Raw genomic sequence first — 55,124 nt, forward strand, 5'->3', positions numbered from 1 at the left:
GGGGCACTCGCCAATGATTGAAAGATCGACCAACCCGACGGACCGACCAACTGGTAGGTCGGCCGTCGGGTGTCCGATATGCGGGAACCGCAGCAGTGCCCCGAATGTCGGGTTTCAAATTTTCCCGTGCGACTTTTCAGCCGGGCCAGACCACCGCCTGGAGCTCGCTGTAGGCGTGCAGCGCGTACGAGCCCACGTCCCGCCCCACGCCGCTCTTCTTGAAGCCGCCGAAGGGCGCCTCCATGTTCCGGCCGATGGTGTTGATCCCCACCCCGCCGGCCCGCAGCCGGGCCGCGATCCGGAAGGCGCGGGCGACGTCGCCGGACCACACGTAGTCGAGCAGGCCGTAGTCGCTGTCGTTGGCGAGCGCGATCCCCTCCTCCTCGTCGTCGAAGGGGACGACCACGACGACCGGGCCGAAGATCTCCTCGCGCACCACCCGCATCTCGTTGGTGCAGTCGGCGAGCAGCGTCGGCGCCACGTAGAAGCCGCGCGCGAGGTCCGGGCGCTCGCCGCCCGTCACGATCCGCGCCCCCTCCTTGCGGCCCAGTTCCACATAGGACTCCACCCGGTCCCGGTGGGCCGCCGAGATCACCGGCCCGACGACCGTGCCCCGCTCCGCCGGGTCCCCCACCTTCAGGTGCCCGGCGTAGGCGGCCAGCTTCCCGACCAGCCGCTCGTAGATCCCGCGCTGGGCGAGGACCCGGGTCGGGGCGGTGCAGATCTGGCCGCTGTAGAAGGAGAAGGTGGTGCCGATGCCCATGACCGCCGAGTCCAGGTCGGCGTCGTCGAGGACGAGCGCGGCGCCCTTCCCGCCCAGCTCCATCAGCTGCCGCTTCATGGCGCGGCCGCAGACCTCGCCGATGGCCTGGCCCACGGCGGTGGAGCCGGTGAAGGAGACCATGTCGACGTCCGGGGAGTCGACGGCCGCCTCGCCCACGGCGGGCGCCGAGCCGGTGACCAGGTTGACCACGCCGGGCGGGGCGCCGGCCTCCTCCAGGGCGCGGACCATGGCGAAGACGGACAGCGGGTCCTGCGGGGCGGGCTTCACGAGGACGGTGTTGCCCATGGCGAGCGCGGGCGCGATCTTGCCGGCCGGGTTGGCCCAGGGGTTGTTGTACGAGGTGACGCAGGTGACGACGCCGACCGGGCGGCGTACCGCGACCGCCCCGAAGACGCCGGCCCTCCCCATCGGGCCGGCCTCGTTGATCTGCGGCGGCAGGGCCTCCTCGACCGGCTCCAGGGCGCCGCGCGCGTACCGCCGGAAGCGGGAGGAGCCGACGGCGACCTGCATGCCGCGGGCGGTGGCGGTGGTGGCGCCGGTCTCGGCGCGGGCGAGGAGGGTGTGCGCGTCGGCGTCCCGGGCCATGATCGCGGCGGCCCGGTCGAGGATCGCGGCGCGCTCCTCGGGCCTCGTCCGGGACCAGGGCCCGAAGGCCTCGCGGGCGGCGGCGGCCGCCTCGTACACCTGGGCCCGGGAGGCCTCGGGGGCGAGGCCGACGACCTCCTCGGTGGCCGGGTTCACCACCTCGTAGTGGCCGCCGTCGGGTTCGGTCCACGCGCCGCCGACGTACAGCTTCTCGCGGATCGTCATCGGGTGCTCACCGTCCTCGTGTCGCGGCCCGAGCGCAGGACGCGCCCGGGTGTCGCCCCGGTCACCTCGTCGTCGCGGACCGTCTCCACGCCGTTGACGCGGACGGAGACGATGCCGACCGCGCGGGAGTCGAGGCGCGGGCTGTCGCCGGGCAGGTCGTGGACGAGGGTCGCCGGGCCCGCGTCGATCCGCTCGGGGTCGAAGAGGACCAGGTCGGCGTGGAAGCCCTCGGCGATCCGGCCCCGCTCGCGGAGCCCGAAGAGCCGGGCCGGGTCGTCGCTGAGCATCTTCACGGCCCGCTCCAGCGGCACCAGCCTCCGGCCGCGCAGGCAGTCGCCGAGGAAGCGGGTGGTGTACGGGGCTCCGCACATCCGGTCCAGGTGGGCGCCGGCGTCGGAGCCGCCGAGGAGGACGTCCTCGTGGTCCCAGGTCTCGCGGCGCAGTGCCCAGGAGGCCGGGTCGTTGTCGCTCGGCATCGGCCACAGGACGGTCTTCAGGTCGTCGTTGGCGCAGATCTCGACGAGGCACTGGAAGGCGTCCTGGCCGCGCCGGGCGGCGATGTCCTCCACGACCCGGCCGGTCAGGCCCTCGTTCTCGCGGCTGTAGGTGTCGCCGATGACGTACCGGCCGAAGTGGGCGAGGCGGCGGAAGACGCCGGCCTCCTTGGAGTCGGCGCGGCGGAGCATCTCTGCGCGCACGTCGGGGTCGCGGAGCTTCGCGATCCGTTCGGGGACGGGCAGGGCCAGGATCTCGCCCCAGCCGGGGATGAGGTTGAGGGCGCAGAAGGTGCCGAGGGACATGTTCATGGGGGTGAGGATCGGCATGGTGAGGGCGACGATCCGGCCGCCGGACTTGCGGGCCCGCTCGGAGGCGGTGAGCTGGCGGGGGACGCGTTCGGGGACGGCGGCGTCGATGGTGAGGACGTTCCAGTTCAGCGGGCGGCCGGCGGCGGCCGTCATCTCGACGAAGAGGTCGATCTCGGCGTCGGAGAACTGGTCGAGGCAGCCGGCGAGGATGGCCTCGATCTGGGTGCCCTCGTGTTCGCCGACCGCCTTGGAGAGGGCGATCAGCTCGGCGGGGGCGGCGTGCCGGGAGGCGACGGGGGCGCCGTCGCCGTCGGAGTGGGTGGACGACTGGGTGGTGGACAGGCCCCAGGCGCCGGCCTCCATGGCCTCCTTGAGGAGGGCGGTCATCCGGGCGAGCTGCTCGTCGGTGGGCTGCCCGCCGACGGCGTCCTCGCCCATCACGTACCGGCGCAGGGCGCAGTGGCCGACCATGAAGCCGGCGTTGACGGCGATCCGGCCCTCCAGGGCGTCCAGGTACTCGCCGAAGGAGGACCAGCTCCAGTCGACGCCCTCTTCGAGGGCCTTGAGCGCCATGCCCTCGACCTTGGACATCATGCGGCGGGTGTAGTCGGCGTCCTCGGGCCGGTCGGGGTGGAGCGGGGCGAGGGTGAAGCCGCAGTTGCCGCCGGCGACGGTGGTGACGCCGTGGTTCATGGAGGGGGTGGCGTACGGGTCCCAGAAGAGCTGGGCGTCGTAGTGGGTGTGCGGGTCGACGAAGCCGGGGGCGAGGACGAGGCCGGTGGCGTCCTCGGTGGTGCGGGCGGGTTCGGTGACGGTGCCGGGCTCGGCGATGACGGCGACGCGGCCGTCCCGCAGTCCGACGTCGGCGGTACGGGCGGGGGCGCCGGTGCCGTCCACGACGGTGGCGCCCGTGATGAGGTGGTCGAGCATGACGATCCCTTTCTGCACGGGGGTGTTCCGCGCGGGAACGCGGATGCGCCCCGGACCGGTGCCGCCGCGGGGGCTCCGGCCGGGGCTGCGCGGGCGGCGGTCCGGGAAGACGCCGCCCACGTGGGGGCACCCCCGGGTCGAAGACCTCGGGGGAGGGTCCGCTACTGGCCGGCCGCCCGGCGGAAGCGGGTGGTGCGGTGGACCGGGTCGGTGTCGATCTCGGGGATGACGTGCTCGCCGATGAGCCGGATCGAGTTCATCGTGTCCTCGTAGGAGATCCCGATCGGGAGGCCGAAGGAGAGCTGGTCGGCGCCGGCCCGCTCCCATCGCTTGCACTGGGCGAGGACCTCGGAGGGGTCGCCGCAGATCATCAGCTCCTCGGCGATGAGGAGTTCGATGATCTCGGCCGAGTACTCGGGGAGCAGCTCGGGCCACTCGGGGATGCCCTCGGGGCGGGGGAAGGTGTCGTGGTAGCGGAAGAGCAGCGACTGGAGGTAGTTGAGGCCGCCGCCGACGGCGATCTCGACGGCCTTGTCGTGGGTCTCGGCGCAGATCGCGGTGGAGGTGACCATGACGTTGTCGTTGACGAAGTCGCCGACGGCCTTGGCCTCCTTGATCGCGTTCTTGTAGGACTCGACGACCCACTCCATGTCGGAGACCTTCTGGACGCTGAAGCCGAGGACGCCGAGGCCCATCTTCCCGGCCATGGCGTAGGAGGACGGGGAGCCGGCCGCGTACCACATGGCGGGGTGGGAGGTGCCGTACGGCTTGGGGAGGATCTTGCGGGGCGGCAGGGACCAGTGCTTGCCCTGGAAGCCCGCGTACTCCTCCTGGAGCCACATCTTGGGGAACTCGGCGATGGTCTCTTCCCAGATCTCCTTGGTGTGGTTCATGTCCGTGATGCCCGGGAAGAAGCCGAGGATCTCGTGGGAGCCGGCGCCGCGGCCCGAGCCGAACTCGAAGCGGCCGCCGGAGAGGTGGTCGAGCATGGCGACCTTCTCGGCGACCTTCACCGGGTGGTTGACCTGGGCGAGCGGGTTGAAGATGCCGGAGCCGAGGTGGATGCGCTCGGTGGCGTGGGCGAGGTAGCCCAGGTAGACGTCGTTGGCCGAGAGGTGCGAGTACTCCTCCAGGAAGTGGTGTTCGGAGGCCCAGGCGTACTTGAAGTTGTGCTTGTCCGCCTGGATGACGTACTCGGTCTCCTCCATGAGCGCCTTGTGTTCGGCTTCGGGATCGGTCTCGGCGCGCTTGCCGACGTATCCCTGTACGAAGATCCCGAATTCCACGGAAGTCACCGTCCTCGTGAGTTTCTGACGTGTCGTCAGATTCTTGGATGCGCTGCGCGGTGTCAATACCTGACGAGACGTCAGATCGCTTGCCGGGCCGCGTCAGAAGAGGGACACGCCGGCCAGCCAGCCGCCGTCGATCACGAACGGCTGACCCGTCACGTACGAGGAGTCGTCCGAGGTCAGGAAGAGGGCGAGGGCCGCCACCTCCTCCGGGCGGCCGATCCGGCCGAGCGGCACGAGCTTGCGGTACAGCGCGCCCGTGGCGTCCGGGTCCACCCCCTCCGGGTTGCTCATGGCGGTGTCGATCGCGCCCGGGCAGACGGCGTTCACCCGGATCCCCTTCGGTGCCAGCTCCAGGGCCGCCACCCGGGTCAGCCCGAGCACCGCGTGCTTGGAGGCCGCGTAGGCGCCGACCCCCGCCATGCCGGTCACGCCCGTGTACGAGGCGGTGTTGACGATCGTGCCGCCGCCGGCCGCCGCGATCTCCGGCGCCACCGCCCGGATCCCCAGGAAGCAGCCCGTCTGGTTGACGGACACGATCGCCTGGAACTCCTCCAGCGGGGTCGCGAGCAGTTCGTTGAAGCGGAGGACGCCGGCGTTGTTCACCAGCCCGTCGATCCGCCCGAACCGCTCCTTCGCCGCCGCCACCGCGGCCGCCCACTCCTCCTCGCGGGTCACGTCCAGGTGGACGTACGCCGCCCGCTCCTCCCCCAGCTCCCCGGCGAGGGCCTCCCCCGGGCCGTCGAGCACGTCCGCGAGGACCACCCTCGCCCCCTCGGCGGCGAAGAGCCGCGCCTCCTGCTCGCCCTGTCCGCGCGCCGCGCCCGTGACGACCACGACCCGCCCGTCCAGCTTGCCCATGCGCGTGCTCCCTCCGGATGCCTACAGATGAGGGGCGACCTCTTCGGCGAAGGCCGCCATCTGATCGGTGAGTTCGGCACGGCTCCGGCTGCGGAACCGCACCTGGATCTGACCGGCGCCCAGCTCCCCGTACTCCCGGAGCGAGGCCGCCAGCTCCTCCGGCGGGCCGGCCAGGGTGCGCCGGCCGGTCTCCCAGCCGGGGGTGCCGACGTACAGCGGCTCGGCGATCGCGCCGAAGACGAAGGGCTGCGCCAGGCCGGCCTCCTCGCGCAGCCGCCGGATCCGCCCGATCCGGCGCGCCAGCACGTCCCTGGGGTCGCCCTGCGGCAGCCAGCCGTCGCCCTTGAGCGCGGCCCGCCGCACCGCCGCCGGGGAGGAGCCGCCCACCCAGACCGGGATCCGCTCCTGCGCGGGCCGGGGCCGCTGCCCCAGGTCCTTGAAGGCGAATCGCTCCCCCAGGTGCTCCGGGTACTCCTCCGGGCCGAGCGCCGCCCGCAGCGCGTCGACCGTCTCGTCCAGCACCCCGCCGCGCCCCGCGAAGTCCGCCCCGACCGCCTCGAACTCCTCCCGCACGTGCCCCGCGCCCACCCCGAGGACCAGCCGGCCGCCGGAGAGGTGGTCGAGGGTCGCGTACGCCTTCGCGGTGACCAGCGGGTGCCGCAGCCCCACGACGGCGACGTGCGAGAGCAGCCGGACCCGCTCGGTGGCGGCGGCCAGGAAGGAGAGCGTGGCGACCGGGTCGTACCAGACCGTGCTCATCCCGGCGGCGAGCCGGCGCGGGATGGCCACGTGGTCGCAGCAGGCGACGTAGTCGAAACCGTGCGCGTCGGCGGCCCTCGCGATCGCGACCAGGTCGGCGGGCCCGGCGGCGGCCTCCCAGGGCTCGGCGTAGATCGCGGACTGGGACTGGACGGGCAGCTGCATTCCGTAGACCACCATGGGGAACCCCCGCACCCTGTTTCTGACGGACCGTCAATTACGCGAGCGGGCCCATGCTCTTACCTGACGCAGCATCAGGCAAGGGGTGGGAGGGGTCCATCGGCGCGGGGGCCGGGGTCCGGGGTTCGGCGGAAGAGGTCTCGGTCCGGGAGGAGGGGGCCGGGGTTCGGGGTTCGGCGGGAGAGATCGCGGTCCGGGAGGAGGGGGGGTCCCGCAGGACGCGCCGTGCACGCGCCCCCGCCCGGGCGGCGTGGAGCCGTCCGGGCGGGGGCGGGGGGACTTCCGTCCGCCGGTGCGTCAGGCGCCGTCCGCCGCGGCCGCCGCCCTGGCGTGGCGCACCACCGCCGAACCCGCGAGGAAGACGACGGCCATGGCGCTCAGCAGCGCCAGCGCCCTCGCCCAGGCGAAGGTGGTGCCGAGGCTGGGCCCCAGCAGGTCGACGGCGCGGGCGCTCGCGACCCCGTGGAGCACGACCACGACGAGGGCGAGACCGGCGGAGGCGGCCCAGGCGATCAGGGTGTCCCGGGAGGCGAGCCACACGGCACACACCAGGGAGAGCACGCTGACGACCACGGAGAGCGTCTGCGCGTCACCGCCCGAGCGCAGGCCCGCGAGGTCCGTCGGCAGGTGGACGAGGCCGCAGACGAACAGCGCGACCGCCGCGGGCCAGCGCAGCGCCGACCGCAGCGCGGGCGAGGCACTGTGGCTGCCCGGGCCCGTGGCCAGCGCGCCGTCCAGGACCGACTTCCGCCGCTCGGCGGCGCCCCGGACGCGCTTGGAGCGGCCGACCGTCGGCACGGCGTCCCCGCCGGCCCGCGCCGGGTCCGGCAGACCGGGTCCGCCCCGCCGCGCCGGGGCGTCCCCGCCCGGTGCGGGCCGCCAGTCGCTGCTGTCGGCGCCGAGGATGCCGACGAGCTGGACCACGTCCTCGATCGGCCGGCCCACCGCCGCGGCACGCAGCGTGGTCTCGGCCTGCCGGAGGTCGTATCCCGACGCGTTGAGCAGCGCGAGCAGCTGGCGCACCTCCTCCAGGGGGCGGGTGACGGCGGCGGCGCGGAGCGCCACGTCCGCGGGGCTGGAGAGTTCACCGGTCTCCTGGAGGCGGGCCACCAGCGCGGCCACCTCCTCCACCGGGCGCTCGGTCGCCGCCGTCCGCAGGAGCGTGTGGACCGCCTCGTCGCCGGATCCGTCCTGATCCGGCGGACCCGCGTCGGTCCGCGCCTCCGGGGCGGCCGGGGGCTCCGGGGCGGCGGAGGGCGCCGGGGCGGCCGGAGACTCCGAAGCGGCCGGAGACTCCGAAGCGGCGGAAGGCTCCGAAACGGCCGGGGGCTCCGGAGCGGTCGAGGACTCCCGTCGCTCCCGAAGAGCGGGGCCGGGGTCGGGCGCCGGGTCGGGGACGGGACCGGGGCCGGACGCCGGGTCCGGGTCGGACGCCGGGTCGGGGACGGGCGCCGGGTCCGGGTCGAGCCCCAGGTCGGGGTCAGGGACGGGGTCGGGGTCAGGGACGGGGTCGGGGTCGGGGTCGGGCGTGAGGGTCGTCACGATCGGGACGGTCGGTACGACGGGGGGCAGCAGGGGCCGCTCGGGGAAGGGCGGCGTGCCGGGCACCGGGGACGGGGAGACAGCCGGCGGACGGGCCGGCCCTGCGGTGGGCCCTCGGTTCGGTTCTATGTCATCGTCCGCCGGTGGGACGTGCGGAAGGTCGGTGGTCATGTTCACAGGCTCCGTTCGTGGACACCCCGGAGGGTGCCCACCATGGCTGTCTCTTGGTGCGCGTCAGAAGCACACTCGACTACTACTAGTGCGCATTCGGTGACACTCGGCCATCAGGGAGCCGTCTCGTTGGGCCGACGGAGTGAACAGGACCCGGGGAACCCCCACGGGACGGCCTAGGGACGCCAGAGCCCCTCCGGGGTCAGCCCCAGCAGGTCGATGGCGTTGCCCCGGACGATCCGCTCGACGACGTCCGGCGGCAGGTGGCCCATCTGCGCCTCCCCCACCTCCTTGGACTTCGGCCAGGTGGAGTCCGAGTGCGGGTAGTCCGTCTCGTAGAGGACGTTGCCCGCGCCGATCGCGTCCAGGTTGCGCAGCCCGAAGGCGTCGTCGAAGAAGCAGCCGTAGACGTGCCCGGCGAAGAGCTCCGACGGCGGCCGGGTGACCTTGTCGGCGACCCCGCCCCAGGCGCGGTTCTCCTCCCAGACGACGTCCGCCCGCTCCAGGATGTACGGGATCCAGCCGACCTGGCCCTCCGCGTACATGATCCGCAGGTTCGGGAAGCGCTCGAACTTGCCGCTCATCAGCCAGTCGACCATCGAGAAGCAGCAGTTGGCGAAGGTGATGGTGGAGCCGACCGCCGGCGGGGCGTCCGCCGAGGTGGACGGCATCCGGCTGGACGAGCCGATGTGCATCGCGATGACCGTGCCGGTCTCGTCGCAGGCCCGGAAGAAGGGGTCCCAGTGGTCCGTGTGGACCGAGGGCAGTCCCAGGTGCGGCGGGATCTCGGAGAAGGCGACGGCCCGCACCCCGCGCGCGGCGTTCCGCCGCACCTCGGCGGCGGCCAGCTCCGGGTCCCAGAGCGGGATGAGGGTGAGCGGGATCAGGCGCCCGGCCGCCTCGGGACCGCACCACTCCTCGACCGTCCAGTCGTTGTAGGCGCGCACGCAGAGCAGGCCGAGTTCGCGGTCGGACGCCTCGGTGAAGGTCTGGCCGCAGAAGCGCGGGAAGGTCGGGAAGCAGAGCGCGGACTGGACGTGGTTGACGTCCATGTCGGCGAGTCGCTCGGGGACGGAGAAGGAACCCGGCCGCATCTGCTCGTAGGTGATGACTTCGAGGCGTATCTCGTCCCGGTCGTAGCCGACGGCGGTGTCGAGGCGCGTGAGGGGCCGGTGAAGGTCCTCGTAGACCCACCAGTCGCCGATCGGCCCGTCGTCGCCCTTCGCGCCCATGACGGGCGCGAACTTGCCGCCGAGGAAGGTCATCTCCTTCAGCGGGGCGCGGACGATCCGCGGACCGGTGTCGCGGTACCGGGACGGGAGCCGGTCCCGCCATACGTGCGGGGGCTCCACGGTGTGGTCGTCCACCGAGATGATCCTGGGGAAGGTCTCCTGGGTCTCCATGTCCTTCACGGTAGCGCCGATCTGACGAACCGTCAGCTTCTCTGGCGGCCGGGCCCGGTCACAGCTCCTCCACAACGTCGCCCCGATGCTGACGCGCTCCCTCCGGACAAGGCAGACTGTCCGGGGCGATACCACCGGTAGGGCAGGGGGAGCCATGGGGCAGGACAACGGGCCGCGCGTCCCGGCGCAGGGCCCCGGCAGGCACGGGGCCGGGGCCGGGGCGGACATCGGCGTACCCCGGCGGCGGGCGGGAGCGCCGGGGGGCGGGGCGGAGAGCCCGACGGGGCCGACGGAGCCGACGGGGGAGCCCGGTTCGGCCGGGGAGCCCGAGGTGAACGGCCCGGCCGGAGAGCCCGTGGCCGCCGGCACGCAGGCGGATCGGGGCTCCGTTTCCGTTTCCGTTTCCGGTTCCACTTCCGGCGCCGACTCGGGCTCAGGTTCCGGTCCCGCCGCCCGTTCCGGTTCCGCCGCCGGCCTGCGGTTCGGCGTGCTCGGGCCCGTGCGGGCCTGGCGGGACGGCGAGGCGCTGGCCACCGGGTCGCCGCAGCAGCGGGCCCTGCTCGCCGCGCTGCTCCTGCGGAGCGGCCGTACCGCCACCGCCGCCGAGCTCATCGACGCGCTCTGGGGCGAGGAACCCCCCTCCCAGGCGCTCGCCGCGCTCCGCACGTACGCCTCCCGGCTCCGCAAGGTCCTCGGCGCCGAGGTGCTGACCAGCGAGTCCGGCGGGTACGCCCTCCGGACCGCCGCGCTCGACCTCACCCGCGCCCGGGAGCTCGCCGCCGAGGCCGAGAAGCTGCGGGCCGGCGGCGACCGGTCCGGCGCCCGGGCCCGGCTCGCCGAGGCCCTGGACCTGTGGGACGGCGAGGTCCTGGCCTCCGTCCCGGGGCCGTACGCCGAGAACCAGCGGACCCGCCTGGAGGAGTGGCGGCTCACCCTCCTGGAGACCCGCCTCGACGTCGACCTGGAGACCGGCGCGCACGCCGAGGCCGTCTCCGAACTGACCGCGCTCACCGCCGCGCACCCGCTCCGCGAGCGCCTGCGCGAACTCCTCATGCTCGCGCTCTACCGCGGCGGACGGCAGGCCGAGGCCCTCGCCGTGTACGCCGACACCCGCCGGCTCCTCGCCGACGAGCTCGGCGTCGACCCCACCCCCGAACTCTCCCGGCTCCAGCAGCGCATCCTCCAGGGCGACGCCGAACTGGCCCGCCCCGTCGAGGAGCAGGCCCCGGCCGCCGCCCCGGTGGCCCGCCCGGCCCAGCTCCCGGCCACGGTCCCCGACTTCACCGGCCGCGCCGCCTTCGTACGGGAGCTCGGCGCCCGGCTCGCCACCGCCGAGGGCCACGTCATGGCCGTCTCGGCGCTCGCCGGCATCGGCGGCGTCGGCAAGACGACCCTCGCCGTGCACGTCGCCCACGAGGCGCGCCCGCACTTCCCCGACGGTCAGCTGTACGTCGACCTCCAGGGCGCCGGTGCCCGGGCCGCCGCCCCGGAGACCGTCCTCGGCTCCTTCCTCCGCGCCCTCGGCACCCCCGACTCGGCCATCCCCGACGCCCTGGAGGACCGGGCCGCCCTCTACCGCTCGACGCTCGACGGCCGCCGCGTGCTGATCCTCCTGGACAACGCCAGGGACGCGGCCCAGATCCGCCCCCTGCTGCCCGGCACGGCGGGCTGCGCGGCCCTCGTCACCAGCCGCATCCGCATGGTCGACCTGGCGGGCGCGCACCTGGTGGACCTCGACGTGATGTCCCCGGAGGAGGCCCTCCAGCTCTTCACCAGGATCGTCGGCGAGGAGCGGGTCCGGGCGGAGCGCGAGGCCGCCCTGGACGTCGTCGCCGCCTGCGGCTTCCTCCCCCTCGCGATCCGCATCGCCGCCTCGCGCCTCGCGGCCCGCCGCACCTGGACGGTCTCCGTCCTCGCCGCGAAGCTCGCCGACGAGCGCCGCCGCCTCGACGAGCTCCAGGCCGGCGACCTCGCCGTCAAGGCCACCTTCGAGCTCGGCTACGGCCAGCTGGAGCCCGCCCAGGCACGGGCCTTCCGCCTCCTGGGCCTCGCCGACGGCCCCGACATCTCCCTGGCGGCCGCGGCGGCCGTCCTCGACCTCCCCCTGTGGGACACCGAGGACCTCCTGGAGGCCCTGGTCGACACGTCCCTCCTGGAGTCGGCCGCCCCCGGCCGCTACCGCTACCACGACCTGGTCCGCCTCTACGCCCGCGCCTGCGCCGACCGCGACGAACACCCCCCGACGGAGAAGGAGGCCGCGCTCTCCCGCCTCCTCGACTTCTACCTCTCGACCGCCGCCGGGGTCTACGCCGTCGAACGCCCCGGCGACCGCCTGGTCGACCACCTGGAGCCCACCGACCACGAGGGCCTGGCCTTCACCGACCGCCACGAGGCCCAGGACTGGCTCTACTCCGAGTCCCACTGCCTGCTGGCCTGCGTCCGCCAGTCAGCCGCCGCCCCCACCACCCTCCGCCGCGCGGTGGACCTCCTCTGGGCCTCCCTCGACCTCGCCGAGTCCGGCGCCAACTCCAAGGAGTACGAGGCGGTGGCGACCCTCCTGCGGGAGGCGGCGTCGAAGACGGGCGACGTACGGGCGGAGGGCCGGGCGGCCAACGCCCTGGCGTACGTCCACCACTACCAGGGACGGTTCGACCAGGCGGACCGCGAGGCGGCGGAGGTGACCGGGCTGTCCGGGTCCGTGGGCGACCGCCTGCCCATGTGCTGGGCGCTGAACGTGAGGGGCGCCGTCGCCCTCTACCAGGGAAGGCACCAGGACGGGGACCACCACTTCTCCCGGGCCATCGCCGAGTTCCGCAGCATCGGCGACCGGGCCGGCGAGGCCTCGGCGCTGTGCAACCTGTCCCGGCTCCGGCTGGCGGCGGGACAGCGTGAGGACGCCGTACGCATGGCCCAGCAGGGGGCGGCCATGTACGACGAGATGGGGCACTCCCTGAAGGGCGCGAACGGCCGCTACGCCCTCGGGCTCGCCCTCACCGAGAACGGGCAGCTCGACGCCGCCGCCGGCCGCCTCCGCGAAGCCCTCGTCGTCTTCGTGGAGAGCCGGCAGCGGCTGTGGGAGGGCATGACCCTCTTCCGCCTGGCCGAGGTCGACATCGCCGCCCGGCGCTACGGCGCCGCCGCCGCCGGGGCCGAGAAGGCCCTGTCCGTGCTGCGGGGCATCGGGGGCGAATGGCGGCGCGGCAACGTGCTGACGGTGCTCGGCCGGGCCCTCGACGCCATCGGCCAGTCGGGCCGCGCCCAGGTCTGCTGGCAGGAAGCGCTCGACATCTACGAGGAGCTGGGGGCACCGGAAACGGCGGAGGTCAGAGGACTGCTGTCGCCGCGGGCCGCGGCCTGACGCCCCGGCCCCCAGGGGGCGTTCATCATTCGTTTATCGCCCCGGGCCAGAGTGGTCTTCAACGATCCGTCGCGTCGGGGGGCAGGCGGGTCGCCACAGCGGCTGTCACCCCTACGCATTAGGGTGAGCGGCCCACGGGAGCCCGTCCGACCGTCCTCGGGGGAAGAGGGTCGGACGAGCTCCCCACCGCACCGCACGCCATCCACCAGGAGGGGAACACCATGGCCGAGATCGACGCCACCGACCCGACCGTCAAGCCGGAGAACCTGCACGTCACCGGCGGCGAGGCGGACCAGATCGGCACCAAGAACCTGCACGTCACCTCGGAGCCGGCCGACGCCATCGCAGACAAGGTCCTCGGTGACGGCGGCGCCTCGACCGACAACCTCCACGTCACCACGGAGCCGGTCAAGTAAGCCACTCCCCACGGGGATGACGGCACCGGCGGCGACTTCGGGGGAGCCGCCGGGGCCATCCGAAGGGGGCCCGGTCGACGGGGGAGCACACGGTCCCGGGGGACTCCGGACGGAACCAGGGGGGATTCGTCCGGCAGGGACCGCGCGCAACGCGATCGGACCACCGACAGGAGGGGCCGGGCAGCTGCCCGGCCCCTCCCGCGTGTGCCGCACCACCTGACGAAGTAGGCCGTTCCGCTTCGCGGTCCTCCGAAGACCGCCGCGAGGATCGATCTGTCCGATTACCACCCCTTCATGAGGAGTCAGTCATGCGCAGCACCAAGCGCCTCGTCACCCTCGCCCTCATCGCCGTCGCCCTCGCCTTCGGCACGGCCGCGCCCGCCTCGGCGAACATGCACGTCACCACCGACAGCTCCTACGACGACCTCCGCGCCGACTGACCCGCCCGGCTCGCTAGCCGCGCGCGTACGACCCCAGCCCGACCAGGCAGTAGACGTACTCGCTGATGGTGGTGCCGTTCATGGTGTAGCGGTGCGAGAAGGCGTACTGGGTCTTGGGGTTGGCGTTGCACCTGTTCATGTCGGAGGTGAAGGGGAAGGTCTGGATGACCTTGTAGTGGGCGTCCGAGGCCGAGCAGGGGACCTCCTCGACGCCGCTGACGGACTGGGCGGTCTCCGAGTCCGGGAGGGTGCCGTTGAGGCAGGTGCCCTTCTCGTAGGGGTCGGGCTCCTCCTCGGTGGGGGTGGGGTCGGCCGTGGGGCCGGGGTCGAGGTCGAGGCTGGGGAAGGGCGAGACCGAGAAGGTGGGGACGATCGGGCGGGAGTCGCTCGGTTCCTTCTTCTCGTTGCCGCTGAAGAGGTACGCGCCGCCGACGACCGCGCCGATGACGAGCAGCGGGACGAGGCAGCCCGCCACGCCGGACCGGCCCTGCCCCGGGGAGCGGGCGGCGCCCGTGACGGTGATGCGGAGGAGGACGGTCCCGCCGGCGAACTGGACCGGGACCAGGTCGCCGTGGCGGCAGGGCGGGACGTGGAGCTGGGTGGGGCCGCCGCCGGGCAGGTGGGACGGCAGGTCGACCGGGATGACGACGCCGGTGGCGGCCTGCTGCGGGGTGAGCCTGAGGGGGATCTCCTGCGTGGTCACTGCTGCTCCTCGGAGGGGAAAGGGGGCGCGCGTCGCCCTTATGACGTGGGCGTGATGGCGGCCGGTTGCGCCTCCGGGGCCTCTCCGGCCCTCTTTCCATAAGTGGATTCCAATAATCCGGAAAAGGCGGCCGGGACGGTCAACTCCGCTTCCTGAGCTCGCCCTTGACCACCTTCCCGCTCGCGTTCCTCGGCAGCTCGGCGACGAACTCGACCTGACGGGGCACCTTGTAGTTCGCCATCTCCCGCCGCGACCAGGCGATCAGGTCGTCGGCCGTGACCCGCGCGCCGGGGCGCCGCACCACGAACGCCTTGCCGACCTCGCCGAGCCGGGGGTCGGGGACGCCGATGACGGCGACGTCGGCGATGTCCGGGTGCAGGCCGAGGAGCTGCTCGATCTCGGCGGGGTAGGCGTTGAAGCCGCCGACGATGAACATGTCCTTGAGGCGGTCGGTGATCCGGAGGTTGCCCGCCCCGTCGAGGACGCCGATGTCGCCGGTGCGCAGCCAGCCGTCCGGGTCGATCGCCTCGGTGGTGGCCGCCTCGTCCTCGAAGTAGCCGCGCATCACGTTGTACCCCCTGACCAGCACCTCGCCGGTGTCGGAGAGCCGGACCTCGGTGCCGGGGACGGCGCGGCCGGAGGTGGTGGCGACGGTCTCGTCCGGGTCGTCGCGGCGGCACATGGTGACCAGGCCGCTCGCCTCGGAGAGGCCGTAGGCGGTGAGGACGGTGGTGACGCCCAGTTCGGCGCGGAGGCGTTCGACGAGCCGCAGCGGGACGACGGCGGCGCCGGTGACGACCAGGCGGAGGGTGGACAGGTCGTGGCCGGCGCGGGCCGGGTGGTCGAGGAGCGACTGGTGGAGGGTGGGCGGGCCGGGCAGCACGCTGATCCGCTCGGCGGCGATGTTGGCGAGGACGGTGTCGGCGGTGAAGACGGACTGCGGCACGATCACCGCCCCGCGCATCAGGCAGGCGAGGACGCCCGCCTTGTAGCCGAAGGTGTGGAAGAAGGGGTTCACCACCAGGTAGCGGTCGCCCTCGGCGAGGCCGGCGAGCGCGGCCCACTCCTCGTAGCAGCGCAGGGTCTGGGCGTGGGTGATGACGGCGCCCTTGGGGCGGCCGGTGGTGCCGGAGGTGTAGACGACGTCCGAGGGGCTGTCGGGGTCGATGGCGTCGGCGCGGGCCCGGACGCGCGCGGCGGGGACCCGGTCGCCCTCGGCGAGGAAGGCCTTCCAGGTGGTCCACTCGGCCTCGTCGGGGGCGGTGTCGCCGAGGACGACGACCCGCTCCAGGTGCGGCAGGGGCACTCCGGCGCGGCGCAGCGAGGCGACGTACGAGGTGCCGAGGAAGGTGCCGGTGACGAAGAGGAGCCGGGCGCGGGAGCGGGCCAGGACGTCGGCGGCCTCGGTGCCCTTGAACCGGGTGTTGAGCGGGACGAGGACGGCGCCGGCGGTCACCGCGCCGAGGGCGGCGACGATCCAGTCGAGGCTGTTGGGCGCCCAGACCGCGACCCGGTCCCCGGCCCGTACGCCGGTGGCGAGGCAGGCGGCGGCGGACCGTTCGACGCGGGCGGCGAGTTCGGCGTACGAGACCCGGGCGCGGCCGTCGGCGACCGCCTCCCGCTCCCCCCACCGCTCCCCCGCCGCCCGGACGAGTCCCGGGATCGTGCCCCACTCCAGGTCACCACGCATGCCCATGTCCCCAGCCTCCCTGTAGCTGACTATCCGTCAGATTAGTTGTAGCCTGACGCGCTGTCAGCAGTGCTGCCCCAGAAGGAGGTCCGGTGCTCAAGGACGCCACAGCCATCGTCGGGATCGGTCAGACTCCCTTCGCGAAACAGCTCCCCGAGACCGAGCGGACCCTCGCCTGCCGGGCGATCCTCGCCGCCCTCGACGACGCCGGCATCGCCCCCTCCGAGGTCGACGCCTTCGCCTCGTACACGATGGAGGAGACCGACGAGGTCGAGGTCGCCAAGGCCATCGGCGCCGGCGACGTCACCTTCTTCTCCAAGGTCGGCTACGGCGGCGGCGGCTCCTGCGCCACCGTCGGCCACCTCGCCGCCGCCGTCGCCACCGGCCAGGCGAGCGTCGGCGTCGCCTGGCGGTCCCGCAAGCGCGGATCCGGCCCCCGGCCCTGGAAGAACACCGCCGTCCAGCTCCCCACCCCCGGCCAGTGGACCCGCCCCTTCGGACTGCTCCGCCCCGCCGACGAGATCGGCATGCTCGCCCGCCGCTACATGCACGAGTACGGCGCCACCCGCGACCACCTCTTCAACGTCGCCCTGGCCTGCCGCAACCGCGCCAACCAGAACCCCGACGCGATCATGTACGAGCGCCCGCTGACCCGCGAGATGTACATGACCTCCCGCTGGATCAGCGAACCCCTCTGCCTCTTCGACAACTGCCTGGAGACCGACGGCGCCCTCGCCTGCGTCGTCGTCTCCGCCGAACGGGCCCGCGACTGCCGCCAGAAGCCCGTCTACGTCCACTCCGCCGCCCAGGGCCTGCCCGCCCAGCACCACGGCATGGTCAACTACTGGAACGACGACCCGCTCTCCGGCCCCGCCTGGACCGCCGCCCGCCACCTGTGGAAGAACGCCGACTTCGGCCCGGACGACGTGGACGTCGCCCAGATCTACGACGCCTTCACCCCGCTCGTCCCGCTCTCCCTGGAGGGCTACGGCTTCTGCGGACGCGGCGAGGGCGCCGCCTTCACCGAGGGCGGCGCCCTCGAACTCGGCGGCCGGCTCCCCCTCAACACCGGCGGCGGCGGCCTCTCCGAGGCGTACGTCCACGGCTTCAACCTCATCAACGAGGGCGTGAAACAGCTCCGCGGCACCTCCACCGCCCAGGTGCCGAACGCCGCCACCTGCCTCGTCACCGCCGGCGAGGGCGTCCCCACCTCCACCGTCCTGCTGCGCGCCTGAACCCGAGGAGCTGATCCGTGTGCTGAACCCCGTCATCGACGAAGACGGCGCCCCCTTCTGGGAGTTCACCGCCCGCGGCGAACTGAGGATCCAGGCCTGCGCCGAGGAGGACTGCGGCGAACTCCGCTTCCCGCCCCGCCCCTGCTGCCCGCACTGCCAGTCCTTCGCCACCGAGTGGCGGCTCATGTCCGGCCGCGGCCGCATCTGGTCGTACGTGCTCCCGCACCCGCCGCTGCTGCCCGACTACGCCGAGCAGGCCCCCTACAACGCCGTCCTCGTCGAACTCGCCGACGCCCCCCGCATCCGCCTCGCCGGCAACGTCGTCGCCGCCCCCGGCGCGCGCCTCGACTCCGTCGACCCGGCCCGGCTCCGCATCGGCGCCGCCGTCCGGATCGCCTTCACCGAGATCGACGGCCTCGCCGTCCCCCGCTGGATCCTGGAGCGCGGATGAGCGCCCCCGGCGTCCGCGTCGCGCGCGACGAGGAGACCGGCGTCGCCGTCGTCACCCTCGACCGGCCCGAACGGCTCAACGCGATCACCCTCGCCATGGCCGACGAACTCGCCGCCGTCTGGCGGGGCTTCCGGTACGAGGACGGGGTACGGGCGATCGTCGTCACCGGCGCCGGCGGCCGGGCCTTCTGCACCGGCATCGACCGCGACGACGCCGGCCGGGTGCCGCAGCCCTCCTCCCCGTACACCATCGACGACCCGCTCGTCGCGATCGGCCCCAAGGCCAACGACCTGTGGAAACCGGTGATCGCCGCCGTCGAGGGCATGGCCTGCGGCGGCGCCTTCTACCTGCTCGGCGAGGCCGAGTTCCTGATCGCCGGCGAGACCGCGACCTTCTTCGACCCGCACACCGCCTACGGCATGGTCAGCGCCTTCGAGACCGTCCACATGGCGCAGCGGACGCCCTTCGGCGAGGTCGCCCGGATGGCCCTCATGGGCTCCGCCGAACGGATCTCCGCCCGGCGGGCGTACGAGACGGGCCTGGTCAGCGAGGTGACCGGGGCGGGCGGGGCGCTCGCCGCCGCGCGGGAGGCGGCCGCCGTCATCGCCTCGTACCCGACCGGGGCGGTGCAGGGCACCGTACGGGCCCTGTGGACGACCAGGGAGGCCGTCAGGTCCCAGGCCCTCGCCCAGGCCCCGCACCTGGTGACGCTCGGGAACCTGCCGGCGGAGCGGCAGGCGGAGCTGTTCGGGAGGCGGGGGGCGGGGTACCGGACGCGGTAGGGCTAGTAGGCGTTCATCTCCTCGACCCGCACCTCGCAGCGCTTCACCTTGTCCACGAGTCGGGGGTTCGCCATCTCCACCTCGAAGTCCTTCTCCTCCCCGTGCTCCACCCTCAGCGTCGTCGTCCGCGTGTCGACCACCGAGCCGGAGGCGCCCTTGAAGCTCAGGGTCACCTTGTAGAGCTCGGTGACGTCGTACCGGGCCTCGCTGGTGATCCGCACCGTCGCCGTGGTGTCCGCCTTGCGGGCCGGCCGGCCCTTGCGCTTCTTCTGCGCGGGCTTCACGCAGTCGACGACGGTCACGGCACCGGACGCGGTGGCCGAGGACGTGGGCTCGGCGGTGTACCCGTACTCGCCGTCGCTGCCACTGGAACCGGAGCCCGACCCCGAGCCCTCGTAGTCGTCGTTGTCCTTCTTGTCGCTGGAGCAGCCGCCCCCGCCGCTGCTCTTGCTCTTGCTCTTGCCGCTGCCGCCGCTGCCGCCCTTGCCGCCGCCAGAACTCGTCTGGAAGCCGGTCAGCGCCAGCACCACCACCGTCAGCGTGGCCGCCATCTTCAGCCGGGTCCGTACCACCGTCACCGTCTCCCCGTCGTCCGTCATGTGCGCGCCACACCCTAGCGGGGGCCCGCGTCCCCGCATGGCGGGGCCCGGCCACCGGGCGTAGCGTCGACAGCGAGAGAGCCGGACCGCGAAGCCCCCGAGGAGGCCGATCGATGATCCGCAACGTCGTCGGCTCGGTCCTGGCCCTCGTCGGAGCGACGGCCGCCGTCTGGAGCCCCTTCCGTGCCTGGTACGACGGCCGTCACGGCAGCGACTACGCGATCGGGGACCTCTTCACCGGCATCACCGGCTCCGAACCCGGGGTGCTCGGCTCGATCCTGCTGCCGTTCGCCTTCGCCGCCCTCGTCACCCTGGTCGGGGTGGTGCTGCGCTCCCGGCTGCTCGTCGCCCTCGCCGGAGTGGTCGTCCTCGGCTTCACGGTCCTGTGGATGGTGCGGGTCGGGCAGGCCGAGGGCAGCCTGGTCGTCTCCGGGGACGGACGCGGGCTCGGCGACGGGGTCGCCAACGCGTTCGGGGGCGGAGTGCTGCTCCTGCTCGGCGCGGCCGTCATGTCGGGCCGCCGCCGGACCCACCGCCTGGCGCCCGCCGCGCCGCCGCCCACGCACCCGACGCTCGACGGCCCGCCGCCCGCGGGAGCCCCGTACGAGACCGGAGGCCCGCGGGGGACGGGGGATCCGTACGACACCGAGACCCGCTCCATGCCGTACGCCGCCCCCGGCCGCTTCGACGTACCGGCCGAACCGCCCGGCGACGGGACCGGCCGGGACGGACGGCCCGGCCGGGACGACCGGCCGCCGGGCTAGCGGGCCGCCGCGCCGCGGCCCGTGGCCGTGCCCTTCGCCGCGTCGAGCGCGTACACGCAGCGGTCCTTGCTGCACGCGTACACGACCCCGCCCCTGACCACCGGCGAGCCGGTGATCTCGCCGCCGGTGGCGAGCTTCCAGCGGAGCTGTCCGCCGGTCGCGTCCAGGGTGTAGAGGACGTGGTCGGCGGAGCCGAAGTGGACCCGACCGTCAGCGACGACGGGGGTGCCCACCAGCTCGGCGCCGGCCGCGAACCGCCACCGGGGGGTGCCGGTGACCGCGTCCAGGGTGTAGAGCGCGCTGCCGCTGCCGACGTGCACGTTCCCGTCCGCGACCAGCACCGGCTCGGCGGACTGGCGCTGCTCGGTCGCGATCCGCCAGCGGTCCTGGCCGGTGGTGGCGTCGAGGGCGTAGACCGTGCCGAGGTGGTCGGCGAGGTAGACGCCGCCGCCGGTGACGGCCGGACCGGGCGCGAAGGCGGGCGGGGCGAGGAAGACGGCGGGCGCCTCGAAGTGCCAGCGGACGTGCCCGGCGGCGATGTCGATCGACAGGACGCGGGTGCCGGCGGAGACGTACACGCAGCCGTCCTCGGCCGGCGCGACCCGGACCGGCACGTGCCCGCAGGAGGCGGCGTCCCCGACCGGGTACGACCAGCGCTCGGTGCCCGTCCGGGCGTCCAGGGCCCGGAGCCGGGCGTCCTGCCAGACGTACACGGTGTCGCCGTGGATCGACGGACCGGCCTCCGGGGTCTCGAAGTCCGTCTGGCAGCCGGTGACCTCCCACAGCTTGGCGCCGTTGGACGCCTCCCAGCCCTGCACCCCGCCGCCCCGGGTGCCGGTGACGACGGTGCCCCGGTCCACCTGGAGGGAGTACACCCAGGCGTCGGTGCGGTGCCGCCAGCGCTCGCCGCCGTCCGTGGCGTCGAGGGCGTACAGCGTCGGCCCGTCGGAGGCGTGGATACGGCCCTGGGCCACGGCCATCGACCAGGCCACGTCCCGGGTCTTGAACTGGCGGCGGCCGGAGCCGGTGTCCAGCGCGTGCACCTCGAAGGAGGTCACGTAGAGCAGGTCGCCGTCGACCACCGGCGTCCCCCACACGTCGTTGGACATGCGGAAGCGCCACGGCCGCCACGCCCCCGGCTCGGGCCGGGGGGTCTGCGGCTGAGGCTGAGGCTGCGGCGGTACGGGCGCCGGCGCGGGCTCCCCGCCGGGCGGCCGGACCCACCCGGTGGCGTGCGGGTCGGCGGCCTGGCCCAGGGCGAGCGCCGCCCGGGTGTCCGCGACCCGGGGGCCGGGCCCGATCGGCACGGTGGCCCCGCCGAGCCGCACCGGCCCGCCGGACTCCTCCGCGGGACCCGCGTGCCGGCCGCCCGCCTGGGCGGGCTCGCGCGGGTCGCCGGACCAGCCGCCGCCCTCGGGCTGCCGGGGCGGGCGCGGCGGCATCGGCGGCGGGGTGACGGGCGGCGCCGGGGCGGGCCGGCCGCCGCGCCGGGTCTCGATCATGGTGACGGCGGACTCGGGCAGCCACGCGGAAGCGGTGCCGCTGTCGTCGCTGCCGGGACCGAAGAGGTGCGGGGCGAGCATGGCCTGGAGGTCGGCCGGGGTGGGCCGCTGGGCCACGTCCATCTGCATGCACGCCTCGATGAGCGGCCGCAGCTCCTCGGGCATGCCCTCCAGGTCGGGGCCCTCGCGGAGCAGCATGAAGACGGTCTCGACGGGGTTGGCGCCGTGGAAGGGAGCGTGCCCGGTCGCGGCGAACACCAGCATCGACCCCAGCGAGAAGACGTCGCTGGCGCCGGTGACGCTGCGCGAGTCGCGGGCCTGCTCGGGCGACATGTAGGCGGGGGTGCCCACGGCGACGTTGGTCATCGTCAGCCGTGTGTTGGAGACCCCGGACGCGATGCCGAAGTCGATCACCCGGGGCCCGTCCTCGACGACGAGCACGTTCGACGGCTTGAGGTCGCGGTGGACGAGCCCGGCGCCGTGGATGGACTGGAGGGCCTCGGCGACACCGGCGGCGAGCCAGCGGACGGCCTGGGCCGGGAGCGGCCCGCACTCGTTCACTATCTCTTCCAGCGAGGGCGCCGGGACGTACGCGGTCGCGAGCCACGGCACGGCGGCCCGCGGATCGGCGTCGACCACGGCGGCCGTGTAGAAGCCGGACACCGCCCGGGCGGCCTCCACCTCGCGGGTGAACCGCACCCGGAACAGCTGGTCCTCCGCGAGCTCCGTGCGCACGGTCTTGATCGCCACGCGCCGGCCGGACGCCGACCGCGCGAGGTAGACCAGCCCCATGCCGCCCGCGCCGAGCCGGCCCAGCACTTCGAAGGGCCCGATGCGTCTCGGGTCGTGCTGCGTCAGCTGTTCCACTTGCCTGCCACCTCCCCGTACGGGCCATGACGGTACGGCCCGGGGCCCTGATTCTTCCTGTCCGGAGCCCTGGTTGCGAACCCGGGGGCGGATCGGGGTGTCACAGGTCATGCGGAGCGGATCGCTCACGGCTCGGCGGGGGGCTCCGAGAGGGTGGACTCCGGGGGGGTCGGGCGGGTGAGGGGGACGGTGTCCGTGGACAGGGCGCCGGCCTCCGGGTCGGAGCCGAGGGGTGCGGCGGGCAGGTCCTCGGCGAGGCCGGGCTCGGCGGGGGCGGGCCGCCCGGCCGGTTCGGCGAGGACGGCGAAGCGGGCGCCCTGGTTGTCGTGGAGGACCGCGATGCGGCCGTAGGGGGTGTCGGCGGGGGGTTCGGCGACCCGGCCGCCGAGGCGGACGGTGGTGGCGCAGGCCTCGTCGCAGTCGCGGACCGCGAAGTAGACGAGGACGTGGCCGGGCATCTCGGCGGGGAAGGCGTCGGTGATGACGGCCCGGCCGCCGAAGGCGGTGTCGTCGCCGGCGCGGGAGCCGGGCGGGGACCAGACGCGGTAGTCGAAGCCGGGTTCCTTGCCCTCCTCGGCGGGGTCGGCCTGACGGCCGAGCCAGCCGAAGACGGAGGCGTAGAAGGTGTCCACGGGCCCGGGGCGGCGGGTGTAGACCTCCATCCAGCAGAAGGAGCCGGGTTCGTTCACGACCTCGAAGCCGTCGTCGTCGCCGGACTGGCGCAGGCCGAGGACGGCGCCGCCGGGGTCGGCGGCGAGGGCGAGGACGCCGAAGGGGCCGACCGGGTACGGCTCCATGACCATCTGCCCGCCGGCGGCCCTGACCCGGGCGGCGACGGTGCCGGCGTCCTTGGTGGCGAGGTAGACGGTCCAGGTGGTGGGCATGCGGCCGTCCCGCTTGGGGAGGAGCCCGGCGACCCGGCGGCCGTCGAGCAGGGCCTCGTCGCGGTCGTCGTCGAAGGTCCAGCCGAAGAGCTCGCCGTAGAAGCGCTTGCCCGCCACCAGGTCGGGGAGCTGCGCGTCCACCCAGCACGGGGTGCCCTCTGCGTATACGGCCATGCCTCCACGCTAGGACGGCGGGGGCGGGGGCGCGCTCCGGTGTGCGCCGTCCGGGGAGCGGGGCGGCGGACGGCGGGCGGCGGCGGGGAGGGGCGCGGGCGGTCCGGCGGTCCGCCGGGGAGCGGGCGGCGGCGGAGAGGGGTGCGGGCGGTCCGGCGGGATCCGGTCGGGCGACGCGCCGAGGACACCCCTGCCGACCTCGGCGAACGGGGAGCACCCCATTTGCAGTCGGCCGAATCGCGCGCTGATCCCCCCTCGGTAAGCTGACGGCATGACAGGACAAGTACGCACCGTCGACGGCCGCGTGGCCGGACGACGCGGCCAGGCGACGCGGCAGAAGCTGCTCGACTGCCTCGGTGAGATGCTCAGCTCCTCGCCGTACCGGGACGTCAAGGTCATCGACGTGGCCCGGAAGGCGGGTACTTCACCCGCGACGTTCTATCAGTACTTCCCGGACGTCGAGGGCGCCGTCCTGGAGATCGCGGAGGAAATGGCGAAGGAGGGCGCCGGGTTGACCGAGCTGGTCTCCGGGCGCTCCTGGGTCGGCAAGGCCGCCTGGCAGACCTCCGAGGAACTCGTCGACGGCTTCCTCGACTTCTGGCGGCGGCACGACGCCATCCTGCGGGTGGTGGACCTCGGCGCCGCGGAGGGCGACAAGCGGTTCTACAAGATCCGCATGAAGATCCTGAACTCGGTCACCAACTCCCTGACGGACGCGGTGAAGGATCTCCAGGCCAAGGGCAAGGTCGACAAGGAGGTCAGCGCGGCCGCGATGGCGGGCTCGCTGGTGGCGATGCTGGCCTCCGTCGCCGGCCATCAGAAGGGCTTCACCACCTGGGGCGTGAAGCAGGCCGAACTCAAGCCCAACCTGGCCCTGTTGGTGCATCTGGGCATCACCGGCAAGAAGCCGGTCAGATAACCCAGGGGCTCCTTCCTCCTTCACCCGTCCTGTCGTCGACGCCGACGCCGGTCACCGCCTCCCCCTGGGGCGGGACCGCCGTCGGCGTCGTCGTGTCCGGGTCCGCTCACCTGCGGGTGAGCCGGAAGAGTCGGATCTCGCGGTCCACCCGGGCCTGGTAGGAGGCGTACGGGGGCCAGAAGGCGAGGGCCGCCGTCCATGCCTCCGCCCGGTCCCGTCCCGTCAGCCGTTCGGCCCGCACGGGCACGGTCTCGCCCTTCCAGCTGATCTCGGCGTCCGGGTGGGCGAGCAGGTTGGCCGTCCAGGCGGGGTGGCCGGGGCGGCCGAAGTTGGAGCCGATGAGCAGCCAGGTGCCCCGGTCGGGCTCCGGCATGCAGGCGAGCGGCGTGGTCCGTGTCCGGCCGCTCCGCGCGCCGGTCGCGGTGAGCACGACGCCGGGCAGCATCCGGGTGCTGAGCAGCGTCCTTCCCCCGCTGAGCCGGTGCACGGCCTTGTCGAGGGCGGGGATCACGTGGGGCGCGATCCTCGCGAAGGTCCGGGTCGAGGAGATCTTCTGGACGAGTTTCGCTCCGATGGGCATCAGGCCGCCGCCTCTCCGGGGAGTCCGGTGCGTTCCGCCGCGCGGGCCCTGAGGCGTCCGGCGGGCCCGAAGAGCAGTTCGTCGGCGGCGGCGCGCCGGCCGTAGCGCTCGGCGTCGTGGGGCGGTACGGCTTCGCCGGCGGCGGCCCGGAGGGCTTCGAGGGCCTGGGCGAGGGCGAGCGGCCCGCTCTCGGGGCCCGGTCCCGGTTCGCGGGCGGCGCAGTAGGTCAGCGTGCGGGCGGTCTCGACCTGGACGCGCAGGCCGGCGAGGCGGTGCCGGGCGCCCCGGGCGGAGTCGGACCCGGCGCCGGTCCGGCCGGACCTCAGGTGTCCGAGGGCGCGTTCCAGGGCTCCGCGGGCGGCTCCGGTGGCCTCGGCGGCGAGGAGGACGGCCGCGGTGCGGCCGGCGGCGGCGAGGGCGCGGGTGATGTCGGCGGGGTCGGCGGGGTCTTCGCCGAGCAGTTCGGCGGGGACGTCGCGGAGCTGGACGGTGGCCGGGGAGCGGGTGGGGTCGACGCCGGTCCGGCGGGTGCGGACGAGTCCGGGGCCCGCGTCGGCCGTACGGACCAGGTAGAGGAGCGTGCGGCTGCGGGCGTAGCCGCCGGTGTGGGCGGCGACGAGGAGCAGTCCGGCGCTGTGTCCGTCGAGGACCTGCTCGGCCTCGCCGTAGAGCAGCCGGCCGCCCGGGGTCCCCTCGGGGGCGGGCCGTGCCTGGACGCCGCCGGCCCGGCCGTCGCCCGACCAGGCGCCGGTGGTGTTGTCGCCGGTGAGGCCGAGGGCGTGGGCGAGGGAGCCGCCGGGGGCGGCGAGCGCGCAGGTGAGGCCGCCCGCGGCGATGCGGGGCAGCAGGTCGGCGCGCTGGGCGGGGGTGCCGAGGGCGGCGATCAGGGGGGCGGTGAGGACGCTGGTGGCGAGGAGCGGGGAGGCGGCGAGGGCGCGGCCGGCCTCCTCGCAGGCGAGGGCGAGCTCGGGGGTGCCGCGGCCGGCGCCTCCGTACTCCTCGGGGAGGGTGAGGCGGGCGAGGCCGAGTTCGCCGGACATGCGGGCCCAGAGGGCGGGGTCGTACCCCTCGGGGCCGGTGGGGGTGGTGCGGGCGGCCGGGGGGCCGGTGTGCCGGTCGAGCAGGTCCCGCAGGGTGCGGCGGATCTCCCGCTGTTCCTCGGTGAGCGCGGTGGGCTCCGCGCCGTCGGCGGTCTCCATGAGGCTCCCTCCGTATCTGACGGTGCGTCATGCTAGGGCGGAGGAGGGACGGTTGCCCAGAGCGACGCGGGTCACGATCGCAGAGATCTGATGTACCGTCAGATTCATGACCGCCACCACGCGCACCGCTCCCGCCGGCCGGCGCCGGGTCGCCGTCGCCGGCGTCGCCCTCTCCGACTGCGGCCGGGTCGACGAGGCCACGCCGTACGCGCTCCACGCCCAGGCCGCCCGCCGCGCCCTCGCCGACAGCGGCCTCGACCGCTCCCTCGTCGACGGGCTCGCCTCCGCCGGACTCGGCACGCTCGCCCCGGTGGAGGTCGCCGAATACCTGGGCCTGCGCCCCACCTGGACGGACTCCACCTCCGTCGGCGGCGCCACCTGGGAGGTCATGGCCGCCCACGCCGCCGACGCCATCGCCGCGGGCCGCGCCAACGCGGTCCTCCTCGTCTACGGCTCCACCGCCCGCGCCGACATCAGGGCCCGCCGCCGCACCTCGAACCTCTCCTTCGGCGCGCGCGGCCCCCTCCAGTTCGAAGTCCCTTACGGCCACACCCTCGTCGCCAAGTACGCGATGGCCGCCCGCCGCCACATGCACCGGTACGGCACCACCCTGGAACAGCTCGCCGAGGTCGCCGTCCGGGCCCGGGCCAACGCGGCGCTGAACCCCGAGGCGATGTTCCGCACCCCCGTCACGGCCGACGAGGTCCTGGCGGGCCCGATGATCGCCGACCCCTTCACCAAACTGCACTGCTGCATCCGCAGCGACGGCGGCTGCGCGGTGCTGCTCGTCGCCGAGGACTACGTCCAGGACCTGGCGAAACCGCCCGTCTGGATCCTCGGCACCGGCGAACACGCCTCCCACACGACGATGTCCGAGTGGGAGGACTTCACCGTCTCCCCCGCCGCCGTCAGCGGCCGGCTCGCCTTCGAACGCGCCGGCGTCACCCCCGCCGACATCGACGTCGCCGAGATCTACGACGCCTTCACCTACATGACCCTGGTGACCCTGGAGGACCTCGGCTTCTGCCCCAAGGGCGAGGGCGGGGCGTACTTCGCGGACGGGTCGGCGGTGCCGGTCAACACGGACGGGGGCGGGCTCTCCGCGTGCCACCCCGGCATGCGGGGCCTCTTCCTCGTCGTCGAGGCCGTCCGCCAGCTCCGGGGCGAGGCCCCCGGCCGCCAGGCCCGCCGCCCCGACGGCTCCCTGCCCGAACTCGCCCTGGCCTCCGGCACCGGCGGCTGGTTCTGCTCCTCGGCCACCCTCGTCCTCGCCCGGTCCTGACACCCCGCTCCGCGCGGGACGGCCCGCCCGGAAGCCCCTAGGGTCGGGGGATGGACGACTTTCACCGTGCTCTGCGCTCGCTGCGCGTCTGGGACACCGAGCTGCCCGGATTCGACGTGGCGGCGACGCCCGCCGGACCGCTCGAACTCTTCCGCGCCTGGTTCCTCGACGCCGTGGCCGCGGGCCAGACCGAGCCGCACACGCCGTCCCTCGCCACCGCGGACGCGGACGGACGCCCCGACGTCCGCACCGTGATGCTGCACGACGCCGACGCCCGCGGCTGGCACTTCGGTTCGCACGCCACCAGCGCCAAGGGCCGCCAGCTCGCCGCCCGCCCCGAGGCCGCGCTCGGCTTCTACTGGCCGGTCCTGGGCCGCCAGGTCCGGGTCCGCGGCCACGTCACGACCGCGAGCCGGGAGGAGGCGTACGCGGACCTCCACGCCCGCACCACCGGCGCCCTCGCCGCCGCCCTCACCGGCCGCCAGAGCGAGGTACTGGACTCCCCCGCCGCGCTCGCGGAGGCGAGCGGGGCCGCGTGGGCCCGCGCCGAGGCCGAGCCGGACGCCGACGTCCCCACCTGGACCCTCTACGTGGTGGAGCCCGCCGAGGTCGAGTTCTTCCAGGGCGACGCCCGCCGCCGCCACCTCCGCCTGCGCTACCGCCGGGACCCCGGCGCCCCCGCCGGCTGGGCCAAGGAGCTGCTCTGGCCCTGAGGGCGCACCATGGAGGGGGAGGTGTGAGAACCATGGCGACCTACATGGACGTGCACCGCGGCATGGTCGGGATCACGGCGGACCAGCTCCTCGAAGCCCACCGCGCCGACCTCGCCATCGAGAAGGAGGAAGGCGTCCACTTCGAGAAGGCGTGGGCGGACCCCGCGTCGGGCACCGTCTACTGCCTGTCGACGGGCCCCTCCGCCGACGCCGTGCAGCGGATCCACGAGCGGACCGGCCACGCGGCCGACGAGATCCACGAGGTGCCCCTCACGGTGTGAGGGGGTGACGGCGGCACGCCTCGCGGGGCGCCCCGCCCGGTGTGCCGCCCCTACTCGGCGTACCGCCCGTACATGTCCTCGATCTCCCGGGCGAAGTCCCGTAGCACCGCCTGCCGTTTGAGCTTCAGCGACGGCGTGAGGTGGCCGGAGGACTCGGAGAACTCGGTGGTCAGGACGCGGAAGGCGCGGATCGACTCCGCCCGGGAGACCAGCCGGTTGGCGTCGTCCACCGCCTTCTGGACCACCGCCAGCAGCTCCGGGTCCCGCGCCAGCTCCCACATCGCCAGGTGTTCCTTCTGCCGCATCCGCCGCCAGTGGGCGAGTCCCTCGTGGTCCAGGGTGATCAGCGCGGAGACGAACGGCCGGTCGTCCCCGACGACCACGCACTGGGCGACCAGCGGGTGGGCCCGCAGCCAGTCCTCCAGCGGCGCCGGGGCGACGTTCTTGCCGGCCGAGGTGATCAGCAGGTCCTTCTTGCGGCCGGTGATGGTGAGGTAGCCGTCCCCGTCGAGCGCGCCGATGTCCCCGGTGGGGAACCAGCCGCCGTCCGTGTACGGCACGGCGGTGCCGCGCTGCGCGTCCCAGTAGCCGGCGAAGACGTGCGGCCCGCGCAGCCACACCTCCCCGTCGTCCGCGATCCGCACCGCCGTGCCCGGCAGCGGCAGGCCGACCGTGCCGGTGCGCGGCGCGAGCGGCGGGGTGACCGTGGACGCGGCCGTGGTCTCCGTCAGGCCGTACCCCTCGAAGACCTCGACGCCCGCGCCCCGGAAGAACTCCGCGAGCCGCACCCCCAGCGGCGAGCCGCCGCAGATCACGTACCGTACGCGCCCGCCCAGCGCCGCCCGGATCCGGCGGTAGACCAGCGGGTCGTACAGGGCGCGCGCGGCCCGCACGGAGAGCGAGGGCGCGTCGGTCGCCCCGAAGCGGCGGGCGGCCCGCGCGGCGCGGTCGAAGGCGGCGCCCTTCCCGGCCCGTTCGGCGGTGGCCCGGGCCCGGTCGTAGACCTTCTCCATCACGTACGGGATGGCGAGCAGGAACGTCGGCCGGAAGCCGGCCAGGTCGTCGAGGAGGTCCTCGCCCTCCACCGACGGCGCGTGCCCGACCCGCACCCGCGCCCGGACGCAGCCCACCGACACCATCCGCCCGAAGACGTGCGAGAGCGGCAGGAAGAGCAGCGTGGACGGCGGCTCGCCGCCCTCGGGGGCGAAGACCGGGTGGAGGAGCCGGACCGCGTTGTCGACCTCGGCGAAGAAGTTGGCGTGGGTGAGGGCGCAGCCCTTGGGCCGGCCGGTGGTGCCGGAGGTGTAGACGAGGGTGGCGAGGGCCTCCGGGGTGAGCAGCCCCCGCCGCGCGGTCACCGTCTCGTCGGGCACCCGTGCCCCCGCCGCGCGCAGCTGCTCCACGGCTCCCGCGTCGAGGACCCAGAGGTGGGTGAGCCCGGGCAGCTGCCGGCGCTCGGCGGAGACCAGCCGCGCCTGGTCCGCGTCCTCGACGACGCAGGCCACGGCGCCGGAGTCCTGGAGGATCCAGCGGGTCTGGAAGGCGGAGGAGGTCGGGTAGACGGGGACGGTGACGAGCCCGGCGGCCCAGGCCGCGAAGTCCAGCAGCGTCCATTCGTAGGTGGTGCGGGCCATCAGCGCGAGCCGGTCGCCGGGCCGCAGCCCGTGCGCGATGAGCCCCTTGGCGACGGAGTGCACCTCGGCGGCGAACCGCGCGGCGCTGACGTCCTGCCAGCCGCCGTCCTCCGGGTCCTTCCGGGAGAAGACGGCCGCGTCCGGATCCTGGCGGGCGTTGTCGTACGGCAGGTCGGCGAGCGAGCCGCGGTCCACCCGGGGCACGAGGGCGGGGGCCGAGACCTCCCGGACCCGCCCGTCGACGCGGATGAGGGCGAGGTCGGTCGACACGGGCGGCTCCTCGGTCTGCGCGATGAACGAAAGGTCGTGCGTCGTGGAGCAGAAGTGCGTGGAGCGGGCGTGCGTGGAGCAGAAGTGCGGGTGGGGCGGGAGCGCGTGGGGCGGACCCGCGCGGGTGGGCGCGGGCGGATGGTCGTGCGCGAGCGGACGGCGTACAGAATTGACTAGCCGGTAACCTTACTGCGCGGTAAGGCTCAACGGGGAGACCAGCGCTCGTTTTTCATGAGATTCCCCAGCCCGGACCACGCGAAGTTCATCAGCGTGGCCGCCGCCTCTCGCGCGCTCACCCCCGGCGTCTCGTTGGCCCAGGTCGCCAGCGACTCGGCCGCCCCCACCAGGGCCTGCGCCAGCGCCGCCACGTCCCGCTCGCCGATCTCGACCGGCCCGCGCGCCGCCCGCGCGGCCTCCCCGATCAGCCCGGTCACGAAGTCGGCGATCTCCTCCCGCATCCGCGCCGCCTCGGTGGCGAACGGCTCGCCCTGGGTGCGCGCGTGCCGGCTGAGGACGGCCCACGCGTCCGGGTGGCCGGCGGCGTGCCCGAAGAAGGCCCGGAGCCCGGCCCACAGCCGCTCGTCCGGGGGCACGGACACATCGGCGACCGCCTCGGCCACGGCCGCGAGCAGCGCCTGCGCCTCCCGCCGGATGCAGGCGGTGAAGAGCTCCTCCTTGGAGTTCAGGTACAGATAGACGAGCGGCTTGGACACCCCGGCCAGCTCGGCGATCTCGTCCATCGAAGCCGCCTGATAGCCCTGCCGCGCGAAGCACGCCACGGCGGCGTCCATCATCTGCCGCTCCCGCACGGCCCGCGGCAGCCTCTTGGTCCCCGCCACGCCCATCTCCGCCCTGTGCCCGTCTCGTTTCCATGATCGTCCGGCCGCCCCGCAAAGCCTACGTGCCCCCCGCCCGGACGGGGGCGAGGGGCACGGAGGTGTACGGGGCGTACGGGAAGGGGTCAGGCCGCGGCCACGACCGCCTTCTCCTGCGCGGCCTCGCGGGCGTCCTCGGGGCCGTCGATCGGGGACGCCGAGGCGTTCTCGTAGGCGGTGTGGTCGAGGATCTTCTCGCGGGCGGAGACGATCACCGGGACGAGCGCCTGGCCGGCGACGTTGGTGGCGGTGCGGATCATGTCGAGGATCGGGTCGATCGCCATGAGCAGGCCGACGCCCTCCAGCGGGAGGCCCAGGGTGGAGAGGGTCAGGGTCAGCATGACCGTCGCACCGGTCAGACCGGCGGTGGCCGCCGAGCCGATGACCGAGACGAAGGCGATGAGCAGGTACTCCTTGACGCCCAGCTGGACGTCGAAGATCTGCGCGATGAAGATCGCGGCGAGCGCCGGGTAGATCGCGGCGCAGCCGTCCATCTTGGTGGTGGCGCCGAACGGGACGGCGAAGGAGGCGTACTCCTTCGGGACGCCGAGGCGCTCGGTGACCTTCTGGGTGACCGGCATGGTGCCGACCGAGGAGCGGGAGACGAAGGCCAGCTGGATGGCGGGCCAGGCGCCCTTGAAGAACTGGAGCGGGTTCACCTTGGCGACGGTCGCGAGCAGCAGCGGGTAGACGCCGAAGAGGACCAGGGCGCAGCCGATGTAGACGTCGGCGGTGAAGGTCGCGTACTTGCCGAGCAGGTCCCAGCCGTAGTTGACGATCGCCTTGCCGATGAGGCCGGCGGTGCCGATCGGGGCGAGGCGGATGACCCACCACAGGGCCTTCTGGAGCAGCTCCAGGATCGACTCGGAGAGGGAGAGGATCGGCTGGGCCTTGTCGCCGAGCTGGAGGGCGGCGATGCCGGCGACGGCGGCCATGAAGACGATCTGGAGGACGTTCAGCTCGGTGAAGGGCGTGATGACGTCCGTCGGGACGATGCCGGTGAGGAAGTCGATCCAGCTGCCCTGGCCCTCGGGGGCCTTGCCGTCGGCCGGGGTGAGGCCGGTGCCGGCGCCGGGGTCGGTGAGCAGGCCGATCGTGATGCCGATGGCGACCGCGACGAGCGAGGTGATCATGAACCAGAGGAGGGTCTGCGCGGCGAGGCGGGCCGCGTTGTTGACCTTCCGGAGGTTGGTGATCGAGACGAGGATCGCGAAGAAGACGAGCGGGGCGACGGCCAGCTTCAGGAGCTGGACGAAGATGCCGCCGACCTGGATCAGGGTCTCCTTCAGCCAGGCGACGTCCTGGCTGCGGGCGATCCAGCCGAGGACGACGCCGAGGACGAGACCGGCGACGATCTGGGCCCAGAAGGGGACCTTGGGTATCCGGGACGAGGGCTTGGCCTCGGTGGCGGACGCGGACGCGGACACGGACACACTCCACAGGTGCGTATCGGGGAAATACGGGACGGGGGGTGCGGCACTCGCCCGTGCTCTCGCACGGGGCGCCGCTGCATGCTGCCGGGGAGGCCGGGGGCCTCAGGACTCGCGGCGACAACAGGCCGCGGACATACAGCGGCAGAGATCGACGTGCAGGCGCGCCACGAGCGGGATGCCCGGGGCGTGAAGGAGGCGCACTGCTGTCGTCATGGCCGATACGTTAACACTTGAACTTTGAGAACCTCAAAGCTGTTCTTTGAGACCGGAAACCGGCCACCCCTGTCCAGAACGCAGAACACCCCTGGTGGGAGCCACAAGGCTCACACCAGGGGTGCGCCATCTGTGAGGAACCTTACGCGTCCCTTACACCCTTCCCCCACACGCGCCTAGGGCACGGGGAGGCGGTAGGTGAGGTGCCGCCCGGCCGGCATCGTCATCAGGGACGCCTCCACGGGCGCCCCCTCGGCGGTACGCGTCAGGCGGAGCAGCCGGAGGACGGCCCCGCCCTCGGGCAGCTCCAGCAGCCGCCGCTCCTCGGCGGTGGCCAGGTCCGCGCTCACGTCCTCGACGACCTCGGCGCCGGTGTACCCCAGCGCCTTGAGCAGGGTGACGGCGCCGCCGGGCACCTTGCGCGCCTCCGCGAGGGGCGTGCCGGCGGCGACGGCGAGGGGGTAGTAGGAGTCGGCCAGTTCCACCGGCCGGTCGTCCAGGAGGATCAGCCGGCGCCTGACGACCGCCCGTTCGCCGGCGGGCAGGCCGAGGGCGGCGCGGACGGGCTCGGGGGCCTCCGCCTCGCCCGCGTGGAGGAGGCGCTGGCCGCCCCGGCGCCCCCTGCGGGCGGCCTGGTCGGTCCACGCGTCGGCCCGGCCCGGCTCGCGCGGGGTCAGGTACGGGGCGGTCTCACCGATCCACGCGTCGTCCGGCACGCGCTCACCCCTTCCCGGTTCCCGGCGGCGTCCGCGCGCCGTCCTAGACCGCGTCCTCGCGGGTGCGGTTGTCCTGGAGGCGGTTCTTGGCGCGGTCGACCTTCTCGACGATCTCGACGCTCATGTTGTCGCGCTGCTTGCGGAGCAGGACGAAGCTCAGGGGGGCGGAGATGAGGATGGAGAGGAGCAGGACCCACAGGAGGTTGGAGTCACCGAGGCCGCGCGGCAGGGCGCCGACGTAGACGAGGCCCCACAGGGCGAGGAAGCACCCGGCGAAGATGCCGAGCCGCATCAGCGAGTAGCGGAGCATGACCCACTCTTTCGTTCCGAGGTTCCGAACCTTCCCATTACGGGACGAGCGTCCCCAGTGAAGCACGCGGAGGGACGGCGGCCGACGGCGGGGCTCCTCGACGCGGGGCCGCCGCGGCGGGTGTCCGAGGAGCGGAAACCTCTTGAGCGACCCCGGAAGTAATGGTTAAGTTTGCCACATGACCCTTACCTTCGAGGTCGATCCGACGGTCGACCAGTCCCTGACCGACGGCGTCCTCGCCCTCTGGGCCGACGTCTCCAACGCGGGCGGGGCCGTCGGCTTCGTCCCGCCCGTCACGCCCGAGGAGATCCGCCCCTCCCTCCTCAAGCACCTCACCGGCATGGCCCAGGGCACCCACCGGCTCCTGGTCGGCCGCGACGAGGACGGCGAGGTGGCCGCCACCGCCTTCTACAGCTTCAACTCCCACCGCCTGATGACCCACTGGGTGTGGCTCTACACGGTGATGGTCCACCCGAGGCACCAGGGCAAGGGGTACGGCCGCGACCTGATGGCCGCCGTCGAGCACGCCGCCCGCACCGCCCCCGGCTTCGAGGCGGTCGAGGCGATCCGGCTCGGCGTCCGCGGCGGCACCGGCGTCGACTCCTTCTACGCGAAGTGCGGGTACAAGGAGGTCGGGCGCGTCCCCGGCGCCATCCGCGTGGCCCCGGGCGACGACCGCGACGACATCACCATGCTGCTGCCCCTGACCTGACCGGGCAGGGATTGTCGGGTCCCGGCCCGCGCCCCGTTCCTACGGTGGGCGAGCAAGCCAGAAAGCCAGAAAGAAGGACAGGCCGTGCTGGAGGGACTCAACCGGGCGCTCGACCACATCGAGGAGCGCCTCGACGGCGAGATCGACCCGGCCGAACTGGCCCGGATCGCGACCACCTCGGAGTACCACTTCCGGCGGCTCTTCTCCGCGCTCGCGGGGATGCCGCTGTCGGAGTACGTGCGGCGCAGGCGGCTCACGCTCGCCGGTGCCGAGGTGCTGGCCGGGGAGCGGACGCTCCTGGAGATCGCCGTCCGGTACGGCTACGGCTCCGGGGAGGCGTTCGCCCGTGCCTTCCGCGCCGTCCACGGCGTGGGGCCCGGCGAGGCCCGCCGCACCGGCGCCGCGCTCACCTCCCAGCCGCGCATGTCCTTCCGGCTCGTCGTCGAAGGGAACAGCAGCATGAAGTACCGCACCGTGGCCAGGGACGCCTTCCGGATCGTCGGGGACCGGGCCAGGGTCCCGCTCGTCCACGAGGGGGAGAACCCGGCGATCGCCGCCCAGATCCGGGGGATCGGCCAGGAGGCGCTGGGCCGGCTCGCCGCCCTGTCGGCCGGGGAGCCCGCCGGGCTCGTCTCGGCGGTCGTGCACCTCGCCGAGAGCCGCGAGGAGGGCGTGGAGCTCGACCACTGGTACGGCGTGATCACCGGGGCCGCGGCGCCGGAGCCGTACGAGGCCCTCGACGTCCCGGCCGGCACCTGGGCGGTGTTCGAGAGCGAGGGCCCCTACCCGCAGGCGCTCCAGTACCTGTGGCGGGACGTCTTCACCGAGTGGTTCCCGTCCAACCCGTACGCGAGCCGCCCCGGGCCCGAGATCCTGTCGGTCCGCCCGTCGGAGGACTGGACGACGGCGCGGGCGGAGCTGTGGATCCCGGTGGAGCACACGGGGGCCTGACGCCCCGGACGCGCGGAAGGGCCGGCGGGGATCACCCGCCGGCCCTTCCGTCACGAGGGGGTCAGAGCCGCATCGCCTGCGGCGTCTCCCGCCGGTCCGCGTCCGGGCCCGGGTACTCGCGGATGATCTCGTACCGGGTGTTGCGCTCGACCGGCCGGAAGCCGGCGTCGCGGATCAGCTCCAGCAGGTCCTCGCGGCCCAGCTTGTTCGGCGTGCCGTAGTTGTCGGCGTCGTGCGTGATCTTGTACTCGACCACCGAGCCGTCCATGTCGTCGGCGCCGTGCTGGAGCGCGAGCTGGGCGGTCTGGACGCCGTGCATGACCCAGAAGACCTTGACGTGCGGCACGTTGTCGAAGAGGAGCCGGGAGACCGCGAAGGTCTTGAGGGCCTCGGCGCCGGTCGCCATGGTCGTCCGCGCCTGGAGCTTGTTGCGGACCTTGCCGTCCTGCATGTCCACGAAGTCGTGCTGGTAGCGCAGCGGGATGAAGACCTGGAAGCCGCCGGTCTCGTCCTGGAGCTCCCGCAGCCGCAGCACGTGGTCGACGCGGTGGCGCGGCTCCTCGATGTGCCCGTACAGCATCGTCGAGGGGGTCTTGAGCCCCTTGGAGTGGGCGAGGCGGTGGATCCGGGACCAGTCCTCCCAGTGGGTGCGGTGGTCCACGATGTGCTGCCGGACCTCCCAGTCGAAGATCTCGGCGCCGCCGCCGGTCAGCGACTCCAGACCGGCCTCGATGAGCTCGTCGAGGATGTCGGAGGCCGACATCCCCGAGATGGTCTCGAAGTGGTGGATCTCGGTGGCGGTGAAGGCCTTGAGGGAGACGTTCGGCAGGGCCTTCTTGAGCTCGGAGAGCGAGCGCGGGTAGTACCGCCAGGGCAGGTTGGGGTGGAGCCCGTTGACGATGTGCAGCTCGGTGAGGTTCTCGTTCTCCATCGCCTTGGCGAGGCGGACGGCCTCCTCGATGCGCATCGTGTACGCGTCCTTCTCGCCCGGCTTGCGCTGGAAGGAGCAGTAGGCGCAGGAGGCGGTGCAGACGTTGGTCATGTTCAGATGCCGGTTGACATTGAAGTGGACCACGTCGCCGTTCTTGCGGGTCCTGACCTCGTGGGCCAGCCCGCCGAGCCAGGCCAGGTCGTCGGAGTCGTAGAGGGCGATGCCGTCCTCACGGCTCAGCCGCTCCCCGGCGAGCACCTTCTGCTCCAGCTCCCGCTTGAGCCCAGCGTCCATCTCCGGCCGCCTCCCATATCTCCGAAATCAGGCTTCACCCACCGTACTCTCAGCCCTCTTCGGGCAGGTCCCCGACCCGGTTCTCCCACTTGGTGGAGAGCACGATCGTGGTGCGCGTGCGGGAGACGCCCTTGGTGCCGGAGAGGCGGCGGATCGTCTTCTCCAGGCCGTCGACGTCGTTGGCGCGGACCTTGAGCATGAAGGAGTCGTCGCCGGCGATGAACCAGCAGTCCTCGATCTCGGCGAGGTCCTTGAGGCGGCGGGCCACGTCCTCGTGGTCGGCGGCGTCGGAGAGCGAGATGCCGATGAGGGCGGTCACGCCGAGGCCGAGCGAGGCCGCGTCCACGGTGGCGCGGTAGCCGGTGATGACCCCGGCCGCCTCCAGGCGGTTGATGCGGTCGGTGACGGAGGGGCCGGAGAGCCCGACGAGCCGGCCCAGCTCGGCATAGGAGGCGCGGCCGTTCTCGCGCAGGGCCTGGATGAGCTGCCTGTCCACGGCGTCCATAGGTATACGACCTTCCATTGTCCAGCGATACCGCAAGTTTAGGTGTAGAATCTAAGGCATGCAGGGTTGCAGCCCTGCGAATCTTTCAGTGGATCAAAGACGATCTTTCAGGAGTGAGGACACCGTGTACACGATCGAGATGGCCTACGCCCGTATGCGCGAGCTGCAGGACCTGGCCAACCGCTCGCGTGCCCACCAGACCGCCGCCGCCCCGAAGCGCGCCTCCAAGAAGGCCGCGAAGAAGCGCTAACCGGCACGGGGAACCCCCGGAGCTCCTCCTCCGAGTTCCCCCCGCCACCGGCGGTACAGCTCGTGCGGCACTCCCGCCGCGTCGAGCACCCGCCCCGCGACGAAGTCCACCAGGTCCTGGATGTGCGTCGCCCCCGCGTAGAACGCCGGAGAGGCGGGCAGCACCACGGCGCCCGCCTCGTCCAGCGCCACCATCTGCTTCAGCGTCTGCCCGCTCAGCGGGGTCTCCCGCACCGCGACGACCAGCGGACGCCGCTCCTTGAGCGTCACGCTCGCCACCCGCTGCAGCAGGTCCTTCGACAGACCGAGCGCCACCCCCGCCACCGAGGCGGTCGAGGCGGGCACGATCAGCATCCCCTTCGCCGGGTACGACCCCGAGGACGGCCCCGCCGCCAGGTCCCCGGCCGCCCAGTACCGCACGTCGCGGACGTCCACGTCGCCGTACGCGTCCGGCTTCCCGTCCGCCCCCCGCGCCAGCCAGGCCGCCAGGTCCTCGCGCCAGTGCGCGTCGCGGAAGCCGATCCCCGTCTCGTCGAGCAGGGTGAGCCGCGAGGCCCGCGACACGATCAGGTCGACGCTCTCCCCCGCGTCGAGCAGCCCCCGCAGCACGGCGGCGGCGTACGGCGTGCCCGACGCCCCGGAGACCCCCACCACCCAGGGCCGACGACTCTTCATCTCCTGCGACTCCACGACAGTGAGCCTATCCGGCCGGGGAAAGCCAGGCCCGCGCACGGGTTGACGCGGGATCCCCGCCACGTTCCCGGCCCTCGGCCCGCGGGACCGGCGGCACGGCACGGCCCCCGCCCGGCCCGGCGGCCCGGCGGGCCTGGCCGCCGGCCTCGACGCGCTCCTGGACCGCTTCGCGACCGGCGCCCGAGGCCCGCCTGACGGCCCGGGTTCAGAGCGACAGGCCGCGCACCAGCAGGTCGAGCAGGGCGCAGAGGAAGAGCGAGATCCCGATGAAGCCGTTCGTCGTGAAGAAGGCGCGGTTGAGCCGAGACAGGTCGTGCGGCTTGACGATCGAGTGCTCGTAGCAGAAGGCCGCCGCGACGATCACCAGACCGATCCAGAAGAAGATCCCCGCGTCCGTCGCCAGCGCGTACCAGACCAGCAGGCCGGTGGTGACGACGGCGGAGGCGCGGGCGCCCCACAGCGCCGCCGGGATCCCGAAGCGGGCCGGCACCGACATCACGCCGTGCGCCCGGTCCGCCTGCACGTCCTGGCAGGCGAAGATCAGGTCGAAGCCGCCGATCCAGACGCCGACCGCGAGGCCCAGGATCACCGCGTCCCACGACCACTCCCCCGTCACCGCGAGCCAGGCGCCGATGGGCCCCATGGCCTGGGCGAGGCCGAGGATCGCGTGCGGGAAGTTCGTGAACCGCTTGCCGTACGGATAGACCACCATCGGGATGACGGCCAGCGGCGCGAGCGCCAGGCAGAGCGGGTTCAGCAGGGCGGCCGCGCCGAGGAAGACGACGACCGCGATCCCGGCCCCGGTCCACGCCGACCGCACCGACACCGCGCCCGTGACCAGTTCACGGTTGGCGGTGCGCGGATTACGCGCGTCGATCTCCCGGTCGATGATCCGGTTGCAGGCCATCGCGAAGGTCCGCAGCCCCACCATGCACACCGTCACCAGGAACAGCGTCCACCAGTGGACCTCCCGGTCCAGCTGGAACATCGCGGTGAGCGAGGCGATGTAGGCGAAGGGCAGCGCGAAGACCGAGTGCTCGATCATCACGAGCCGCAGGAAGGCCTTCGCGCGGCCCGGCTGCGCGCCGGGCACGGCGGCCGTGGCCATCACAGCCCGTACTCCTTCCAGCGGCGGTCCACCAGGGCCGCCGTCGCCGGGTCCGACTCCACCATGTCCGGCCAGCCGCCGTCCCGGGTGTAGCCCTCCTCCGGCAGCTTCCTCGTGGCGTCGATGCCCGCCTTGCCGCCCCAGAACTGCTGGTAGGAGGCGTGGTCGAGGTGGTCGACCGGGCCCTCGACGACCGTCAGGTCACGGGCGTAGTCGGTGTTCCCGAGGGCCCGCCAGGACACCTCGTGCAGGTCGTGCACGTCGCAGTCCTTGTCGACCACGATGATCAGCTTGGTCAGCGACATCATGTGGGCGCCCCAGATGGCGTGCATGACCTTCTGCGCGTGCTTCGGGTACTTCTTGTCGATCGAGACGATCGCGCAGTTGTGGAAGCCGCCCGACTCCGGCAGGTGGTAGTCGACGATGTCCGGCACGATGATCTTGAGCAGCGGCAGGAAGAAACGCTCCGTCGCCCGTCCGAGCGGCCCGTCCTCGGTCGGCGGCCGGCCCACGACGATCGACTGGAGCAGCGGGCGCTTCCGCATCGTGACGCAGTCGATCTTCAGCGCGGGGAACGGTTCCTGCGGGGTGTAGAAGCCGGTGTGGTCGCCGAAGGGACCCTCCGGCAGCATCTCGCCCGGCTCCAGCCAGCCCTCGATGACGACCTCGGCCTGCGCCGGGACCTGGAGCGGCACGGTCTTGCAGTCGACCATCTCGATCCGCTTGCCCTGCACGAAGCCGGCGAAGAGGTACTCGTCGATGTCGCCCGGCAGCGGGGCGGTGGAGGCGTACGTGACGGCCGGCGGGCAGCCGAAGGCGATCGCGACCGGCAGCCGCTCACCGCGCTCGGCGGCCACCGCGTAGTGGTTCCGGCTGTCCTTGTGGATCTGCCAGTGCATGCCGATGGTGCGCTTGTCGTGCCGCTGGAGCCGGTAGAGCCCCAGGTTCCGCACGCCGGTCTCCGGGTGCTTGGTGTGGGTGAGGCCCAGGTTGAAGAAGGAGCCGCCGTCCTTCGGCCAGGTGAAGAGCGCGGGCAGCAGGTCGAGGTCGACGTCGTCGCCGGTCAGGACCACCTCCTGCACCGGGGCGTCCCCGGACTTCACCTTCTTCGGCGGCACGTGGACCATCGAGCCCAGCTTGCCGAAGGCCTCCCGGACGCCGACGAAGCCGTGCGGCAGCTCCGGCTTCAGCAGCCCGCCGATCTTCTCGCTGATCTCCTCGTACGACTTCAGGCCGAGGGCCTTGAGGAGCCGGCGGTCCGTGCCGAACACGTTCATCGCGAGGGGCATGGAGGAGCCCTTCACGTTCTCGAAGAGGAGCGCCGGGCCTCCCGCCTTGTTCACCCGGTCGACGATCTCCCCGACCTCCAGGTACGGATCGACTTCGGCCTTGATGCGCTTGAGGTCGCCTTCGCGCTCCAGCGCCCTGAGGAGCGAGCGGAGATCGTCGTGAGCCATACGGGCAAGTATCGGTCACCGGCTACGCTGGACCTGTCACCGGGGCCGACTCGACGCGCCCCCGCCACCGCTTCCAGGGGGCCGCACCACATGCTCAGGGCCTTGATGTTCATCCTGCCGCTGGCGCTGACGATCTATGCCTTCATCGACTGCCTGAACACCCCCGAGGACGAGGTCAAGCACCTCCCCAAGGTGGTCTGGGTCATCGTCATCCTGCTGTTCTGGATCGTCGGCCCGATCGTGTGGCTCTTCGCCGGCAAGGCCCGCCGCACCACGGCCCGGGGCGGCCGGGGCGGTCGCGGCGGCTGGGTGGCGCCGGACGACAACCCCGAGTTCCTGAAGTCGCTGGGGAAGGACGAGCCCGACGACGAGGCCCTCCTCAAGGACTGGGAGGCGGACCTCCGCCGCCGCGAGGACGAGCTCAAGCGCCGCGAAGAGGGCGGCGAGGAGAAGGACGCCTGATGAGGCGCTCCCACCCCCTCCCCCGGGAGGAACGCCTGATGGGGCGCTCCCCCTCCGCCCCCGGGAAGGACGCCTGATGGAGCTGCGGCTCCTCGCCACCTTCGAGAAGGTCGCCGAAGTCCTCTCCTTCACCCGCGCCGCCGCCGAGCTGGGCTACGCCCAGTCCAGCGTCACCGGCCAGGTCCGCACCCTGGAGACCTCCCTCGGCACCGAGCTGTTCGAGCGGCTCGGCGGCCGCATCCGGCTCACCGAGGCCGGCGAGCGGCTGCTGCCGTACGCGCGCCGCATGGCCGAGCTGGCCGAGGAGGCCCGGGCGGCGGTCGCCGCCGGGGAGCCCGCCGGGACCATCACCATCGGCACGATGGAGTCCCTCACCACCTACCGGCTCCCGCCGCTCCTGGAGTACGTCCACCACCGCCACCCGGCCGTCCGGCTCGCCCTGCGCCCCACCCTCGGCGACGCGACCCGGCAGGCGCTGCGCCGGGGCACGTACGACCTCGGTTTCCTCATGGAGGCCGGCACCGAGCACGAGGGCCTGGAGTCGGAGGTCCTGGGGCCCGAGCCGCTGGCCCTGGTCGCCGCCCCCGGGCACCCGCTCGCGGGCCGTACGGGCCTGGTCACCGCCGACCTCGCCGGCGCCGGACTGATCGGCACCGAGCCCGGCTGCGCCTACCGCGACCTCTTCGAGGCGGAACTGGCGGGCGCGGCGGCCGGCGGCCCGGACTCCGCCCCCGGCCCCGGCCCCGACTTCCTGGAGTTCGGCACGATCGAGGCGAGCAAGCGGGCGGTGGCCTCCGGGCTCGGGATCGCGCTGCTGCCCCGGATCGCCGTCCAGGAGGAGCTGGCGTCCGGGGCGCTGGTGGCCCTCGACTGGGAGCCGCCGTTCACGCTCTTCACGCAGCTCGCGTGGCGGCGGGGGAAGCGGCTTCCGGCGCACGTGCGGCTGTTCGTGGAGCGGGCGCGGCGGCTCGCCCGAGAGTGACCCTGAGGCTGGCGAGGACGATCAGCGGGACGCCGAGCGCCTGCACGAGCCCGATGTGGTGCCCGTACACCGCCCAGTCGACGACCATCGCGACCGCCGGGTAGGTGAAGGCGAGCACCGCGATCTTCGGGGTGGGCAGCTTGGCGTAGGCCGCGTACATGAGGACGTACATCAGCCCGGTGTGGACGATCCCCAGCCCGGCCAGCCACGCCCACCCGGCGCCGAGCCCGGAGACCGCGCCGAGGTCGGCGAAGGGCAGCAGCAGGGGGACGCCGGCGGTCACCTGCACGAGGGCGATCAGATGGGGCCGTACGCCGGTGATCCTCTTGGTCACGAAGGTGGCCAGCGCGTACAGCACGGCGGCGGCGAGCGCGTAGCCGAGTCCCTTCAGGGAGCCGGTGTCGCCCGGCCGCACCCCGGAGACCAGCACCAGCCCCGCGAAGGCGACCGCGAGCCAGCCCAGCTTCCCGGCCGGGATCCGCTCCCGCAGGAAGAGCGCGCTGAGCAGCACCAGGAAGAACGGCTGGGTGTGGTAGACGACCGTGGCCAGCGAGATCGAGGTGGCCGCGTACGCCTCGAAGAGGAACACCCAGTTGAAGACGATGAAGACGCCGCCGAGGAGGGCGAGGCCGAACGACCGGGCGGTGAAGCCGTGCCCGGTGAGGTAGCCCCGCGCCAGGCTGTACAGACCGAGCGCGACGGCCCCGAAGAGGCACCGGAAGAACACCACCTCGAAGGGCGAGGCGCCGGACTCTACGACGAAGACGCCCAGCGTGCCCGACAGCACCATGGCGAGGGTCAGTTCAAGGGTTCCACGGGTCTCGTTCCTCATGCCGACGACGCTACGAGCGGGGGCGTCGGGGGTCCACGGTCCACTGGGGCGTCCTTCCGATGGGGCCCATCACGAAAACCGATGAGCGGGAGCGGAATACCCGCGCACGAAGGCTAGTTGCCGGAAAGGCAGGCCCGCCCGCGCCCGTCCACGAACCAGGAGCACCCATGCCCCTCGACCCGGCCCCCGGCCCGGACCGCTCGTTCCTCTTCGTCCTCGGCAGCTCCCGCGCCGACGGCAATTCCGAACTCCTGGCCCGCGAGGCCGCCGCCCACCTCCCGGCCGGCGTCCCGCGGCGCTGGGTGGACCTGAACGAGCTGTCCCTCCCGGACTTCCGGGACGGCCGCCACGAGACGGCCGGCCACCGGCCCGGCGAGACCGAGGAGGAACTGCGGCGGGCCACGGTGGAGGCCACCGACGTCGTCATCGTCTCCCCCCTGTACTGGTACACCCTCTCCGCGCAGACCAAGCGCTACCTGGACTACTGGTCGGGCTGGCTGAACGTCCCGGACTCGGACTTCAAGCGGCGCATGGCGGGCCACACCCTGTGGGGAGTGACGGCCATGGCCCACGACGAACACGAGGTCGCCGACGGCCTCACGACCGCCCTCCACCACTCGGCGGCGTATCTCCGCATGCGCTTCGGCGGCGTCCTCCTGGGCACCGCCTCCCGCCCCGGCCGCATCCGCGCCGACGAACAGGCCCTCCACCGCGCCAGGACCTTCTTCCAGAACCCCGCCCCCCTCGCCCTCTTCCCCCACGAGGAGAGGGCGGTCGCGGTGGCGTGACGCGCGGGGCGTGAGCGGCGTGCGCGATTCCGCGCAATCCCGCCCCGCTCCGTGGCGCAGCCGCGCATCCTGGAGCCCCACCACCTGCCCAGGAAGGCTTGGACATGCCGCTCAGGTTCCTCGGTACGACCAGTGAGGACGGAGACTGCCCCACCCTGTACGAGATCGAGTCCACGGGCGACATCCTCGTGCAGGGGGAGCGCGTCACCGAACCCGCCCAACTCGCCGCGCTGCGTGACGTCAAGGAGTCCGAGACGTTCGTGTCCGTCCCGCGCGAGCTGCTCACCCGCTTCGCCCCACGTGCCGAGCCCCGCACGATGGTCCCCTTCTCGGACGTCGGCGCCCTCTTCGCCGAGTTCGAGTACACCGCCTGGCGCCTGGAGACCCGACGCGGTTACGCCACCGACCGTCACAGCCCGAAGTGGGCCCGCTGGAAAGCGGGGGCCGACATCTCTGCCGAGCCGCCCAATGCCTGGCGCGAGAACGTCCGCAGTCAGGTGGCAGCCGGCAAACGCTTCGAGCGGGTGCGCCTGGTCGACGAACCGCTCACCGAAGGACAGGAGTTCCTCCTCGTCACCGGTCTCGGCAACACCGCGGCCGGCGAGGACATCCGTAATCTCACCCGCGCGCAGGCGGAGCGACTGCGCCTGCCCGAGTACGACTTCTGGCTCTTCGGCTCCCGCGCCCTCGTCCGCTTCGTCTTCGACGAGGACGACACCACCCTCGGCGTCGTCGTCTCGGAGGACCCGGCCGAGGTCGACGCGGCCTGTCAGGTGCGGGACGCCGCCTGGCACCACGCTGTGCCCACCGTCGACCATGCGAAGCGGGTACGTTCCGGGGCGTGAGCGGTACCGACTTCCAGACCGGCCGGGAAGCCCTCGGCGCGCGGCTCCGCGAACTGCGCGCCGAAACCGAACTGAACGGCAAGGAACTCGCACAAAGCCTCGGCTGGCCCGCTTCCAAGGTGTCACGACTCCAGGCGGGAAGGCAGACCCCGTCGGTCAGCGGCCTGAGGGCATGGGCGCACGCGGTGGGACTACGAGCCCGCCACCTGGGCCGAACTCCTCAGGCAAGCCGGATTCACGGATGTCACGGCCGAGGTGATCGCTCCCCCGGCGGGAAAGCGCACGGGGACCCTGCTCGTGCGGGGCACCAGGGGCGGAAAGGACGCGTCGACCGCTCACACCAGGCCGTCGGCGTGACACGGGCACCCGCACGCCAGGTACCGCACCCCCGGTACGCCGCTGTCGCGGGGCGCGTGGTCACGGCAGCGGTCGTGGCGGCCGACGATGCAGCGGGGTGAGCGGAACTCGGGCTCCGGATCCGGCTCCGGCTCCGGGTCCGGCTCCGGCGTGAGGGCGCCGGCCGACAGGGTCGCGCTCACCGCGTCCGCGATCTCCGGTGTCACCCACCAGCCGTCACCCGCGCGGTCGCGGTGCAGGCCGTCGTGGTCGACGGCGAGGACGCAGACCGAGCCGCCCCACACGGGACGGACCGTCTCCGCGACGGCGTACACGGAGCGCCGGGCCCCGCAGCGGCTCATCGGGCGATCCCGGCGTGGATGTTCCGGCGGTCGACGTCGACCCCGACCGTGGCCAGCCACAACGTCCGGCGCCGCCGCCGCTGCACGGCCGCGAGGTAGGGGCGTTCCAGGGGCGACCGTGACCCGTCGAGGGGCCTCGCCTGTTCCTGGGCGTACGGAGACCGGCGGCGGGCGGGAGCGCGGTGGCGCGGGGCGGGGGCCGGGCGTGCCGGGCGGGTGCGGTGCCTGCCGGTAGGCGGCAGGGTCAGCACGAGGAGCCAGAGGAGGAGGGGGATCAGGGGGCGCGCGATAGGGTTCCGCACGTCATCAACTCCGGTAGTGGTTGGTGGCCGTGCCCCGGGGCCGGTTGCAGCGGTCGCCGGGGTCTTCTGTGCGTCACACACCGTAATCCGAGCTACACCTTGCTACATCGTGATGTAGCTAGATCCATCCATACGTGTCTTAGTATGACTATCTAGTGTTGACGCATGAGCCTTGACGCGCAGTCCGGACGCCCGCTGTACATGCAACTGGCAGACGTGATCGCAGCGAAGATCGCGAGCGGGGAGTACGCCCCCGACCGGATGGTCCCGGCACCGACTCGCCTCGCCGAGGAGTACGGCATCGCCGTACTGACCGCTCGCCGTGCCATACGGGAGCTGGCCGGACACGGTCTCGTCTACACCGTGCCCGGCAAGGGGTCCTACGTCACGCCGACCGGGAATGCCGCACCCCGCGCGCCGGGGGATCCCGGCACCCCGCGCGGGAAAGCCCCCCACACGCACTCCCCCCTGGACCACGAACAGGCGCGCCGCTGGCTCCGCACCGCCCTCGACGAGGCCCGTGCCGGGCTCGGTGAAGGGGGGATCCCCATCGGGGCCGCGCTCTACGGGGCCGACGGGGCGCTGCTCGGGCGGGGACGGAACCGGCGGGTGCAGGACGGGGATCCGGCCACGCACGCCGAGACCGCCGCCTTCCGGGCCGCCGGCCGGCAGCGCTCGTACCGGGGGACGACGATGGTGACGACGCTGTCGCCGTGCTGGTACTGCTCCGGCCTGGTGCGGCAGTTCGGGATCTCGCGGGTGGTCGTCGGGGAGGCGCGGACCTTCCACGGCGGGCACGACTGGCTCGCGGAGCACGGCGTCGAGGTCCTCGTGCTGGACGATCCCGAATGCGCCGCGCTCATGCGGGAGTTCATCCACGCCCGCCCGGACCTGTGGAACGAGGACATCGGCGACGGGTGACACCGCGCGGCCGTCCGCGATCGGCCCGGCCCGCGGCCCAGCGCCCCGGCCGCCGGTCGAGGAGCCCGAAGAGGAGCCGAGGAGACGAGGAGCCGACGCCGCCGGCGCACCCCCACGGGCGCCCGCCCGGGACCACCGCCCACGGCATCGGGTCCCACGGGTACCTGCGGGCGCAGCTCGACGCCGTCGCCACGGACCGACAACACCTCAGCAACAGACCCGAAAAGCCCCTCCAGTTACCAACACACGGTCGATATCCTTGAGTTGACTGCGACGGGGGTGGCGGGTGCACAGAGAGCTGTACGGCCGCGAGGCGGTCCTCGATCCGCGCGGGCTCGCCGCACGGCTCGTCGGACTGGGAGCGTACGGCCAGGGGCGGGTCCCCTTCGAGCACGGTGACGACCCGCCGGTCACCGTCTTCACCGGCGGGCGCGGCATGGGCAAGACCGTGCTGCTCAAGGAGGTCCGCAACCGCTACCGCGGCTTCACCCCGCTCGCGCTGCTCGACTGCGCCGCCGTCGAGGAGCCCGCCGACCACGGGGCCGGCTGGTCCCCCGTCACCGGGGCGCTGGGCGAGCTGGCCGTGCAGCTCGGCCTGCGCGGCGAGGCCGTCCGGGCCGTGCCCTTCCCGCGGCTCTCGCTCGGGCTCGTCGCCGTCACCTCGGTCGGCTGGACCCGGGACGACGACGAGCGGGCCCGCCGCGACCTGCTGCGGCTCGGGCCGCTGCTGGCCACCGTGGACGCCGGGCGGGCCGCCGCCGCCTCCTGGGTCGGCAAGGTCCTGGCCAAGCTGGCGGGCACCGCCGCCGAGGCCGGCGCGCCCTTCGCCGGGCTGATCGCGGAGGCGACCGTCGAGACGGTCGTCGAGGAGTTCTTCAGCCGGTTCAAGAAGGCGCCGGAGGACTGGTTCGGCGGTTACCGCAACGCCGGCGGGCGCGGCCGCGCCGGACTCCAGCAGCTCGCCGTCGACTTCGCGCAGGGCGGGCCGCGCCGCGAGGAGGCCGAGTCCTTCCTGGCGCTCACCCTCACCGAGGACCTGCTCCGCGCCTACACCGGACGGCACCTCGGCAGCCGCGTCGGCCGGCCCCTGCTGCTCCTCGACAACGCCCACGAACCCGTCGGCCGCGCCCTGGTCGAACCGATTCTGCGCGCCCGCTCCACCGGCCGCCGCGACCACACCGTCGTGCTCGCCGCCTCCCGGCCGCGCGAGCACGAGGCGCTGCGCCACGCCACCCGCCTCCGGCTGCCCGAGACCGCCCACCGGGCGCCCTGCCCCCGCACCTCCCGGGTCGGCTCCGGGCTCCTCGCCGTCGACCTCACCCCGCTCACCCCCACCCAGACCCGCGCCGCCTTCGACCGCCACGACCCGGAGGGCCGCGCGCCCGCCGCGCTCTCCCGGGCCGTCCACCGGCTCACCGGCGGCCGCCCGCTCGGCGTCGACCTGCTCGCCCGGGCCGCCGGCGAGACCCCGCCCGCCACCCGCGCCGCCCTCACCCCCGGCGACCTGCTCGACCTCGCCGTGGAACTCCGCGAGGACACCGCCCCCGTGCCGGTCGCCCCCGCCCTCCTGACCGCGCTGCTCCCGGTGACCCGGACGGGTCCGTACGCGGTGCTCGCCGCCGCCCACGACGAGGAGTCCGCCCGCCGCCTCGCCCAGGCCAGGCTGCCCGCCGAGTCCCTCGACGGCGACGTCGCCCTCCGGGTCCGCGACCGGCTGCGCGCCGAGCACTGGGCCGAGCACCCCGGCCGCTTCGTCGGCGACCCGCTGCTGCGCGCCCTGCTGCTGCACCGGCTCCGCTTCGAGGACGGCGACCACCCCGGCTACTCCGCGTGGCGGGCCGTCCACGAGACCCTCCGCCGCCACTACGGACCGCAGCCCGGCCCGTACCGGCTCCACCACGACCTGGCCCTCGGCGAGACCACCGAGGCCGTCGCCCACCTGCGGCTCACCTTCCCGGGGCCCGACGTCCTCGGCTGGCTGGGCGTGCTGCGGTTCGTCGCCGCCGCCCCCTATCCGCGCGAGCGGGGCCGCACCGGACCCGACCCGCGCCGGGCGATCGCGCTCGGCCAGGAGGCCGACCCGGCGCTCCCGGACGGCCTCGGCCCCGACGCCGCCGAACTGCACCTCTCCCTGCGGCGGCTGCTGCACGCCCTGTGGCTGCTCACCGATCCGCTCACCCTGCCCGACGAGGAGGTCGCCGACCGGCTGGCGTACGAACTGCGCCGGCTCTCCGGCCGCCACCTCACCGGCAGCGGCCCCCTGTGGGACGCGGCCGGCCACTGGCCGCGCGACATCCGCGCCTGGCGGGAGCCCTCGCTGCCGCCCGGACGCGAGGACGGAGTCTGACGCCATGCTCGACCGGCTGCGCCGCCGCTTCTTCTGGACACCCCGGCAGAAGCTCCTCAGCACCCTCGTCGCCACCTCCCTCGTCGTCGGACTCGGCGGCTGGGGCCTCTATGTGATCGCCCGACCGGAGGACCGTTCCTGCGCCCCCGGGGTGGCCCGGCCCGCGGGCAGCACCGAGTGCGTCGGCGTCGACGGCACCGGACACGACTTCCGCGTCCCCGCGCTCACCGCGATCACCACCGCCATCGGGCGGGAGAACGCCACCCTCAAGGCCGGCGAGTACGCCACCGTCGCCGTCCTGCTGCCGCTCACCGCCACCGACCCCGGCACCCGCGAGAAGATCCTCCGCGAGCTCCAGGGCGCCTACGCCTACCAGTACCGGGCCAACCACGAGTCCAACAGCGAGACCCCCAAGATCCGGCTCGTCCTCGCCAACACCGGCAACCGCAACGCCCACTGGCGCGCGGCCGTCGACCGGCTCGTCACCATGACCGGCGCCCCCGACCGGCTCCGCGCCGTCTCCGGCGTCGCCACCTCCTCCGCCGAGGTGCGGGAGGCGGTCACCGCCCTCACCGGCGCCGGGATCGCCGTCGTCGGCACCACCATCACCGCCGACGACCTCGCCAACGGCCCCGGCCGCGACCGCTTCCCCGGCCTGGCCCGGGTCTCCCCCACCAACAGCGACGAGGCGAAGGCCCTCGCCCACTTCGGCGAGGTCGACGCGGCCCGCGCCATCCTCGTCCAGGACTCCCGCACCGGCGACCACTACATCGACACCCTGCGGTCGGCCTTCACCGCCTCCCTCAAGGGCGCCCCCTACGAACCGCAGCTCTACACCTCCCCGAAGGACAACACCGAGGAGGGCACCACCGCCAACACCTTCCGCCAGATCACCCACCTGATCTGCGACACCCGCGCCGAGACCGTCTTCTTCGCCGGCCGCCACACCCAGCTGCGCCAGTTCGTCAACGCGCTGGGCTCCCGCGGCTGCGCCGACCGCGCCTTCACCGTCCTGACCGGCGACGAGGGCTCGTACCTCGGCGCCGACACCAAGCTCAACCGCGCGGCCCTCGGCAAGAAGCTGACCGTCCGGTACGCCGCCCTCGCCCACCCCGACGCCTGGAAGCCCGGGGCGGGCCGGACGGTGCCGGGGACCGGCGGCTCGGTCGTCGCCTTCGAGACCTTCCTGACCGACATCGCCCGCGCCGACCCGAAGCCGATACCGCTGCGCGACGGGCAGGCGATCATCGCGTACGACGCCATGGCCACGGCCGTCCACGCCATCCGCCAGGCCACCCCCGCCGACGCCCCCTACCCCGAGCTCGCCGACGTCGGCACCCAGTGGCCGCAGGTCAAGGGCTCGCTGCGGGTCGAGGGCGCGAGCGGCTGGATCTGCCTCGACAACCACGGCAACCCGTACAACAAGGCCGTGCCCATCGTGGAGCTGGCCCCCGACGGCACCCAGCGCTTCGTCCGGACCGCCTGGCCCGAGGGCGCGCCCCCGGCGACGAGCTGCCTGCCACCTAAGCGGGGGTGATCCCTCGCCCGCCCGGACGCACCCGCGCATGAGCGCGGGGCCGTCCGGGCAGGCGGTCGTCCTAGAGGGCCCTCCGGGGCGGCCGACGGGACGAGGTGGCACGTGGCACGCGAGGGCGGACGGCACGACCGGGACGACGGACCGCTCGCGCGCCTGCGCCGGGACCCCTTCGCCGTGCAGACCGTGCGGTCCACGGCGGCGGCCACCCTCAGCTACGTGGTCGCGCTCCGGCTCAGCAGCGAGCCGGTCCCCCTCACCGCGCCCCTCACCGCGCTCCTGGTCGTCCAGGTCACGCTCTACTCCACCCTGACCACCAGCCTCCGCCGGGTGAACTCGGTCGTCGTCGGCGTCCTCATCGCCATCGCGTTCAGCGTCGTCGTCGGCCTGTCCTGGTGGAGCCTCGCCCTGGTCATCCTGGCCTCGCTGCTCGTCGGACGGCTCGTCCGGGTCGAGGAGTTCGTCCCCGAGGTCGCCATCAGCGCCATGCTCGTCCTCGGCGTCACCCAGGTCTCCGACACCGCCTGGGACCGGGTCCTGGAGACCCTCATCGGCGCCGTCGTCGGCATGCTCTTCAACCTCTTCCTCGTCCCGCCCGTCTGGGTCGACACGGCCGGCGAATCCATCGAGGACCTCGCCCGGCGGATGCGCCTGCTGCTCCTCGACGTGGCGGACGAGTTCACCGGCGCGCCGCCCGTCGAGCAGGCCGCCGAGCGCCTGCACGAGGCCCGCCGCCTCGACAACGACGTCGCCGACGTCGACGGGGCGCTGCGCACCGCCGAGGACAGCCTGCGGCTGAACCCCCGCGTCAAGGAGGGCCTCCTCCACAGCGTCGTCCTGCGCACCGGCCTCGACACCCTGGAGATCTGCGCCGTCGTCCTGCGGGTCCTCGCCCGCACCCTCACCGACCTGGCGAAACACCGCGAGGGGGGCACGCTCCTGCCGGACCGGGCCGCCCTCGCCGTCCGGGAGACCGCCCAGTACACCGCCGACGCCCTCGTCAGCTTCGCCGTCCTCGTCACCGCCCGGGGCAGCGAGGCCGCCGAGGCCGCGGAGACCCGCCTGGCGGGCGAGCTGCGGGCCGCCCGCGCCTGCCGGGACGACGCCGCCGAACGCCTCCTGGCCCTCGCCCTCGCCGACCCCGGCCGCTGGCAGCTGTACGGGGCGCTGCTCGCCGAGGTCGACCGGGTCCTGGACGAACTCGACCCCGAGCACCGGGGCCGCCGGCTCATGGAGGAGCTGGACCGGCGGGTCCGCGAGCGCCGCGACCGCCGCGCCCGGCTCACCCTCCGCGACCGGTGGAACCCCCGCCGGACCCGCACCGGCGGATGACCACCCGCGGCGGTACACCCGCCCGGCGACGAGAGGAGAACCATGAGCGCGCCGTCTTCCGTGCCCGCCGGGACGGACACGGTCACCACCGCCGTACCGGCCCGGCTCGACCGCCTTCCCTGGTCCCGCTGGCACTGGATGATCGTCATCGGCCTCGGCACCGTCTGGATCCTCGACGGCCTCGAGGTCACCATCGTCGGCAACGTCGCCGGCCGGCTGGCCGAGGAGGGCAGCGGACTCGACATCACCGCGGCCCAGGTCACCGGCGTGGCCGCCGCCCTCTACGTGGCGGGCGCCTGCTCGGGCGCGCTGTTCTTCGGATGGCTGACCGACCGCTACGGCCGCAAGAAACTGTTCATGATCACCCTGGTCGTCTACCTCGGCGCCACGGCGATGACCGCCCTGTCCTTCGAGTCCTGGTGGTTCTTCCTCTTCCGCTTCCTCACCGGTTTCGGCATCGGCGGCGAGTACGCGGCCATCAACTCGGCGATCGACGAGCTGATCCCGTCCCTCTACCGGGGCCGGGTCGACCTGATCATCAACGGCAGCTACTGGCTGGGCGCCATCGGCGGCGCCCTGCTGTCGATCGTCATGCTGGACACCGACATCTTCCCGAAGGACCTCGGCTGGCGGCTCAGCTTCGCCCTCGGCGTCGTCCTCGGCCTGGTCATCCTGCTGGTGCGCCGGCACGTGCCGGAGAGTCCACGCTGGCAGTTCATCCACGGGCACGGCGAGGAGGCCGACGCGCTGGTCGCCTCCGTGGAGAAGGAGATCGAGGCGGAGAAGGGCGAGAAGCTGCCGCCGCCGGCCGGCGAGATCACCATCCACCAGCGCAAGAGCATCGGTTTCGGCACGATCGCCAGGACCGTCTTCGGCCGCTACCCGCGCCGCGCCGTCCTCGGCCTGTCGCTCTTCATCGGCCAGGCGTTCCTCTACAACGCCATCACCTTCGGCTTCGGCACCATCCTCATCACCTTCTTCGACGTGCCGACCGGCAGCACCGGCTACTACTTCGCGGTGATCGCGGCGGGCAACTTCCTGGGACCGCTGCTGCTCGGCCGGCTCTTCGACACCGTCGGCCGCCGGATCATGATCTCCAGCACCTACCTGCTGTCGGGCCTGCTGCTCTTCGGCACCGCCTGGCTCTTCGACCGCGGCTCGCTGTCCGCGACGACCCTGACGGCCTGCTGGTGCGTCGTGCTGTTCTTCGCGTCGACGGGCGCCTCCAGCGCCTATCTGACCGTCTCCGAGATCTTCCCGATGGAGACCCGCGCGATGGCCATCGCCTTCTTCTACGCGCTGGGCACGGCGGCGGGCGGCATCAGCGGCCCGCTGGTCTTCGCCGAGCTGACGGAGTCGGGCGTGGTCGGCGACACGGTGCTGGCCTTCCAGATCGGCGCCGCGCTGATGTGCGCGGCGGGCGTCGTGGCGGCCTTCCTGGCGGTCGACGCGGAGCGCCGCTCGCTGGAGGACATCGCCGAACCGCTCTCGGCCGTCCGGGACGCGACGGACTCCCGCCGGGACTGACGCCCGCGGCCGGACGGGGGCGCGACGCCCGGGGACGCGGCCCGGGGACGTACCGCTACGGCACCCACTTCGGCCAGGGGGCCGTGTCCCGGGCGTACAGTTCCCACAGCTCGCTCCAGCGGCCCGTCGTCCACTGCCGCCAGTCCGTCGGGCGGCCGTCCAGCGCGTCGCCCAGCCGCTCGAAGTGGTCGTGCCAGCCGGCCAGGCAGTCGAGGAGCAGGTCCCGGTCGCCGTGGAACTCGTTGGTGAAACGCAGCACGGTCGACGCCCCGCCGGCGGCCGGTTCCAGATGGAACCGGATCCGTCCGTGCGGGGCGCCGACCGTGTACTCGGCCACGTGGTCCGGGTCCCAGGCGGTCACCCGCCCCGAGACCTCGGTGTCGCCGTTCAGCCAGCGGAGGACGACCTGCCCGCCGAGCCGCGGCTCCAGCGGGTCCGCCGCGCACAGCCAGGACGGCAGCCCCTCGGGCGAGGCGACCCTCGCCCAGACCGCCGCCTGCGGGTGCGGCAGCTCGAACGCGTACCGCAGCAGGTGCGCGTCGCCGTCGTGGGTCTCGCTCCTGCCCCGGGGTATCTCGGTCATACCTCCAGCGTGGCCCCCCGAGGGGGGCCGTGCCAGCTCAGACGCCCGCGTAGGAGTGCTTGCTGCTGACGAAGATGTTCACGCCGTAGTAGTTGAAGAGGAAGCAGGCGAAGGCGATGAGCGCGATGTACGCGGCCTTGCGGCCCTTCCAGCCGGCGGTGGCGCGGGCGTGCAGGTAGGCGGCGTAGCCGACCCACGTGATGAAGGACCAGACCTCCTTGGCGTCCCAGCCCCAGTAGCGGCCCCACGCGTCGCCGGCCCAGATGGCGCCCGCGATGATCGTGAAGGTCCAGAGCGGGAAGATCGCGGCGTTGACCCGGTAGGAGAACTTGTCGAGGGAGGTCGCGGAGGGCAGCCGCTCCAGCACGGACCGGGCGAAGGCGCCGGGCTGTCCGCCGGTGGCGAGCTTGTTCTCGTACGAGTCTCGGAAGAGGTACAGCAGGGTGGCGACCGCGCCGAGGTAGAAGACGGCGCCGCAGAAGATGGCGGTGGAGACGTGGATCCACAGCCAGTACGAGTCGAGCGCCGGCACCAGCTGGTCGCTCTCGGTGTACAGCCAGGTGGTGGCGAGGCCCAGGTCGAGCAGGACCGTGGTCACCAGCGGGAGGCCGATCCAGCGGACGTTCTTCTTGGCGAGCAGGAAGCCGAGGTAGGTGCCGACCGCCACCGTGGAGAAGGTGGTGGAGAACTCGTACATGTTGCCCCAGGGGGCGCGCTGCACGGCCATCGCCCGGGAGACCACTCCGGCCGCCTCCAGGGCGAAGGCGAGGACCGTGAGCGAGACGGCGATCCGGCCGTACAGGTCGCCCTTGACGGTGCCGCCGGCGGCACCGGGGCCGTCGGGGACGTCACGGGCGCCGGAGGCGGACCGGGTGACGACCTTCGGCCGGTCCAGGACGGTGGTGCCCCCGGCCCCCTTGACCTGGACGGTCACCGTGGCGGGCTCGGTGGCGGCCCCGGTCAGCGCGGCGGCGGTGCGGCCGACCTTGCTGCGGCTGCCCAGGACCCACTCGGCGATGTGGGCCAGGAAGGCCAGCGTGTACACGGCCATCGAGGCGTAGACGAGCTCGTTGCTGAGCGTCGCCAGGCTCTCGTTGGTCTCGGCGGCGAGGATCACTTCTCGGCCCCTTCTGATGCTTCTGCTTCGGCTTCGGCAGGTTCCGGCGCCTGGGGCGCCTGGGCGGTGAGCGCGACCGCGAGATCGGCGAGCTCCTCGGGCAGCTTGGCGGACTCGCTGCGGCCGAGG

Annotated in this window: 52 protein-coding genes and 2 pseudogenes (1 of these 54 cut by a window edge); 25 read left to right on the forward strand and 29 right to left on the reverse strand. The window is 73.4% G+C overall.

Translation table 11 applies throughout. The features are described from left to right. Positions 1 to 136: 136 nt before the first annotated feature. The 7 genes from ACF1ED_RS23155 to ACF1ED_RS23185 all read right to left on the reverse strand — a co-directional run bounded on the left by ACF1ED_RS23155 (position 137) and on the right by ACF1ED_RS23185 (position 9,535). Entirely contained in the window at positions 137 to 1,594 is a 1,458-nt protein-coding gene (locus ACF1ED_RS23155) for an aldehyde dehydrogenase family protein (protein ID WP_391763335.1), read from the reverse strand. After that, the gene (locus ACF1ED_RS23160; protein WP_391763526.1) at positions 1,591 to 3,330 is read right to left on the reverse strand and encodes an amidohydrolase family protein; all 1,740 of its coding nucleotides are present in this window, start codon (positions 3,328 to 3,330) and stop codon (positions 1,591 to 1,593) included. The genes ACF1ED_RS23155 and ACF1ED_RS23160 overlap by 4 nt, the downstream gene beginning before the upstream one ends. A gap of 161 nt (positions 3,331 to 3,491) precedes the next feature. Continuing rightward, on the reverse strand, positions 3,492 to 4,616 hold the full coding sequence (locus ACF1ED_RS23165) for an LLM class flavin-dependent oxidoreductase (RefSeq protein ID WP_391763337.1): 1,125 nt from the start codon (positions 4,614 to 4,616) through the stop codon (positions 3,492 to 3,494). 102 nt (positions 4,617 to 4,718) lie between these two features. Next, positions 4,719 to 5,480: an SDR family NAD(P)-dependent oxidoreductase gene (locus ACF1ED_RS23170; protein WP_391763339.1), complete on the reverse strand. Its 762-nt coding sequence runs from the start codon at positions 5,478 to 5,480 to the stop codon at positions 4,719 to 4,721. A gap of 21 nt (positions 5,481 to 5,501) precedes the next feature. Next, the gene (locus tag ACF1ED_RS23175) at positions 5,502 to 6,419 is read right to left on the reverse strand and encodes a TIGR03619 family F420-dependent LLM class oxidoreductase (protein ID WP_391763341.1); all 918 of its coding nucleotides are present in this window, start codon (positions 6,417 to 6,419) and stop codon (positions 5,502 to 5,504) included. Between the two features lie 297 nt (positions 6,420 to 6,716). Next, positions 6,717 to 7,961 carry a hypothetical protein gene (locus tag ACF1ED_RS23180; RefSeq protein WP_391763343.1) on the reverse strand — a complete coding sequence of 415 codons (1,245 nt, stop codon included), beginning with the start codon at positions 7,959 to 7,961 and terminating at the stop codon, positions 6,717 to 6,719. Between the two features lie 347 nt (positions 7,962 to 8,308). Next, the gene (locus tag ACF1ED_RS23185; RefSeq protein WP_391763345.1) at positions 8,309 to 9,535 is read right to left on the reverse strand and encodes an amidohydrolase family protein; all 1,227 of its coding nucleotides are present in this window, start codon (positions 9,533 to 9,535) and stop codon (positions 8,309 to 8,311) included. 154 nt (positions 9,536 to 9,689) lie between these two features. Between ACF1ED_RS23185 and ACF1ED_RS23190 the strand changes: the two genes are divergently transcribed. The 3 genes from ACF1ED_RS23190 to ACF1ED_RS23200 all read left to right on the forward strand — a co-directional run bounded on the left by ACF1ED_RS23190 (position 9,690) and on the right by ACF1ED_RS23200 (position 13,749). After that, positions 9,690 to 12,893 carry a BTAD domain-containing putative transcriptional regulator gene (locus ACF1ED_RS23190; RefSeq protein ID WP_391763347.1) on the forward strand — a complete coding sequence of 1,068 codons (3,204 nt, stop codon included), beginning with the start codon at positions 9,690 to 9,692 and terminating at the stop codon, positions 12,891 to 12,893. Positions 12,894 to 13,114: 221 nt separating this feature from the next. Continuing rightward, positions 13,115 to 13,309: a hypothetical protein gene (locus ACF1ED_RS23195; protein ID WP_391763349.1), complete on the forward strand. Its 195-nt coding sequence runs from the start codon at positions 13,115 to 13,117 to the stop codon at positions 13,307 to 13,309. 308 nt (positions 13,310 to 13,617) lie between these two features. Beyond that, entirely contained in the window at positions 13,618 to 13,749 is a 132-nt protein-coding gene (locus ACF1ED_RS23200) for a hypothetical protein (RefSeq protein ID WP_391763351.1), read from the forward strand. Between the two features lie 13 nt (positions 13,750 to 13,762). On the opposite strand, the gene ACF1ED_RS23205 is transcribed toward ACF1ED_RS23200, so the two are convergent. Together ACF1ED_RS23205 and ACF1ED_RS23210 are read right to left on the reverse strand one after the other, a co-directional pair. Next, positions 13,763 to 14,452, reverse strand: a complete 690-nt coding sequence (locus ACF1ED_RS23205; RefSeq protein WP_391763353.1) for a hypothetical protein — start codon at positions 14,450 to 14,452, stop codon at positions 13,763 to 13,765. Positions 14,453 to 14,591: 139 nt separating this feature from the next. Next, positions 14,592 to 16,142, reverse strand: coding sequence for a FadD3 family acyl-CoA ligase (locus tag ACF1ED_RS23210; protein WP_391763528.1), 1,551 nt, complete (start codon positions 16,140 to 16,142; stop codon positions 14,592 to 14,594). Between the two features lie 92 nt (positions 16,143 to 16,234). Between ACF1ED_RS23210 and ACF1ED_RS23215 the strand changes: the two genes are divergently transcribed. Genes ACF1ED_RS23215 through ACF1ED_RS23225 form a run of 3 tightly spaced genes read left to right on the forward strand, consistent with a single transcriptional unit; the run spans position 16,235 to position 18,610 of the window. Continuing rightward, complete coding sequence (locus tag ACF1ED_RS23215; protein WP_391763355.1) at positions 16,235 to 17,377, forward strand: lipid-transfer protein; 1,143 nt, start codon at positions 16,235 to 16,237, stop codon at positions 17,375 to 17,377. A gap of 19 nt (positions 17,378 to 17,396) precedes the next feature. After that, on the forward strand, positions 17,397 to 17,828 hold the full coding sequence (locus tag ACF1ED_RS23220; protein ID WP_391763357.1) for a Zn-ribbon domain-containing OB-fold protein: 432 nt from the start codon (positions 17,397 to 17,399) through the stop codon (positions 17,826 to 17,828). After that, positions 17,825 to 18,610, forward strand: a complete 786-nt coding sequence (locus tag ACF1ED_RS23225) for an enoyl-CoA hydratase/isomerase family protein (protein ID WP_391763359.1) — start codon at positions 17,825 to 17,827, stop codon at positions 18,608 to 18,610. The genes ACF1ED_RS23220 and ACF1ED_RS23225 overlap by 4 nt, the downstream gene beginning before the upstream one ends. A gap of 2 nt (positions 18,611 to 18,612) precedes the next feature. Here the strand turns inward: ACF1ED_RS23225 and ACF1ED_RS23230 are convergent, their stop codons facing one another. Next, positions 18,613 to 19,209 (reverse strand): hypothetical protein, encoded by a 597-nt coding sequence (locus tag ACF1ED_RS23230; protein WP_391763361.1) that lies wholly within the window; start codon positions 19,207 to 19,209, stop codon positions 18,613 to 18,615. A 113-nt stretch (positions 19,210 to 19,322) separates the two neighbouring features. Between ACF1ED_RS23230 and ACF1ED_RS23235 the strand changes: the two genes are divergently transcribed. Then, on the forward strand, positions 19,323 to 19,973 hold the full coding sequence (locus ACF1ED_RS23235; RefSeq protein ID WP_391763363.1) for a hypothetical protein: 651 nt from the start codon (positions 19,323 to 19,325) through the stop codon (positions 19,971 to 19,973). Here ACF1ED_RS23235 and ACF1ED_RS23240 read toward each other — a convergent pair. Further along, positions 19,970 to 22,342, reverse strand: coding sequence for a PQQ-binding-like beta-propeller repeat protein (locus ACF1ED_RS23240; RefSeq protein ID WP_391763365.1), 2,373 nt, complete (start codon positions 22,340 to 22,342; stop codon positions 19,970 to 19,972). The genes ACF1ED_RS23235 and ACF1ED_RS23240 overlap by 4 nt on opposite strands. A 125-nt stretch (positions 22,343 to 22,467) precedes the next feature. Further along, the gene (locus tag ACF1ED_RS23245) at positions 22,468 to 23,400 is read right to left on the reverse strand and encodes a VOC family protein (RefSeq protein ID WP_391763367.1); all 933 of its coding nucleotides are present in this window, start codon (positions 23,398 to 23,400) and stop codon (positions 22,468 to 22,470) included. A 271-nt stretch (positions 23,401 to 23,671) separates the two neighbouring features. On the opposite strand from ACF1ED_RS23245, the gene ACF1ED_RS23250 reads away from it, so the two are divergent. Further along, the gene (locus tag ACF1ED_RS23250) at positions 23,672 to 24,319 is read left to right on the forward strand and encodes a TetR family transcriptional regulator (RefSeq protein WP_351841619.1); all 648 of its coding nucleotides are present in this window, start codon (positions 23,672 to 23,674) and stop codon (positions 24,317 to 24,319) included. Between the two features lie 106 nt (positions 24,320 to 24,425). Here the strand turns inward: ACF1ED_RS23250 and ACF1ED_RS23255 are convergent, their stop codons facing one another. After that, positions 24,426 to 24,899: a nitroreductase/quinone reductase family protein gene (locus tag ACF1ED_RS23255; RefSeq protein WP_391763370.1), complete on the reverse strand. Its 474-nt coding sequence runs from the start codon at positions 24,897 to 24,899 to the stop codon at positions 24,426 to 24,428. Continuing rightward, complete coding sequence (locus ACF1ED_RS23260; RefSeq protein WP_391763372.1) at positions 24,899 to 26,098, reverse strand: acyl-CoA dehydrogenase family protein; 1,200 nt, start codon at positions 26,096 to 26,098, stop codon at positions 24,899 to 24,901. The genes ACF1ED_RS23255 and ACF1ED_RS23260 overlap by 1 nt, the downstream gene beginning before the upstream one ends. Before the next feature lie 106 nt (positions 26,099 to 26,204). On the opposite strand from ACF1ED_RS23260, the gene ACF1ED_RS23265 reads away from it, so the two are divergent. The 3 genes from ACF1ED_RS23265 to ACF1ED_RS23275 are packed head-to-tail and all read left to right on the forward strand — an operon-like array spanning position 26,205 to position 28,374. Beyond that, a complete protein-coding gene (locus ACF1ED_RS23265; RefSeq protein ID WP_391763374.1) occupies positions 26,205 to 27,380 on the forward strand; it encodes an acetyl-CoA acetyltransferase in 1,176 nt (391 codons plus the stop codon). 50 nt (positions 27,381 to 27,430) lie between these two features. After that, positions 27,431 to 28,093 carry a pyridoxal 5'-phosphate synthase gene (locus tag ACF1ED_RS23270; RefSeq protein ID WP_391763376.1) on the forward strand — a complete coding sequence of 221 codons (663 nt, stop codon included), beginning with the start codon at positions 27,431 to 27,433 and terminating at the stop codon, positions 28,091 to 28,093. A gap of 32 nt (positions 28,094 to 28,125) precedes the next feature. Next, positions 28,126 to 28,374 (forward strand): SCO4226 family nickel-binding protein, encoded by a 249-nt coding sequence (locus tag ACF1ED_RS23275; protein ID WP_391763378.1) that lies wholly within the window; start codon positions 28,126 to 28,128, stop codon positions 28,372 to 28,374. 50 nt (positions 28,375 to 28,424) lie between these two features. Here ACF1ED_RS23275 and ACF1ED_RS23280 read toward each other — a convergent pair whose 3' ends face one another. From ACF1ED_RS23280 to ACF1ED_RS23300, 5 genes are all read right to left on the reverse strand, one after another. Continuing rightward, the gene (locus ACF1ED_RS23280) at positions 28,425 to 30,278 is read right to left on the reverse strand and encodes an AMP-dependent synthetase/ligase (protein WP_391763380.1); all 1,854 of its coding nucleotides are present in this window, start codon (positions 30,276 to 30,278) and stop codon (positions 28,425 to 28,427) included. A gap of 203 nt (positions 30,279 to 30,481) precedes the next feature. Further along, a complete protein-coding gene (locus ACF1ED_RS23285) occupies positions 30,482 to 31,123 on the reverse strand; it encodes a TetR/AcrR family transcriptional regulator (RefSeq protein ID WP_391763382.1) in 642 nt (213 codons plus the stop codon). A 116-nt stretch (positions 31,124 to 31,239) separates the two neighbouring features. After that, a complete protein-coding gene (locus tag ACF1ED_RS23290; protein ID WP_391763384.1) occupies positions 31,240 to 32,580 on the reverse strand; it encodes a dicarboxylate/amino acid:cation symporter in 1,341 nt (446 codons plus the stop codon). Between the two features lie 395 nt (positions 32,581 to 32,975). After that, on the reverse strand, positions 32,976 to 33,515 hold the full coding sequence (locus ACF1ED_RS23295; protein WP_391763386.1) for a GntR family transcriptional regulator: 540 nt from the start codon (positions 33,513 to 33,515) through the stop codon (positions 32,976 to 32,978). 43 nt (positions 33,516 to 33,558) lie between these two features. Beyond that, positions 33,559 to 33,825, reverse strand: a complete 267-nt coding sequence (locus tag ACF1ED_RS23300; protein WP_391763388.1) for a DUF4229 domain-containing protein — start codon at positions 33,823 to 33,825, stop codon at positions 33,559 to 33,561. A 178-nt stretch (positions 33,826 to 34,003) separates the two neighbouring features. On the opposite strand from ACF1ED_RS23300, the gene ACF1ED_RS23305 reads away from it, so the two are divergent. Further along, positions 34,004 to 34,537, forward strand: a complete 534-nt coding sequence (locus ACF1ED_RS23305; protein ID WP_391763390.1) for a GNAT family N-acetyltransferase — start codon at positions 34,004 to 34,006, stop codon at positions 34,535 to 34,537. An 84-nt stretch (positions 34,538 to 34,621) separates the two neighbouring features. Further along, complete coding sequence (locus ACF1ED_RS23310; RefSeq protein ID WP_391763392.1) at positions 34,622 to 35,488, forward strand: helix-turn-helix domain-containing protein; 867 nt, start codon at positions 34,622 to 34,624, stop codon at positions 35,486 to 35,488. A gap of 61 nt (positions 35,489 to 35,549) precedes the next feature. On the opposite strand, the gene mqnE is transcribed toward ACF1ED_RS23310, so the two are convergent. Further along, positions 35,550 to 36,713: an aminofutalosine synthase MqnE gene (gene mqnE / locus ACF1ED_RS23315; protein ID WP_043228774.1), complete on the reverse strand. Its 1,164-nt coding sequence runs from the start codon at positions 36,711 to 36,713 to the stop codon at positions 35,550 to 35,552. A gap of 49 nt (positions 36,714 to 36,762) precedes the next feature. Continuing rightward, positions 36,763 to 37,218, reverse strand: a complete 456-nt coding sequence (locus ACF1ED_RS23320) for an Lrp/AsnC family transcriptional regulator (protein WP_031013392.1) — start codon at positions 37,216 to 37,218, stop codon at positions 36,763 to 36,765. Between the two features lie 124 nt (positions 37,219 to 37,342). Between ACF1ED_RS23320 and ACF1ED_RS23325 the strand changes: the two genes are divergently transcribed. Then, positions 37,343 to 37,468, forward strand: a complete 126-nt coding sequence (locus ACF1ED_RS23325; protein ID WP_391763536.1) for a hypothetical protein — start codon at positions 37,343 to 37,345, stop codon at positions 37,466 to 37,468. Here the strand turns inward: ACF1ED_RS23325 and ACF1ED_RS23330 are convergent. From ACF1ED_RS23330 to ACF1ED_RS23340, 3 genes are all read right to left on the reverse strand, one after another. After that, positions 37,465 to 38,142 carry a UbiX family flavin prenyltransferase gene (locus ACF1ED_RS23330; RefSeq protein ID WP_391763394.1) on the reverse strand — a complete coding sequence of 226 codons (678 nt, stop codon included), beginning with the start codon at positions 38,140 to 38,142 and terminating at the stop codon, positions 37,465 to 37,467. The two genes, ACF1ED_RS23325 and ACF1ED_RS23330, sit on opposite strands and share 4 nt — an antisense overlap. Positions 38,143 to 38,365: 223 nt before the next feature. Beyond that, the gene (mqnP, locus tag ACF1ED_RS23335) at positions 38,366 to 39,268 is read right to left on the reverse strand and encodes a menaquinone biosynthesis prenyltransferase MqnP (RefSeq protein ID WP_391763398.1); all 903 of its coding nucleotides are present in this window, start codon (positions 39,266 to 39,268) and stop codon (positions 38,366 to 38,368) included. Beyond that, positions 39,268 to 40,725 carry a menaquinone biosynthesis decarboxylase gene (locus ACF1ED_RS23340; RefSeq protein ID WP_391763400.1) on the reverse strand — a complete coding sequence of 486 codons (1,458 nt, stop codon included), beginning with the start codon at positions 40,723 to 40,725 and terminating at the stop codon, positions 39,268 to 39,270. Before ACF1ED_RS23340 ends, mqnP begins: the two co-directional genes overlap by 1 nt. Before the next feature lie 90 nt (positions 40,726 to 40,815). Here ACF1ED_RS23340 and ACF1ED_RS23345 point away from each other — a divergent pair, with 90 nt between their 5' ends. Together ACF1ED_RS23345 and ACF1ED_RS23350 are read left to right on the forward strand one after the other, a co-directional pair. Continuing rightward, positions 40,816 to 41,187 (forward strand): PLD nuclease N-terminal domain-containing protein, encoded by a 372-nt coding sequence (locus ACF1ED_RS23345; RefSeq protein ID WP_391763402.1) that lies wholly within the window; start codon positions 40,816 to 40,818, stop codon positions 41,185 to 41,187. Between the two features lie 76 nt (positions 41,188 to 41,263). Further along, positions 41,264 to 42,169 (forward strand): LysR family transcriptional regulator, encoded by a 906-nt coding sequence (locus ACF1ED_RS23350; RefSeq protein ID WP_391763404.1) that lies wholly within the window; start codon positions 41,264 to 41,266, stop codon positions 42,167 to 42,169. Here the strand turns inward: ACF1ED_RS23350 and ACF1ED_RS23355 are convergent. Beyond that, a complete protein-coding gene (locus ACF1ED_RS23355) occupies positions 42,081 to 43,001 on the reverse strand; it encodes a DMT family transporter (RefSeq protein ID WP_391763405.1) in 921 nt (306 codons plus the stop codon). The genes ACF1ED_RS23350 and ACF1ED_RS23355 overlap by 89 nt on opposite strands. Before the next feature lie 167 nt (positions 43,002 to 43,168). Here ACF1ED_RS23355 and ACF1ED_RS23360 point away from each other — a divergent pair, with 167 nt between their 5' ends. The 3 genes and pseudogenes from ACF1ED_RS23360 to ACF1ED_RS23370 form a co-directional block, all read left to right on the forward strand. Then, positions 43,169 to 43,789: a flavodoxin family protein gene (locus ACF1ED_RS23360; protein WP_391763407.1), complete on the forward strand. Its 621-nt coding sequence runs from the start codon at positions 43,169 to 43,171 to the stop codon at positions 43,787 to 43,789. A gap of 104 nt (positions 43,790 to 43,893) precedes the next feature. Then, positions 43,894 to 44,634 carry a DUF6879 family protein gene (locus ACF1ED_RS23365; protein WP_391763409.1) on the forward strand — a complete coding sequence of 247 codons (741 nt, stop codon included), beginning with the start codon at positions 43,894 to 43,896 and terminating at the stop codon, positions 44,632 to 44,634. Then, positions 44,631 to 44,825, forward strand: a pseudogene (locus tag ACF1ED_RS23370) (helix-turn-helix domain-containing protein); the annotation flags it as partial. The gene ACF1ED_RS23365 and the pseudogene ACF1ED_RS23370, both read left to right, overlap by 4 nt. 144 nt (positions 44,826 to 44,969) lie before the next feature. Here the strand turns inward: ACF1ED_RS23370 and ACF1ED_RS23375 are convergent. Next, entirely contained in the window at positions 44,970 to 45,332 is a 363-nt protein-coding gene (locus ACF1ED_RS23375; protein WP_391763411.1) for a hypothetical protein, read from the reverse strand. 503 nt (positions 45,333 to 45,835) lie between these two features. Here ACF1ED_RS23375 and ACF1ED_RS23380 point away from each other — a divergent pair. The 6 genes and pseudogenes from ACF1ED_RS23380 to ACF1ED_RS23405 form a co-directional block, all read left to right on the forward strand. Beyond that, positions 45,836 to 46,009: pseudogene (locus ACF1ED_RS23380) on the forward strand (winged helix-turn-helix domain-containing protein); the annotation flags it as partial. 93 nt (positions 46,010 to 46,102) lie between these two features. Beyond that, positions 46,103 to 46,555: a nucleoside deaminase gene (locus tag ACF1ED_RS23385; protein WP_391763530.1), complete on the forward strand. Its 453-nt coding sequence runs from the start codon at positions 46,103 to 46,105 to the stop codon at positions 46,553 to 46,555. Between the two features lie 286 nt (positions 46,556 to 46,841). Further along, the gene (locus ACF1ED_RS23390) at positions 46,842 to 48,902 is read left to right on the forward strand and encodes a hypothetical protein (protein WP_391763413.1); all 2,061 of its coding nucleotides are present in this window, start codon (positions 46,842 to 46,844) and stop codon (positions 48,900 to 48,902) included. A gap of 4 nt (positions 48,903 to 48,906) precedes the next feature. Beyond that, on the forward strand, positions 48,907 to 50,439 hold the full coding sequence (locus tag ACF1ED_RS23395) for an ABC transporter substrate-binding protein (RefSeq protein WP_391763415.1): 1,533 nt from the start codon (positions 48,907 to 48,909) through the stop codon (positions 50,437 to 50,439). A 102-nt stretch (positions 50,440 to 50,541) separates the two neighbouring features. Next, positions 50,542 to 51,768: an aromatic acid exporter family protein gene (locus ACF1ED_RS23400; RefSeq protein ID WP_391763417.1), complete on the forward strand. Its 1,227-nt coding sequence runs from the start codon at positions 50,542 to 50,544 to the stop codon at positions 51,766 to 51,768. A 42-nt stretch (positions 51,769 to 51,810) separates the two neighbouring features. After that, positions 51,811 to 53,295 carry an MFS transporter gene (locus ACF1ED_RS23405; RefSeq protein WP_391763419.1) on the forward strand — a complete coding sequence of 495 codons (1,485 nt, stop codon included), beginning with the start codon at positions 51,811 to 51,813 and terminating at the stop codon, positions 53,293 to 53,295. 55 nt (positions 53,296 to 53,350) lie between these two features. Here ACF1ED_RS23405 and ACF1ED_RS23410 read toward each other — a convergent pair whose 3' ends face one another. The 3 genes in view from ACF1ED_RS23410 to ACF1ED_RS23420 are tightly spaced (at most 37 nt apart) and all read right to left on the reverse strand, a layout consistent with a single transcriptional unit that may run on beyond the window. Next, on the reverse strand, positions 53,351 to 53,878 hold the full coding sequence (locus ACF1ED_RS23410; RefSeq protein WP_391763421.1) for an SRPBCC family protein: 528 nt from the start codon (positions 53,876 to 53,878) through the stop codon (positions 53,351 to 53,353). Between the two features lie 37 nt (positions 53,879 to 53,915). Next, positions 53,916 to 54,995, reverse strand: a complete 1,080-nt coding sequence (gene ccsB, locus ACF1ED_RS23415) for a c-type cytochrome biogenesis protein CcsB (RefSeq protein WP_391763423.1) — start codon at positions 54,993 to 54,995, stop codon at positions 53,916 to 53,918. Next, on the reverse strand, positions 54,992 to 55,124 hold the end of the coding sequence (locus ACF1ED_RS23420) for a cytochrome c biogenesis protein ResB (protein ID WP_391763425.1). 1,586 nt of this gene lie beyond the right edge of the window; the window shows 133 of its 1,719 coding nt (coding positions 1,587–1,719); the start codon falls outside the window, past its right edge; its stop codon occupies positions 54,992 to 54,994. The genes ccsB and ACF1ED_RS23420 overlap by 4 nt, the downstream gene beginning before the upstream one ends.

It is taken from the genome of Streptomyces sp. NPDC014656, from assembly GCF_043084305.1.
In the GTDB taxonomy this organism is placed as follows: domain Bacteria; phylum Actinomycetota; class Actinomycetes; order Streptomycetales; family Streptomycetaceae; genus Streptomyces.

Bases quoted from the DNA above. Each gene is read 5' to 3' on its own strand.
- ACF1ED_RS23200 (WP_391763351.1), top strand. From the start codon at position 13,618: ATGCGCAGCACCAAGCGCCTCGTCACCCTCGCCCTCATCGCCGTCGCC.
- ACF1ED_RS23410 (WP_391763421.1), bottom strand. From the start codon at position 53,878: ATGACCGAGATACCCCGGGGCAGGAGCGAGACCCACGACGGCGACGCG.
- ACF1ED_RS23265 (WP_391763374.1), top strand. From the start codon at position 26,205: ATGACCGCCACCACGCGCACCGCTCCCGCCGGCCGGCGCCGGGTCGCC.
- ACF1ED_RS23250 (WP_351841619.1), top strand. From the start codon at position 23,672: ATGACAGGACAAGTACGCACCGTCGACGGCCGCGTGGCCGGACGACGC.
- mqnP (WP_391763398.1), bottom strand. From the start codon at position 39,268: ATGGCCACGGCCGCCGTGCCCGGCGCGCAGCCGGGCCGCGCGAAGGCC.
- ACF1ED_RS23405 (WP_391763419.1), top strand. From the start codon at position 51,811: ATGAGCGCGCCGTCTTCCGTGCCCGCCGGGACGGACACGGTCACCACC.
- ACF1ED_RS23355 (WP_391763405.1), bottom strand. From the start codon at position 43,001: ATGAGGAACGAGACCCGTGGAACCCTTGAACTGACCCTCGCCATGGTG.
- ACF1ED_RS23255 (WP_391763370.1), bottom strand. From the start codon at position 24,899: ATGCCCATCGGAGCGAAACTCGTCCAGAAGATCTCCTCGACCCGGACC.
- ACF1ED_RS23345 (WP_391763402.1), top strand. From the start codon at position 40,816: ATGCTCAGGGCCTTGATGTTCATCCTGCCGCTGGCGCTGACGATCTAT.
- ACF1ED_RS23235 (WP_391763363.1), top strand. From the start codon at position 19,323: ATGATCCGCAACGTCGTCGGCTCGGTCCTGGCCCTCGTCGGAGCGACG.
- ACF1ED_RS23340 (WP_391763400.1), bottom strand. From the start codon at position 40,725: ATGGCTCACGACGATCTCCGCTCGCTCCTCAGGGCGCTGGAGCGCGAA.
- ACF1ED_RS23245 (WP_391763367.1), bottom strand. From the start codon at position 23,400: ATGGCCGTATACGCAGAGGGCACCCCGTGCTGGGTGGACGCGCAGCTC.
- ACF1ED_RS23365 (WP_391763409.1), top strand. From the start codon at position 43,894: ATGCCGCTCAGGTTCCTCGGTACGACCAGTGAGGACGGAGACTGCCCC.
- ACF1ED_RS23230 (WP_391763361.1), bottom strand. From the start codon at position 19,209: ATGACGGACGACGGGGAGACGGTGACGGTGGTACGGACCCGGCTGAAG.
- ACF1ED_RS23300 (WP_391763388.1), bottom strand. From the start codon at position 33,825: ATGCTCCGCTACTCGCTGATGCGGCTCGGCATCTTCGCCGGGTGCTTC.
- ACF1ED_RS23375 (WP_391763411.1), bottom strand. From the start codon at position 45,332: ATGAGCCGCTGCGGGGCCCGGCGCTCCGTGTACGCCGTCGCGGAGACG.
- ACF1ED_RS23360 (WP_391763407.1), top strand. From the start codon at position 43,169: ATGCCCCTCGACCCGGCCCCCGGCCCGGACCGCTCGTTCCTCTTCGTC.
- ACF1ED_RS23185 (WP_391763345.1), bottom strand. From the start codon at position 9,535: ATGGAGACCCAGGAGACCTTCCCCAGGATCATCTCGGTGGACGACCAC.
- mqnE (WP_043228774.1), bottom strand. From the start codon at position 36,713: ATGGACGCTGGGCTCAAGCGGGAGCTGGAGCAGAAGGTGCTCGCCGGG.
- ACF1ED_RS23260 (WP_391763372.1), bottom strand. From the start codon at position 26,098: ATGGAGACCGCCGACGGCGCGGAGCCCACCGCGCTCACCGAGGAACAG.
- ACF1ED_RS23210 (WP_391763528.1), bottom strand. From the start codon at position 16,142: ATGCGTGGTGACCTGGAGTGGGGCACGATCCCGGGACTCGTCCGGGCG.
- ACF1ED_RS23155 (WP_391763335.1), bottom strand. From the start codon at position 1,594: ATGACGATCCGCGAGAAGCTGTACGTCGGCGGCGCGTGGACCGAACCC.
- ACF1ED_RS23170 (WP_391763339.1), bottom strand. From the start codon at position 5,480: ATGGGCAAGCTGGACGGGCGGGTCGTGGTCGTCACGGGCGCGGCGCGC.
- ACF1ED_RS23395 (WP_391763415.1), top strand. From the start codon at position 48,907: ATGCTCGACCGGCTGCGCCGCCGCTTCTTCTGGACACCCCGGCAGAAG.
- ACF1ED_RS23330 (WP_391763394.1), bottom strand. From the start codon at position 38,142: ATGAAGAGTCGTCGGCCCTGGGTGGTGGGGGTCTCCGGGGCGTCGGGC.
- ACF1ED_RS23160 (WP_391763526.1), bottom strand. From the start codon at position 3,330: ATGCTCGACCACCTCATCACGGGCGCCACCGTCGTGGACGGCACCGGC.
- ACF1ED_RS23225 (WP_391763359.1), top strand. From the start codon at position 17,825: ATGAGCGCCCCCGGCGTCCGCGTCGCGCGCGACGAGGAGACCGGCGTC.
- ACF1ED_RS23195 (WP_391763349.1), top strand. From the start codon at position 13,115: ATGGCCGAGATCGACGCCACCGACCCGACCGTCAAGCCGGAGAACCTG.
- ACF1ED_RS23305 (WP_391763390.1), top strand. From the start codon at position 34,004: ATGACCCTTACCTTCGAGGTCGATCCGACGGTCGACCAGTCCCTGACC.
- ACF1ED_RS23275 (WP_391763378.1), top strand. From the start codon at position 28,126: ATGGCGACCTACATGGACGTGCACCGCGGCATGGTCGGGATCACGGCG.
- ACF1ED_RS23350 (WP_391763404.1), top strand. From the start codon at position 41,264: ATGGAGCTGCGGCTCCTCGCCACCTTCGAGAAGGTCGCCGAAGTCCTC.
- ACF1ED_RS23190 (WP_391763347.1), top strand. From the start codon at position 9,690: ATGGGGCAGGACAACGGGCCGCGCGTCCCGGCGCAGGGCCCCGGCAGG.
- ACF1ED_RS23270 (WP_391763376.1), top strand. From the start codon at position 27,431: ATGGACGACTTTCACCGTGCTCTGCGCTCGCTGCGCGTCTGGGACACC.
- ACF1ED_RS23175 (WP_391763341.1), bottom strand. From the start codon at position 6,419: ATGGTGGTCTACGGAATGCAGCTGCCCGTCCAGTCCCAGTCCGCGATC.
- ACF1ED_RS23320 (WP_031013392.1), bottom strand. From the start codon at position 37,218: ATGGACGCCGTGGACAGGCAGCTCATCCAGGCCCTGCGCGAGAACGGC.
- ACF1ED_RS23285 (WP_391763382.1), bottom strand. From the start codon at position 31,123: ATGGGCGTGGCGGGGACCAAGAGGCTGCCGCGGGCCGTGCGGGAGCGG.